A 55,587-nucleotide genomic window follows, 5' to 3' on the forward strand; every position below is an offset into this window, starting at 1 on the left:
CCCGCCGGCGCGGGTCAGCAAAGAAGCGGCTGCCGGGCATCCCGCCTGCCGCACCCGTTGCCGGGCCCACCCTCGCCGGCGCCCCTGTGCCCACCGAGGACACCACTCAGCCCGCAGCTGCCGCTCGCTGATCAGCCGCCGGAACTGGTGCCGGCGACGGCGCGCTGGCTCCGCCGTCGGGCAAGCCTTAGCAGGCCGTCGCGCAGCGGTTGGGCACGATCCGCAAGGGCGACGCGCACCAGGGCCGAGGACGCCAGGCTCAGGGCGCCGGTCCACAGCACGCGCAGCCGGTCGTAGGCACGGAGTGCCTCATCCACGGGCAGTGTATTGAGGAGGTCAGCCAGGGTTACCGCGTCCACCAACGACTCGCAGGCGCCACGCCCGAGGCTGGGAGCCATGGCGTGCGCGGCGTCGCCGATGAGCACAAACCTGCCGCGGACGAAGGACTTAAGACGGGGAGCCGTCCAGATCCGCTGCACCAGGATGCCTTCAGGCGTAGCGGCAGCGAGCACCTGGCGTATGGCTGGTGAGTGCCCGGCGTAGCGCTTCCGGGCCTGCTCCAAGGCTGCCGCAGCATCAATTCCATAGGGGCCAAGCCCGGACCGGTAGCTGGCGTACCAGAACAATCCATCCTGTGCAGCGGCGAGGCCGAACAAGTCCCCGCGGCCCCAGTACTCGCCCACCACGTCCGGGTTGACCCGGGAAGGGAGAGTCCCGCGGAGGGCAAGGTATGGCGTGAGTCTGGCAGCGGTGTGGGCACCCCACACCTCGCGGCGTACCATGCTGTGCACGCCGTCCGCCCCTACCACCAGGCCGTCGTGAGCCGGAAGCACCTGGACATTGCCCGTCACCCGGCGCACCGTCCGGGGTACGGCCGCATCAAGCAGCCGCAGCAGGTCAACCCGGGAAATCGCGAACATATCCCCACCGCTGACAGTGACCCAAGGCTCGCCAGCGGCGTTGCGGACCGACCCGCTGCCGATCACGGGACTGACTGCCCGCGCCTCCTCGAGCACCCCGATCCGTTCGAGCGCACGTTGGGCGTTCGGCCACATCCCCAGCGCGTTACCAACGGTGGGCAGCTCAGGCCGTTTCTCGTGCACGGTCACGTCGAAGCGGTCCGGGTCCAGGCAGGAGGCCAGCGCCAGGCCGGCAATGCCGCCGCCAACAATCGAGATTGCTTGCATGGGGCGATTTTACTACTTCTGTAGTACATGGGAAGGGCCATACACTGGGCCCATGCCTGACCGCCGCACAGAACTGATGGATGCCGCCTTGAAGGTTGTGGCGGATAAGGGGATGAAGGGCCTCACCCACCGGGCCGTGGATGCAGCGGCCAAACTGCCCCAAGGCACAACTTCCAACTACTACCGGAACCGCGCGGCGCTGGTCGATGCGGTGCTGGACCGCCTGCTGGAGCTGGACGCCGCGCTCCTGCAGGACCAGGGACCGGCCGGCCCGCCGCAGACCGTTGAGGAGCTTGCAGCCGAACTGGCCGCCCTGGTGTTGGCCCTGGCAGGACAACACGAGGGCCTCACCCGAGCCCGGCTGGCCCTCTCTCTGGACCAGCCCGAATCAGTAACAGCCGGGCATTTCCGGCTGGTGGGCGGCCTCGAACAGGCCCTCGCGGTATTGGGCATAGCCGATGCACCCGCCCGGGCCCGGGACGTTGCCGACTATGGTGACGGCGTGCTGCTCCACCTGCTGACGGTTAGGCGGGACGAGCAGCCCGACGCTGCAGCCATTGCCGCAGCAGTCCGGCGGCTGCTGGCCCCCTGAGGCGTTCTTCCCCACCGCGCCCCCGGAGCTGTCAGGCCTGGCCGGGCCAGCCGGTGTAGGCCTCGGCGAGGTAGGCCATGCCGTGGCGGGAAGAGACGACGGAATGCAGTTCGCCGAGTTGGCGCGCGCGGGAGAAGTCATCGGCGTCGGTAGGGGTGTGCAGCATGGTGGTCATCCAGTAGGAGAACTGCTGGGCCTTCCACACCCGCTCGAGGGCCCGGTCGCTGTAGGACTCCAGCAGGCGGCCGGAGCCGGAGTTGTAGTGGCTGTCGAGTCCTTCGAAGAGGACTTTCACGTCGTGGATCGCCAGGTTCAAACCCTTTGCGCCGGTGGGTGGCACGGTGTGTGCGGCGTCCCCGGCCAGGAACAGGTTGCCATAGCGCATGGGCGTGTGGACGAAGCTGCGGAACGGCAGGACCATCTTCTCGATGACCGGCCCTTCGTTGAGCTCGAAGCCGTTGCCGTTGACCCGGCTGCGGAACTCGGCCCAGATCCGGTCGTCATCCCACTCGGCAACGTTTTCCTTGGGGTCGCACTGGAAGTACATCCGCTGCACGGTTTCGGTGCGCTGGCTGATCAGGGCGAACCCGTTCTCGGAGTTTGCGTAGATCAGCTCGTCGGAACTGCGCGGGGCTTCGGCGAGGATGCCGAACCAGGCGAAGGGGTATTCGTGGAAGTACCACTTGCGGTGCGCTTCCGGGATCTGGAACCGGCAGTGGCTGCGGGACCCGTCAGCACCCACCACGAAGTCCGCCCGGATCTCGTACTCCACGCCCCCGTCATCGGTGAACCAGACCTTTGGCTTGCCCTCAAGGTCGTGGACGGAGGTGTCCGTGACGGTGTAGCGGACGTCGCCGCCGTCGGCCTTCCTGCGGGCAGCGAGGTCCAGGAACACGTCCGTCTGCGGGTACAGCCACACGGACTCCCCCACCAACTCTTTGAAGTCCACGCGGTGGCTCTCACCGTTGAAGCGCAGTTCGATGCCGTCGTGCCGGTCGCCGTCACGCAGCACCCGGTCCGAGACCCCGCTGTCCACCAGCATGCTGACCGTCCCGTGCTCCAGGATGCCGGCGCGGACCGTTTCGGAGATCTCCTTGTGGCTGCGGACTTCGATCACGGTGGAGTCGATGCCGGATTTGGCCAGGAGATGGGAGAGCATCAGCCCGGCAGGCCCGGCTCCCATAATGGCCACTTGGGTGGTGATGATTTTTCGTGCTGCCATGGCGTTGTCTCGCTTCATTGCGGGCTCCGCGGGGGCGGTGCCGGGTTTCCTGGTCTGGCACCCAGTGTGCGCCACACTGAGTGACCACGGGCACATTGATTCCGTTGAATGGAGGAAGCGTCAGGAATCGGCCAGTTGGCGGGCGATGCCGCGTGCGGCTGTCTGCAGCACGGGCACCAGCGCCTGCAGGCGCATCTCGCGCAGGGGCACCACGACGCCGAGCGATGCCGCGGCGCGCTGCCGGCGGTTCAGCACGGGCACAGCGATACCCCAGGTGTCCGGGTCCACCACGCCCTTCAGCTGGGCGAATCCCTGGTGCGCAGTTTCGGCCAGCAGCCCCCGGACGTCGTCCGGCATGACCTTCCCGTCAGGGTCGGCGAACTGGTCCAGGTACTGCCCCTGGAGGGCCTTGTCCTGGTGCGCCATTAACGCCAGCCCGGCAGAAGAAATGTGGACCGGCATCCTGCCTGCCACCTGGGCCCGGTTGGCCACCGAACCCCGCCGAGACAGCCTCTCCACGAAGAGCGCCTCCCAGCCGTCAAGCACCGCGAGGTTCACGTTCTGGTTGAGGACCTGCTGGATGTCCTCCATAAAAGGCATCGCCGCCTGCCGGAGAGCCAGCGTGGGAGAGGTCCGGTTGACCAGCTCCCACAGCCGGAGTCCGGGCCGCACCGTGCCACCGGGTCCGGCTTCGAGGAGGCCATGGCCGGCGAGCTGGCGGACCAGCCGGTGGGTGGTGGTCAGCGGAAGGCCTGCCCGTTCTGCAAGTTCGGAGAGCTGCAGGGCGTGGACATCCTGCGGGAAGGCAGCGATAAGGCGAACGATCCTGTCCACCACCGAATCACCTGACGCGGAATTAGCCACCACACACCCGCTTCCGTTCAATGGGACGTTCCCAGCCTACCGCCGAAAGCCCCCCGTGGGCTGGCGCACCCGCTAGACTCCCGCCGTCGTCCGTCCACGAACGCGGCGCCAGACCTCCGGGGCCAGCACCACGGCAATGCCGACGGCGGCCCCAATCACCGTTTCAATGATGCGGTCCCGGAGCAGGATGGCAGGCGGGGACGGAACCACCAGGAGGGTGGAAATCAGGGCGAGGGGTGTGACGAAAAGCTGGGCCAGCAGGTATTGGCGGATAATGAACATTTCCGCGCCGAACTGGCACAGTGCCATGACCAGCACCGTCTGCCAGGGTTCCAGGTCCAGCAGCACAATCCCGGCCAGGATCACCAGGCCAAGAACCGTGCCGATGATCCGTTGAACGCCACGGCGGATGCGGTGCCGGGTGGTGTGCCCCACCAGCGGCACAACGGCTGCCACCATGGCCCAGTAGTTGTGCCCGAAGCCCAGCAGCTGGCCGGCCCAGGTGGCCAGGGTCCCGGCCAGGCCTGCGGCGATGAGGTAGCCGAGGCCCTCCAGCCAGGCGGTCCGTTTTTCGTTGGGCGTGCGGCGGACGGGCCTTGGCCGGATCCAGGGGGTCCGGTGGCTGGGGAGGATCCTGGAGGAGAAGCCCACCAGCAGGCAGAACACTGTGGTGAGGACGGCCACCAGCATGGCCTGCCACAGCGGAGGCTGGTTCGGGATGGAAGCGATCGCCGCGAACGCGAAGATGTGGAACAGCGAGCCGGCCGGACGCATCCGCCACCAGGAAATGATCAATGAGCAGGCGCCAGCCACCAGGGTGGTGGCTGGAACCAGGAGCCACGCTGTGCCGGCGCCGTCCAGTTCGAGGGCCGCCGCTGCCCTCGCCGCCAGGGTGGCCAGGAGAATGACTGCGAGCATCAGCAGCCCGGCTCGCAGTTGGAGCGCGAACCGGGTTCCGTGCGGTTCGCCGCGGCCGTAGATTCCGGTGAAGGCGCCGAAGGATGCGAAGATTGCCAGGTCCAGCCGGCCCAGCAGCACCAGCGTGAGGAGCGGAACGAAGACGCCCACGGCGCACCGCAGTGCGGGGTGGTGGTCCTTGTTGCCGGGACCAATGCTGAACATCTCAGCGAGCATCTTCACGAAAGGAGCGCCTTCCTGCGGGTGGACTTCTGACGGGCGGCCGCGCTGACGTTCCTGCTAAATCCTACGTCGGGGCCCTCCGGAGCCGGCCCGGGCGTTCCCATGAATGGAACCGCGGGGCAACACCGCTGAAACAGCTCCCCCTGATGCTTGAGGCATGAAGCCTCCCGTACCGAACACGCATGCGGCTGAATTGAGCTGTGAGGTCTGCGGCCTGATGCCCGAACCTCCCAAGGCGCGCCTGACCCTGGCCAACGTGGCAGTGATGCTGCCCATCGAACTCCTGGTCCACGCCCTCGTGGTCGAAACCCACCTGCCCTATGTGGCCAAGGTCCTGGTGCTCACCCTGACCGCCACGGTCCTGGTGATCTGGGTGGCCGAGCCCTCGGCGGCCCGGATCCTGCGTGGCTGGCTTCACGCCCCGGCGCTGCGCCACCGAAGGAAGCTGGGGGCGGCACCTGCGCTGTGGCGCGCCCGCACCGTCCTGCGGGATGAGCCGGGTTCCCTGCAGAAGGTCACCCAGGCGCTGGCCCGCAGCGGAACCAACATCCTGAGCATCCACGTGCATCCGGTGGCGGACGGGGTGCTGGACGAGTTTGTCCTGTCAGCCCCGGGGCACCTTGGCGAGCGCGGGCTCCTGGACGCGCTGCACGAGGGCGGCGGGACACGCTCGCACGTCTGGCCCACCACCGCCTTGGCCATGGCGGACGGGCAGACCAGGGCACTTAGCCTTGCGGCGCGGATCGCGGACGCACCGGACGAACTTCCGCTGGCGGTGGCCGAGCTGCTCCGGGCGCGGATCCTCACTCCTGCGGCGGCCGCCCTGGAAAAGGACGACGCCGGCACCCGGCTCAAGATCCCCACCGCGTGGCACGGCCCCATCATCTTCGTCCGGCCCGGGGAACCGTTCACGCCGGCGGAATCAGCCCGGGCCCACCGGCTCGCAGAGCTCGCCGAAATCCTGTCGCACCAGCGGGCGGCGGGCACACCCCACTAGCTACATCCGGATGGTCAGTGCGCCCGGGTCCAAGGACATCAGGACGTGCTTGCCCTGGCCTTCGTGGTCGCCGTCCAGCTGGTAGTCGTCATTGTGCTCCAGGGTTATTTCCACGGTCTTGCCCTGGAAGTACTCCACAGCGGTGTCCTTGCCCCGGCCCTTGCCGATCATTCCGGCCACCACCGAGAGCCAGCCCAGCCGGCCATGGTGGGGAGCCAGCACCGCCACGTCGAGCAATCCGTCATCCATCTTGGCTTCAGGAAAGATTTCCAGGCCGCCCTGCACCTTGCCGCAGTTGCCCACCATGACGCTGCGGACCCCGCGGCGCACGGCCTGCTGGCCGTCGATCACGATGGTTGCCTTGACCGGTTTGCCCGGCAGGTTGCGGATGCCGGCATCCACGTAGGCCAGCCAGCCCACCTTGTGCTTAAGCTCCTCGTCGGTGTCGGCCATGATGGTGGCGTCGTACCCCACACCGGCCATCACCAGGAAGAGCTGCTCCTTCTCGGGGTCGCTCCGGCGGGCACGGACGACGTCGATCTTCCGTTCGGTGCCGGCGAACGCGCCGGCCATGGCGCCGTCGTAATCCGTGACATCCATGCCGAGGTTGCGGGCCAGCAGGTTGCCGGTGCCCAAGGGAAGCAAGCCCATGGGTATATCGCCCCCCGAGAGTACTTCGGCCACGCAGCGGACCGTCCCGTCGCCGCCGCCGGCGATGACGATGTCGGCCCCCTGCGCCAGGGCTTCCTTCGCCTGGCCGACGCCGGGGTCCTCCTTGGTGGTTTCGAACCACAGCGTTTCGCCCCAGCCGTTTTCGGCGCTGTGCTTGGCTGCCAGTTCGCGCACATCGATGTCCACCGGCTTGGCAGGGTTGATGATGATGGCTGCGCGTTGCGGGGCATTGGAGTTGGCAGTCATGGCGTCCTTCGGTGGCGAATGGAAAGGCTACTTCTCACAGAAGACTAGCCTGCCTGCTAAGAGCAGGTCATCAGCCTGGCGGCTAAAGCGTTTTTACTGCTCCGAGAACCTGGGCGAGGGAGTCCTTGGCGTCGCCGAAGAGCAGGGATGTCTGGGGTTCGTACAGCAGGTCGTTCTCGATCCCGGCGAAACCCGGCCGCATGGACCGTTTCAGGAACACCACCTGCCGGGCGTCGGCAACTTCCAGGATGGGCATGCCGTATATGGGCGACCCCGAGGAGGTCTTGGCCGCCGGGTTGACTACGTCATTGGCACCCACCACCAGCGCAACATCCGCGGTCTTGAACTGCGGGTTGATCTCGCCCATCTCCTTGAGCGATTCGTAGGGCACGTTGGCTTCGGCCAGGAGCACGTTCATGTGCCCGGGCATCCGGCCAGCCACGGGATGGATGGCAAAATCCACCTCGATGCCGCGGGCCTCCAGCGCCTGGGCCAACTCCGCCGCCGTGTGCTGGCCCTGCGCAACGGCCAGGCCATAGCCGGGGACAATGATCACGCGCTGCGCGTAGCCCAGGAGCACCGCCACGTCCTCAGCGCTGGAAGAGCGTACCGGGCGCTCGCTCACGGCCGTGGATCCCGCCGTCGAACCTCCCCGGAAGGCGCCGAACAGGATGCCGGCAACGCTGCGGCCCATTGCCGCTGCCATGGCGCGGGTCAGGATGGTACCCGAAGCGCCCACCAGCGTGCCCGCCACCACCAGCAGCACATTGCCCAGCACCACGCCCGACGCCGCTACGGCCAGTCCAGTGAAGGCGTTCAGCAGCGAGATGACGATGGGGACGTCCGCGCCGCCCACGGGCAGCACCAGGAGGATCCCGGCGGCAAGCCCCAGGACCAGGAGCAGCACCGCGAGCGCGGCAGAACCGGTGAGGATGACGGCGACGCCGGCGGCCACCGCCGCGAGCAGCACCACGCCCATCATGGCCGGAAGCCCCTTGAACACCACGGGCCGTGTTGTCATCAGTTCCTGCAGCTTCGCGAAGGTGACCCCTGACCCGGCAAAGGAAACAGCACCCACCAGCAGGGTGAACACAATGGCAAGGCGGACCCAGGGATCGTCCGTATGGCTGAGTTCCAAGAGCGCCACCAGCGCCGCAGCACCACCGCCCACGCCGTTGAAGAGTGCCACCAGTTGCGGCATCTGCGTCATTTTGACCCGCCGGGCCACAGGTGCAGCCACCACTGATCCCACGACTATCGCGGACAGGATCCACGGGATGTTCTCCAGCCGCGAGGACAGGAAGACAGTGACGACGGCGATCAGGGCACCCAGCGCGCCGATGAGGTTTCCACGGCGGGCGGTGCGGGGCGAGCTGAGGCCGCGCAGCGCCAGGATGAAAAAGACGGCGGCGGCAAGGTACAGGAGCGATGTCCACACGGGATCGAGGAGGCTCACCTGCCTTCCACCTTCCCGGCGCCCTCTTTACGTGCCACTTGCTTGCGCGCATGGAACATGTGCAGCATCCGGTCGGTCACCACAAAACCTCCCACAAGGTTCGCGGTGGCCAGGACGACGGCGAGGAGGGCTACTGCGAGCACCCAGGGGTCTGCTGCCTGGCCGGCAACAATGATGGCACCGACCAGGATGATCCCGTGGATGGCGTTCGCGCCGGACATCAGCGGCGTGTGCAGGGTGCTGGAAACCTTGGAGACCACCTCAAAGCCGACGAACACCGCCAGGACCGTGATGGTCAGCAGGCTCATCCCGTCCATCAGAGAACCCCTTCCCGCCGGCTGCCTGCCCTGGCGGCCAGCAGTTCCGCGGTGGGCTGGTGCCGGACCGTGCCGTCGTGGGTCAGGCAGGAGCCTGCCAGCACCTCGTCGTCGAAGTCGGGCGCCAAGGCACCGTCCCGGATCATCAGGGCCAGCAGGTTGGCGACGTTTTTGGCGTACAAGCGGGAGGCGTCTGACGCCATTGCGGAGGGTGCGTCCTTCAGGCCCACCACGGTGACGTAGCCGGAGCCGTTGGCCGTGGGAACGGGAATGTCCTGCCCTGGCACCACCGCTTCCACGTTGCCGCCGGACTCAGCGGCGAGGTCGACGACGACGGACCCGGCCCGCATGCCCTGCACCATCTCAGTGGTGACCAGGAGGGGCGCACGCCTGCCGGGGACGGCCGCCGTCGTGATCAGGACATCCGCCTGGGCAACGTGCGGGGCGAGCAGCTGCCGCTGCCGCGTCCCGGCGTCGGAACTCAGCTGGCGGGCGTACCCTCCGGCTGCCTCAGCGGTTTCCAGGTCCAGCCGGATGAAGGTGCCGCCCATCGACGCCACCTCGTCCGCGGAGGCGGGCCGGATGTCATTGGCGAAGACCCGGGCGCCCAGCCGTTTCGCGGTGCCGATGGCCTGCAGCCCGGCCACCCCCGCTCCAAGGACCAGGACGCGGGCGGGCGGGACGGTGCCGGCGGCGGTCATGTACAGCGGGAAAAACCGGGGCAGCCGGATGGCGGCTTCCAGGACGCAGCGGTAGCCGGCCACCAGGGCCTGGGAGCTGAGGGCATCCATGGACTGGGCCCGGGAGATGCGGGGCACGAGCTCAAGGGCGAAGGATGTGACGCCGGCGTCCGCGAGCGCCTGGACGGTGGGCAATTCGGACGACGGCGATGCCAGCCCCACCGTCACGGCTCCCCTTTTCAGGGACGCCGCCGTGTGCGGATCAAGTGGCCGGACGTGGGTGAGGACATCCAGCTGGGCTTCGTCGAGCTGCGGGACGATGTGGGCTCCGGCCTGGCGGTAGTCCGCGTCCGGGTGGCCGGCGGCTGCACCGGCGTCCGCCTCAAGAAGTATTTCCACGCCCAGGGCCGCCAGTTGCTTCACCGTCTCCGGTGTGGCGGCCACGCGCCGTTCACCCTCACGGCGTTCCCGCGGTATGCCCAGTTTCACCCGCTGACTCCCCTCGCTGCACGGGTGCGGCAGCGCCGCCCGGGCCGTGTCCGTCTGGATCAGAGGGCTTCGCGGAGCGGCGTTGCTGCACGTAGTTGGCTAGAGTCTATGGCCCGCACCGCTGCGGCGGGAGTAGGGCGGCTGGCTTGGGTGGCAAAGAGTTACCTTAATGGTTCCCCGGCCGCTGCTTGGGCCCCTCCGGCGAGCCGGTAGGAATCCTGCAGCAGTTCATCCAGCAGCTTGGTGTCGATCCGGTTCAGCCGTACCAGGACCAGCTGGGGAGAGCGCTCATGGTGGGGAGTCCAGAAGTACGTTTCCGGTTCGGTTCCCGCCAGGGCCTCGCGCTCCTCCGTTTTGACCGTGAGGACTCCGGGCTCCCAGATCCGGGCCATCAGGGTCTTGGCGAACCAGGCCGGCTGGCCCCAACTCGGCCGCTCGGTGACGCCGGGCAGCGCCAAGGCAGCTTTTCGGACGTCATCCTCGGTGGCCATGTGCCACAGTCTGCCTGCGCGGCGGCCGTCGAACAAGACCCGCCGTGACCAAAGAGTTTTTGTCCAGATATGACGACTTCCGCGCCTCTGAAGCCTGCATACGTGGACACAAACTCCATCAAAGCCGATTAGCCGCGGGCGGTGAGGTCCGCGGAGACCAGTTTCGCCGTCGCTACGATTTCCTGCGCCACTGACGCAAGGTAGGCGTCCGGGTCCGGTTGCGCCGCCACGGACTGCGCCTGGAGTGACACATTCACTGCCGCCACCACTTTGGTTCCGTCGTAAACCGGTGCGGCTACCGACATCAGGCCCAACTCCAGTTCCTGGTCCAGGAGGCACCAGCCCTGGGCACGGACAGTCTCCAGGACGGCAACCAGCTCCTTAGCCGTGCCCAGGGCGCGCGGGGTCAGCGGTTTGATGTCCGCGGCCGCCAGGTACGCCTTCAGGTCAGCGGGCGGCAGCCCGGCCAGGAGCACCCGGCCCATGGAGGTGGCATAGGCCGGGAACCGGGTGCCCACGGTGATTCCGACGTTCATGATCCGGCGGGTGGTGACCCGCGCGATGTAGGCAATGTCTGTGCCGTCCAGCACCGCGGCGGACGTGGACTCCCCCAGCTTCAGGGATAGCTCCTCGAGGTGCGGCTGCGCCAGCTGCGGCAATGACAAGCCGGACAGGTATGCGTACCCCAGCTGCAGGACCTTGGCCGTGAGCGCGAATGTCTTGCCGTCGGTCCGCACATAGCCCAGTTCCACCAGGGTGTGCAGGAACCTCCGCGCCGTAGCCCGGGTCAGGTCGGTCCGGGCTGCCACCTCGGTCAGGGTCATGACGGGATGGTCGGTATCGAACGCGCGAATGACGGCGAGCCCGCGCGCCAGCGACTGGACGTACTGGTCACTGGCCTGCGGGGCGCCCGCTACTGCTGCGTCGGTCATGGTTATCAATCCTAGGGCCCCGACTTAGGATGCCGGGGCGGCCTTCAGCGGGACGGGCACCAGCTCCTGGAGTTCTTCGAGGGTGCAGCCGAAGGTCTCACGGACCGTTACGCCGTAGGGTCCGGTCAGGAAAACGGCCTTGTCCGTGTACACGCGGGTTACGCAGCCGACCCCAGTGAGCGGGTAGGTGCAGGCTTCCACGATCTTGGAGGCACCTTCGCGGGTGAGCAGGGTCATCATCACAAACACATCCTTCGCGCCGGTGGCCAGGTCCATGGCACCGCCGACAGCGGGAATCGCCCCGGGCGCCCCGGTGTGCCAGTTGGCCAGGTCGCCGGTGGCCGAGACCTGGAACGCCCCGAGCACGCAGATGTCCAGGTGCCCGCCGCGCATGATCGCGAACGAATCAGCATGGTGGAAGTACGAGGCGCCGGGGAGCTCGGTGACGGGGATCTTGCCGGCGTTGATCAGGTCCCCGTCGACCTGGTCCCCCTTGGCCTCCGGGCCCATGCCGAGCATCCCGTTCTCGGTGTGGAGGGTGATGTTCTGCTCTTCAGTCAGGTAGTTCGACACCAGGGTGGGCTGGCCGATGCCAAGGTTCACAAAGGATCCGGGGGCGATGTCGCGGGCCACCAGGCGGGCGAGGCCATCGCGGCCCATGGCCGTCTCCGAGGTCTGGATGGACGTTGCGGTGCTCATCTCAGGCCACCTTCTCTGCATTGCTGCCGGCTACGCGGACAATGCTGTTGACGTAAATTCCGGGGGTGACGATATTCTCCGGGTCCAGGCTTCCGGTGGGGACCACCTCGGACACCTGGACGATGGTGTGCTTGGCAGCGGCGGCCATGATGGGGCCGAAGTTGCGGGCGGTCTTGCGGTAGACGAGGTTGCCCTTGCCGTCCGCCTTAAGCGCCTTAATCAGGGCCACGTCGGCGTGGATGGGGGTTTCGAACACCTGGCCGCGGCCGTCGATGATGCGGGTTTCCTTGCCCTCGGCGAGCATGGTCCCGTACCCTGTGGGCGTAAAGAACCCGCCGATCCCGGCCCCCGCTGCCCGGATCCGCTCTGCCAGGTTGCCCTGCGGCACGAGTTCCAGTTCGATCTCGCCGGCCTTGTACTTCGCGTCGAAGTGCCAGGAATCGGACTGCCGCGGGAAGGAACAGATCATTTTCTTCACCCGGCCTTCCTTGATCAGCAGAGCCAGGCCCTGGTCGCCCTGGCCGGCGTTGTTGTTCACCACGGTCAGGTCCTTGGCGCCGCAGTCCATCAGCGCATCGATCAGTTCGAACGGCTGCCCGGCGTTGCCGAACCCGCCGATCATCACCGTGGAACCGTCCTTGATCCCGGCCACGGCCTCCTGGACCGAGTCTACGAAGTTCAACATGGCTTAGGCCTTTCCTGTGTTGGTGCCGGTGACGTTTTCGAGCACGACGGCCAGGCCCTGCCCGACGCCGATGCAGATCGCCGCGACTCCCCACCGTTCGCCGGAGGCCTGCAGGGACCGGGCAAGGGTGCCCAGGATGCGGGTTCCGGAAGCACCCAGCGGGTGGCCCATCGCGATGGCCCCGCCGTGCCGGTTCACAATGGAGGGGTCGATGCCCCAGGCATTGATACACGCCAGGGACTGCGCGGCAAACGCTTCGTTAAGCTCGACGGCGCCCACCTGGTCCCAGCCGATGCCCGCCTTCGCGAGGGCCTTGTTCGCCGCCTCCACCGGGGCGAACCCGAAGTACTGCGGATCATTGCCGTGCGCGCCGCGGCCCGCGATCCGGGCCAGCGGCTCCAAACCCAGCAGCCCCGCGGCACTCTCCGACCCAATCCAGGCCGCGGAGGCGCCGTCGGACAACGGCGACGCATTGCCCGCCGTGACCGTGCCGCCCACTTCCGCGCCCTCGGGCTCATTCCGGAACACCGTCTTCAGGGCAGCAAGCTTCTCCGGCGTGGAACCGGGGCGGATCCCCTCATCCCGCACCAGGTCAGTGCCGGGCACCGGGGCGACGAGGTTGTCGTAGAACCCCTCGTCCCACGCCGCGGCGGAGAGGTTGTGCGAGTCCGCGGCGAACTGGTCCTGCTGCGCGCGGGTTACGCCGTATTTCTCGCGGAGCCGCTCGGTGGCCTCACCGAGGGAGATGGTCCACTCCTTCGGCATCGCCTTGTTCACCAGCCGCCAGCCGAGCGTGGTGGAGGCCAGGGTCATGTCCCCGGCCGGGTAGGGCTTCTCCGTTTTCGGCAGCACCCACGGGGCACGGGACATCGACTCGGCACCGCCCACAAGCACCAGGTCCGCGTCGCCGGCGTTGATCTGCCGGGAGGCAATGATCGCCGCGTCCAGGGACGAGCCGCACAGCCGGTTGACCGTCGTGCCGGGAATCGACACCGGAAGCCCGGCCAGCAGCGTGCCCATCCGGGCGATGTTGCGGTTCTCCTCACCGGCACCGTTCGCGTTGCCAAACACCACCTCATCAATCCGCTCCGGGTCAAGACCCGGCGCGCGCTTCACGGACTCCCTGATCACATGCGCGGCAAGGTCATCCGGACGGACGGCAGCAAGGCCGGACCCGAACTTACCGAACGGGGTGCGCACGGCGTCATACACAAAAGCCTGGTTCATCATTTCCTCGAATTCTGTCTGGTCCGCCCAACTAGGTAGCGCTAAGTGCCGTTTTGGAAGTTCAAAACGACACTTCGCGCTACCTAGTTGGGTGGGACGGGGCTAGCCGGTGGGGGTCGTGTCCGGGGCAGTGCTGTCAGGGCCGGTGCTGTCAGGGCCGGTGCTGTCAGGGGCGGTGTTGTCCATTTCCTGGAACACCTGCTGTGCTGTTTTGAAGGCGGTGTTGGCGGAGGGGACTCCGCAGTAAATGGCGGTCTGCAGCAGGATTTCCTTGATCTCGTCCCTGCCCAGGCCGTTCGTGAGGGCCGCGCGGATGTGCATGGCCAGTTCGTCCCAGTGCCCGTGCGCCACCATCGCCGTAATGGTGACGGCGGAGCGCATCTGCCGGGTCAGGCCCGGGCGCGTCCAGATGCCACCCCACGCGATCCGCGTGATCATGTCCTGGAAGTCTTCCGTAAAGTCGTCCTTGTTGGCGTTGGCCCGGTCCACGTGCCCGTCGCCCAGGACTTCGCGGCGGACCTTCATGCCGCCGTCGTAAATCTCCTGGCTGGTGGCGTCGGGTTGGACCACGCCGTGCCGCTCGCTGCCGGACTGACGGCCGCTCATGCGCTTGCTCCCCGTGACTCAACCCAGGAGAGAAGGCCGCGCATCAGCTCGGCAACGTGCGCCGGCGCCTCGGCGGGAGCAAGGTGGGCCACGCCCTCGAGCGTGACGGCGGTGGCGGTGCCGCCGCCGGCGGTGATGCCTGCTGCCACTTCCTCGGCAAACGACGGCGGGGCCACACCGTCCAGAGCCCCTGCGATGACTTGGGTGGGGACGCGGATGGAGCTGAGTTCCCCGCGCACGTCGAAGGCCGCCAGTGCTTCGCAGCAGAACGCGTAGCTGAAGCGGTCGGCGTCGCGCAGGGCGTGGAGGAGCCTGCTGCTCAGCTCGGGCTCGCGGTCCATAAAGCCGGGGGCGAACCATCGCTGGGCCGAGCCCTGGATTATCACCGGGGTACCTTGGCTGCGGACGGTTTCGGCACGTTCCAGCCATCCCTCCGGCGTGCCCAGTTTGGCGCCACTGCACTGAACGGACAGGCTCTTGAGCCGTTCGCCGTGTTTGATGCCCAGCTGCAGGCCGGTAGCTCCGCCGAGGGAGACACCGGCGTAGTGGAAGGACTCGCCGGGGGCGATGGAGTCGATCAGGTCCACCACGGCATCAGCCAACGCCACGACGTCAAACGCTTCCGTTGCAACCGGTGAGACGCCGTGGCCGGGCAGGTCCCATGCCACTACGTCAAAGTCGTTGCCCAGCAGGGATGCCGTCCTGTTCCACAGGACGGTGGAGGTGCCCAGGGAGGGGCCCACCACCAGCAGGGGGTGCTCGCCCATGGCCCGCTGGGGCGACAGCAGGGCGGCTTTCAAGGCAGGTTTAGCCACGGCGGGCTCCGTTCGCGTCGGTTTCTGCAAATGCTGGAGGGAAAAATTCAGGGTAGGCGGCAAGGATGCGCCGGGCGATTTCAGCGGCCTCGCCCAGGTAGCTGGCCGGGTTGAGGAGTTCCTCGAGCCGGAGATCGGAAAGCGCCCCGGGCGGGACGGCTTCACGGAGCAGCTTCCGGTAGGTGGCTGCCTGCTCCGCGGGCCGCGCCTGCAGGGTCCGGTCCACGACGGCCTGGAGCTGCTCCTTGCCGTTGCGGCCGTCCTTGTCTTCAAGCAGGGGCGCCACAGCGGCGGCCACGCCTTCGGCCAGCAGCAGCGGACAGGCAAGATCCAGGTTGCGGCGCATGGCGTCCGGGAAAACCTGCAGCCCCTCGGCGAGTTCCCTCAGGTGGCCTGTGGCGCCAAGTGCCAGGGCCAACAGCTGCCGGAGTGCGGGCCACTCCGTGTGCCAGGCGCCGTCCGGGCGTTCGTCGTTGAAGTTCGCGGCGGCCAGGTGCAGTTGGGCCACCAGCTGGGGCGCCTGGAGCGCGGCGCTGCGTACCAGCACGGACAGCACCGGGTTCTGCTTCTGCGGCATGGCCGAGGAAACGCCACGGCCCGCCGCGCGCGGTTCGGCCAGCTCGCCCACCTCGGGCCGGCTCAGGAACAGGACGTCCGCGGCGATCTTGCCAAAGGCATCCAGCACGGCTGCCAGGGCATGGGCCAATGACGTGATAGCCAAGCGGTTGGTGTGCCAGGGAGCGGGCGCGGGGGCGAGGCCCAGCTGGGCGGCCAGGGCGTCAGCAAGGCTGAACGGCGTTGCCGGCGAACCGGAGGTGAGGACGGTTCCGGCCGCCAAGGTACCGGCAGCACCACCGAACTGGACCGGAAGCGCCAGGCCTTCCAACAGCCGTCCCGCGGCAGCGAGGCCATGGAACCACTGCGCCGCCCGGAGCCCGAACGTGAACGGCAAGGAATGCTGGGTCAGGCTCCTGCCCACGCACAGCGTGTCCGCATGGCGCTCCGCCACGGTGGCGAGCGCCGCCGTCGTGCCTTTCAGGTCAGCCAGCAGTGCCTCGATAGTGTTCCGGGCAACCAGCATCAGCGCCGTATCCAGCACATCCTGGCTGGTCAGCGAGGTGTGGACGGCCTTCCCGGCCCCCACATTCGAGGCGTCCAGAACCGAGACGTGCGTGCGGAGGTCGGCCAGCAGCGGGATCACGGGGTTGCCGCCGCCCTGTGCCCGGCGGGCGATATCGGCGGGGTCGTAGCGGCTGGCCTCCGCAGCAGAAGCGACGACGGCGGCGGACCCGGCGGGCACCAGGCCTGCCTTCTCCAGCACGGCAGCCCAGCCGGACTCGACGGCGAGGATCGCCGCGAGCACTGCCCGGTCCCCCGTCAGCGCCGCCACCAAAGGCGGCGCCGAGACAGGGGTGAGCAGGCCGACGTCGCCATCGGCACCGCTTCCAAAGTTGCCCGGGACTGCTTCAGTCACTGGAAGTCCAGGAAGACTGTCTCGCCCTCACCCTGAAGGCGGATGTCAAAGGTGAGTCCGCCGTCGGGATCGCGGCGCGCAATCAGCGTCTTGCGGCGCTCCGGTTCCAGCGAGCTGAGCAGCGGGTCGTTGGCCAGCGCCTCCCCGTTCTCCGGGAGGTAAATGCGGGTGAAGAGCCGGTTGGTCAGGCCGCGGGCGAAGACGGCAACCGAAATAAAGGGCGCCGCGGCTGGTTTTCCGGGGAGGTGCTTGGTGGGGCCGGGGTTGACGGTGGTGAACGTGTACACGCCGGAGTGGCCTACGGAGCCGCGGCCCCAGCCGGTGAAGGTGTAGCCGTCACGGACCAGGGACCCGGTCCTCTGGACGATGTTGCCGTCGGCGTCGGGCTGCCAGATTTCCAGGATGGCGTCCGGAACTGTCTCGCCGGCGCCGTCGTACACGGTGCCCTGGAGCCGGATGGAGCCGGGCGAGCCGGGGGCGAGGAGTTCGTTGTCCTTCTCGAAGGGCAGCGCGTAGCCGTAGAACGGGCCAACGGTCTGGCCGGGGGTGGGTACCAGTTTGGTGCTCATTTTCTATTCCTCATCGCCCTCTGCGCCCAGCGCCTCGTTTTCGGTCCAGGTCCGCTTGGGACCGGTCAGGACGATGTCCCAGTTGTAGCCCAGCGCCCACTCCGGCTCCGTGAGGTTGTGGTCGTAGTTGGCCACCAGCCGGTCGCGGGCGTCCTGGTCCACGATGGTCTGGTAAATCGGATCGAGCGGGAAGAGTTGGTCGCCGGGGAAGTACATCTGGGTGATGATCCGCTGGGTGAATTCGGTGCCGAAGAGCGAAAAGTGGATGTGGGCCGGCCGCCAGGCGTTGAGGTGGTTCTTCCACGGGTAGGCGCCCGGCTTGATGGTGGTGAAACGGTAGGAGCCGTCGGGGCCGGTGATGCAGCGGCCGATGCCCGTGAAGTTGGGGTCGATCGGTGCGGGGTGCTGGTCGCGCTTGTGGATGTAGCGGCCGGAGGCGTTGGCCTGCCAGATCTCCACCAGCTGGCCTGCCACCGGGCGGCCGTTTCCGTCCAGCACCTTGCCTGCCACGATGATCCGCTCGCCCTGCGGCTCGCCGTTGTGCTGGATGGTCAGGTCCGATTCCAGGGCGTGCACGTCCTGGTGGCCGAACGCCGGGGAGTACAGCTCGATGGTCTCCGGGTCCGCGTGATGCAGGCTCTTGGTGGGGTGCCGCAGGATGCTGCTGCGGTAGGGCGGGTAGTCCAGCCGGGGCTGGGTCTCGGCCGGGGCGCCGTCCTTGAGGGCACGCGCGTAGGCGTCGGCCAGACCGTTGATCTCTGCGCTGAGGTCAGCCTGGGTCTCGACGGCGCGGTTCAGGGGCAGGTGCGCTGCGTGGGGTTCGGCGGCCGGTACGAGCTCGTCGGCTTCAAGCCGGGCGTTGATGTCCTGCGGCACGGCTGGCTCCTTTCGTTGGTGGTTTCCTGTGTGGATGTGGTTTAGGGGTGATGGAGCGAGTCGTATTGGACGGCATGGCGTACGGGAGCGTTCGGCGCTCCGTAGCCGTCGTAGCTGCCGCGGCGTTCCACCATCTCGAAGAACACACTGCCCACCGTGGCCGTGTAGAAATGGAGGAATTCCCCGTCGGCGTCCCGGTCATACAGGAGGTTCAGCTCCTGAAGGGTGGCCAGGAAACCCGGGTCAAGGTCGAAGCGGGCGTCCAGGTCCTCGTAGTAGTTGGCCGGAATCTGCAGGAACTCCAGGCCGCGGTCCCGGGCCCACCGGGCAGCGGACACGAGATCGTCCACGGCGAACGCGATGTGTTCCTGGTACGTCTTGTGCGCCTGCTGCGCCGGGGCCTGCTGGTTGGGCGCCAGGTTCAGGACCAGCCGCACCGCACCGTCGGAGGTCTGCATGACCTGCGAGCGCACCAGTCCGCTGGGGCTGGGTACCTCCGCGAACGGCTGCGGCTCGAGGGCAAGTGCGCTGGTGTAGAAGAGGACGGCTTCGTCGAAGTGCTGCCATGGCTGGGCCAGGTTCACGTGGTCAATGACCGCGTTTCCTGCCTGCCGCGGGTGTTCCAGCCCTTCGCCGGACTCGCCCTCCTGCCCGAATTCGGCAGTCCACGCGGCGGTACCGTCAGGGCTGCCCTGGCACAGGAAGATCTCCGTGGAGTCCGGGGCGGAGATGCCCTGGAAGACTTCCTCGTCGGCCTGGACCTTGCGGGCCACTACCGGCGCCTTGAGCTGCTGGGCCCGGGCGGAGGCAATCACCGGGGAATCGACGTCGAACCCCAGGGCGGCGATAGCCGGCTCGGTGTGTGACGCAGCCTGTTCGTTGATGATCACCCGGGCCTGGCCCATGGTCCACAACTGGACGTTTTTGGTGCGGTGCCGGCCTTCGAAGGCGAAGCCGAGCTGGCCCAGGAGTTTCTCCAGCCGGGCGGTGTCGTCCGCTTTCACTTCGGCAAAGTTGAACCCGGCCGGTTCGCTCACCTTGGGCAGCGTGGCCAGTTCCATGGGATAACGACGGCGGGAGGCGGCACTGCTGCCGCCTTCGGTTTCCGCTGGATTGCCCGCAAGCCCCTTGGCGCTCTGTTCCTCCAGCCAGATGAGCGAGCGCATGGCGTCCACTGCGGTGCGTTCGACGTCCGACTGGCGGAAGACGTCGTTGAAGACCTCAAGGGACACCGGCCCGGTGTAGCCGGCACGGACCACATGGCCCATGAATTTGGCGAGCTCGAACTGGCCCTCACCGGGGAACACGCGGTAGTGGCGGCTCCAGGAGAGCACATCCATGGAGAGTTTGGGGGCGTCGGCAACCTGGACGAAGAAAATCTTCTCCGGGTTGAGCTTCTCGATGGGCGCGGTGTCCCAGTCCCTGGACAGGATGTGGAACGAGTCCAGGCAAGTGCCGAAGTTGGGGTGGTCCACCATCTCCACCAGCCGGTACGCGTGCTCGTAGTCGTTGACGTACTTGCCCCAGGCCAGGGCCTCGTAGGCGACCTTGACGCCGTGGTCCCCGGCCAGCTCCGCGAGCTCGGCGAGCTGCGAGGCGCGGAGACCGTCATCGTCGATGGTGGCGGTGGCCACGTTGGAGCAGACCAGGATGGTGTCCATGCCCAGCCGGGACATCAGCTTGAACTTGGCCTCCGCCCGCCGGAGGTTCGCCTTAAGCAGGTCCGGCGTCACGCCGTCGAAGTCCCGGAACGGCTGGTAAAGGTCCAGTCCCAGGCCAAGGTCGGCGGCCATGGTGCGCACGTCCCCGGGGCTCAGGGGCGAGGTGACCAGGTCCTGCTCGAAGATCTCGATGCCGTCGAACCCCGCGATGGCGCAGGCCTGCATCTTCTCCTTAAGGGTCCCGGACAGGCAGACGGTAGCGATTCCGGTGCGCATCAGGCAGCCACCTCCTCGGCTGCGACGAGCTCCAGGAAGTGCGACCGCATGCGCTCCGGGTCAGGTTCGAGGCCGGTGAAGATCCGGAAGGCGTCAGCTGCCTGTCCCACCGCCATGCGGCCGCCGTCAAGGACATCACAGCCCTTGGCGCGGGCACCCCGGACGAGTTCGGTGTCGATGGGGCGGTAGACGATATCCGCCACCCAGTGCCGGGATTCCAGCAGGCCAAGATCCAGCGGGACGCCGGGGTGGGCGGCCATGCCCACCGGGGTGCAGTGCGCCAGGCCGTCGGCCAGCGGCATCAGCTGCGGCAGCTCTGCCGTCGTACGCGCCGTGACGGTGCTGTCCGGGAAGAAGCCGGCCAGTTCCTCCGCCCGGGCTGCGCCGCGGGCAGCGTCCATGTCCACGAGGTCCAGGTGGCGGACCCCGGCGCCAAGCAGGGCATAGGCGACGGCGGATCCCGCCCCGCCTGCCCCGAGCTGCACCACGCGGTCCATGCGGGCACCGGGAAGACCGGAGGCGAGGGCGGCCGCGAAGCCGGAGAAGTCTGTGTTGTGGCCGACGAACCGGCCATTCTGGATCACCACGGTGTTGACGGCGCCAAGCCGCAAGGCGTCCGGGGACACCTCGTCCAGGTGCTGCAGGACCAGCTGCTTGCAGGGGTGGGTGATGTTCAGGCCATTGAAGCCGAGGCTACGCGCGCTCTGCAGCAGCTGCCCCACGGATTCGCCAGGCAGGCCCAGTTCCAGCAGGTCGATCGGGCGGTAAAGGTAGCGCAGGCCCTGCACATCACCTTCGCGTTCGTGCATGGGCGGGGTGAGTGACGGCATCACGCCATCGCCGACCAGTCCCACCAGGTAGGACTCAGTTCGATTACTCATCCGTGCAGCTCCTTTGATACGGCACCGGGCAGCTTCCTTGCGGAGAGCGTGCTGCCGGGTGATGGAAATTACGGTACATCATTTGTTCTCTTTCCGCACTAATGTTCGTAATACGAACGGCGGACATGGAAAGCAGCCCGGCGAGCCGCTTCCGCTACCGCTGCGGCAGCCTGGCCGCAAGTTCCGCGGCCGCCTCCTGCAGCAGGGGGACGTGCGCCTCCAGGTCCTCAAGGCTCAGGCGGAAGACGGGAACCGCGGTGGCCAGGGAGGCGAACGCGTGGCCCTGGTCATTGAAGAGCGGGACCGCGACGGCACGCATCCCGGTCTCGTTCTCTTCATCCATCACCGCGAACCCGCGGCGCCGGATCAGCTCGATCTCCGCGCGGAAGGCGTCCCTGTCCGTGATGGACTTTGGCGTGAGCGACTCGAGCGGCAATTCGGCCAGCAGCTTTTCGCGCTCGGAGTCCTCGGCGAATGCCACCAGCGCCTTGCCCACGGCGGTCGTGGACAGCGAGCCGAGGTGCCCCGGATCGCTGGTCACACGGAACATCTGGGGACCGTCCACTTTGTTCACGGTGAGGTGGTGGTGCCCGTCGCGGACGCTGAGGATGGTCGCCTCCCCCGTCTGCTCGGTGACGCGGCGGAGGACCGGCATGGCAGTCCCGGCGAAGCCGTGGTGGTTGGAGACCCGTTGGCCCAGCTGGAAAATCCGCAGTCCCAGGTGGTACCGGCGGCCCTCGGCCTCGTAGTCCACGAAGCCGTCCCTGGTGAGGGAGCCCAGAAGGCGGTAGGTGGTGCTGAAGGGCAACTGGGCCCGCCGTGAGATCTCTGCTGCACTGGCGCCGCGCGGCTCATCACCAAGCAGGACCAGGAGCCCCAGGGCCTTGCCCACCATGTCAGTGCGGTCGGACCGCCCGGCCTTCGGGGAGTTTTCTTCAGCGGCAACGTCATCGTCTGCTGTGGCTTGGTTCACACTCATATCTTGATGTTGCCACAATGTGAGAGCTATTGCCAGCCAATGATTATTTTCTTGACAAGTGACTGCCCTCACAGTCACCATTGCTGTATCGCACAAGTAGCTCCCACCATGTGGCTACTGTCCGGGTTTTCCGCACCTCCAGCCGTGCCGCGCCAAGCCACCATCCCAGGCAGCGCCGGCTGCGAGTCCCCCTGATCCATCCGCGACAATGTCGTCACATCAAAGGAACTCCATGAGCCAGATACTTCCGTCCGCCGAGCCAGGCATTGATGCCCCGGCCGGGACGCCGAAGAAGGCAGCCCTCGCCAGCTTCCTGGGCAGCGCCGTCGAATACTACGACTTCTTCATCTTCGGCTCTGCCGCCGCCCTGATCTTCCCCACGGTCTTCTTCCCGGATGCTGACGCCAACGCGGCAATCATGTCCTTCGCCACCTTCGGCTTCGCCTACGTTGCACGCCCCGTGGGCGCAGTCATCCTGGGCCACTTCGGCGACCGGGTTGGCCGCCGGAAGGTCCTGATGTTCACCCTCCTCCTGATGGGTGCCTCCACCTTCCTGATCGGCTGCCTCCCGGACTTCAACACGGTTGGCTGGTGGGCTCCCGCACTGCTGGTGCTGGCCCGCCTCTGCCAAGGCCTTTCGGCCGCGGGCGAGCAGGCCGGCGCCTCCTCCATGACGCTTGAACACGCCCCGGACAACCGCCGCTCCTTCTTCACGTCCTGGACCCTCACCGGCACCCAGGGCGGCCAGATCCTCGCCGCCCTCGTCTTTATCCCCGTGCTCGCACTTCCGGACGAAATCAAGTACGGCATCGGCTGGCGGATCCCCTTCTGGCTCAGCGCCGTCGTGGTTGTAGTCGCCTTCTTTATCCGCCGCACGCTGCACGAGCCGCCGGCCTTCGAGGAAGCCCAGAAGACAGCTCAGATCTCCAAGCTCCCCGTCGCCGACCTGCTCAAGGGCCACTGGCGCGACGTCCTCCGGGTCATCTGCTGCGCCTTCATCGCCGCGGTTTCCACCGTCTTCGGCACCCTCGCCATCAGCTACGCCAAAACCGTGGCCGGCGTGGACGGCACCACCACCCTGTGGCTCGTGGTGGGCGCCAACCTCGTGGCGCTGGGCACCCAGCCGCTGTTCGGAATGCTGGCGGACAAGATCGGCCGCAAGCCCGTCTTCATCTACGGCGCCGTTGCCAGCGCGGCCTTGACGCCCGTCTTCCTGCTCAGCCTGGAATCAGGCAGCGTGCCGCTGATGTTCCTGGCCGCCATCGGCTTCTTCTCCTGCGGCTACGCAGCCTCCAACGCAGTCTGGCCGTCCTTCTACGCCGAGATGTTCAGCACCAAGGTCCGTTTCTCCGGCTTGGCCATCGGCACGCAGCTGGGCTTCCTGATGGCAGGCTTCGCCCCCGCCATCGTTGCAGCCATGGGCGGCATCAAGGCCGGCGGCTGGGTACAGATCAGCATCTTCACCGCCGTCATCTGCACAGTGGCAGCCATCTCCGCGCTGACCGCCAAGGAAACATTCAAAGTTCCCACCAAGCAGCTCGGCCTGAAGTAACTCCCGGGAGCGCCGTTGGCTCCTCGCCGGTTGCACGGTGAAAAGCCAAATATCCCTCCTAAACTGCTCCCCGGAACTCGGACTCCGATATTGAGTTCCGAACCGGGGAGCAGTTTTTTGCTCTGCGTATAACGTTCGGATGAATATGCGTGGACGGCCCCTTTGTTCTCATGAGACTATTTAGCGTTCTGTAGACGCTGGGGGGAGTCCCCCTAATTGGGGGCCTTTGTGAAGCACAATAAAAATTTGTCATTTCGACCTGCGCACAAAGCGTCCTATCGGGTCCGGCTTCGGAGCCTTCTAGCGGCATTCACATGCGCCCTATTTGTCGTCATGCCAAGCGCCGGCAGCGCTGTGGCCGCCTCTGCACCTCCTCCTCCAACGCCGCTTCAGTACTCAACGACAGCCATTGAACGGGCTTACCAGGAGTATCGCTCTGTCCTCGGTGAACCCGCAGGGATCACCGAATGCCGCACGGACAGTTATCCCTGCTGGCGAACGTTTAGTACTGGCGGAATCTATGTCCTTGGCGCCGCCCAGCAGCCGATTATGGTTTCCGGGGCCATTTACCTGAAGTGGAATACTCTCGGCGGGTTATTCGGGGACACCGTTGGGCTGCCTGTTGGGCAGATGAATTGCGATGCTGCTGGAAACTGCCAGCAGCGGTTTCACGGTGGAACCATTTACGCCCGGAGCACGGGCCCTGCGATCCTGGTGCCCGGGCTGTACTGGATCTATGACGCCTACGCGAACCAGCTCGGCTGGCCGTTGGCGGACCCCACATGTTCCTCAGGATCCATTTGCAGCCAGACGTTCGAACGCGGCTTGTCCTACACGCGCGGAGATGAAGAGCCTGCCGTGACTTTTGGCGATGTCTATAGCTACTACAAAGCCAAGGCATCAACACTGGGCGGCCCATACAGCTCACCTCAATGTTCCGAGCGCGGATGCACCCAGCATTTCGAACGAGGCGGCGTGTTTTCTTCACCCAGGCTCGGCACATTCACCATGACAGGGGCGATCGGAGACTTTTACATTTCCTCCCGGGGGTCCGAGCTTGGTTGGCCCACGTCGGAGGAACAATGCGGTCTGCACGGCGGCGGTTGCGTGCAACACCTGGAGGCGGGCCGGGCATATTGGGCCCCTGTTGTGGGCCCGTCGATGATAAGTGGTGGCATCTTAAGTACTTGGAACTCATTGGGGGCAGAAACTGGCGGCCTTGGGTATCCCCTCACCAAGGAATATTGTCACGCAGGGCCCTGCTATCAGCGTTTCCAGAGCGGCGCCTACTTGGTCTGGAGTCCTGGTGCAGGTACCCATCTCACAGCCGGCGCAATCGGTGCAAAGTTCGAGCGGTATGTGACCTATCTTGGCGGGCCCACCACATCACGCGAGACGTGTGGGCTGCGATCCGGCGGCTGCCTGCAGCAGTTCACCTACGGCAAGATGTACTGGGCTCCGGGAGTCGGCGCCTGGCCCATCCGCGGAGGCATGGAAACCAGATGGAGGTCGGCCGGAGCAGAAAATGGCTCGCTGGGATATCCCACAAGCCCTGAGTATTGCCGCCTCGAGGGCACCGGGTGCGTTCAGTACTTTCAGGGGGGCCAACTGATCTGGGGCACTGGTATCGGTGCCGGAGGAGGCTACGCGCCGTAGCCTGCCCCGTTTCTGTGCCTTGGCGTCACAGGCCAAGGCACCAAACGGGCGGGAACGAACGCGGGTGCCCGGTCCAGGCGCTCCGCTCCCCTCCCCGGGCGCTGAGCAGCCACGTCACCGATTCCTCTTTTAGCGGAAGGAAAGGCTACCCTAAGTCGTCCCCTTTTTTATTTCTGCCCTTCCCCGAGGCAGCCCTGCAAGGCGGTTTTTGTGCGCACGTTCCTCCGTCCCCGCGTCCTGATGGCTGCTTCAGCCGCCCTGGCCCTTACCGGCTGCGGCTTCAGCGGCACCCAGACCCAGTCCTCCCAGCCGAGCGCTGCGGCTGATACCAGCCAGCGGATTGTTGTGGACAACTTCCGGGCACCGGTAGCCAACTGGGCCGTCGAGTCCGACGCCGCCTACATCCTGTCCCTGTCCGGCTGCCTGGAAACCCTGACCACCTACAACCAGGCCGAAGGCAAGGTGCTGCCTTCGCTGGCCACCGAGTGGAAGCAAACCTCACCTTTGGACTGGGACTTCAGCATCCGCGAGGGCGTCAAATTCCAGGACGGCACCGACCTCACCGCCGAGTCCGTGGTGTCAGCGCTTAACCATGTCCTGGATGCAAAGGTCCCCGCCCGCGCCTTCAACCGGACCATGATCAGCAGCGTCACCGCGGTGGACGCCCAGACCGTCCGGGTCAGCACCCCGGCGGAGAACCCGTTGGTGCCGTATCGGCTGGCCAGCGTCAACACTGGAATCCTGGCACCCGCCGCCTACAAGGCCGAGGGCCTGGACCCGTTCGGCCACTGCACCGGTCCCTTCACTCCCGTCTCTGAGAAGGCAAAGCAGTCCCTCACCCTGGACCGCAACGAGAACTACTGGGGCGGCGACGTGCAGCTCGCGGGAGCCGAGATCCGTTTCATCACCAACGGCGCCACCCGCGCCGCGCAGGTGCAGACGGGCGAAGCTGACATCTCGCTCTCCATCCCCGTCGCGAGCCTCGCGGCGCTGAAGGCGGACGACGGCGTCTCCGTGCTGGGTGCCGATTCCCCCCGCACTGCCACGCTGTACATGAACAACGGCCGCGCACCGCTGGACAACGTTGACGTGCGCAACGCGGTCCGCGAGGCCCTCGACCTCGACGCCCTCGCTGCCAGCGTCTACGAAGGCGCCGCCCTCCCGGCCACCGGACCCTTTGCCCCGTCCGAGCCCTGGGCAGGCGACAAGCAGGACAAGCAGCAGCAGAACCTTGAGGAAGCCCGGAAGCTGCTCGCCAGTGCCGGCTACACCGCCGACCGCCCCCTGGAAATCATCGCCATCGTGGAGCGCGCCGAATTCGCCGACGTTGCCGCCGTCGTCCAGGAAAACCTGAAGAACATCGGCATTCCCGTCTCCATCCAGTCCAAGGAATACGCCTCCGCCGAACCTGACGTCCTGGCCGGCAACTACGACATGCTGCTCAGCCAGCGGAACCGGCTGATCGACATCGCCGACCCCATCGGGTTCCTCACCGCCGACTACACCTGCAAGGGCACCTACAACCTGAGCCACTTCTGCGACCCCGAGTACGACCGGGTCATCGCCGAAGCCGCCACGACAGTTGACACGAACGAGCGCTACAAGCTGTACGCCGAGGCCGGGCAGATCCTCCAGGACAAGGCAGTCAACGCGTGGCTCGTTAATGAACAGGCCACCGACGCGATCCGCACCAACGTCCTGTCCTACGTCCAGGACCCGCTGTCCCGCTACGTCCTGACGGCCAAGACGGGCAAGGCCGCGTCCTAAGCCAACCCGAAACCCGCCGCAAATGCTGCAGTTCATCACCAAACGGACGGCCACCCTGGTGGCCGCCGTTGTGGTGTCCTCTTTTGCGGTCTTCCTGATCCCGTACTTCACGCCGGGTGATCCGGTGCGGAAGATCATCCGGTCGCGGGTGGCGGGTGACGCCGTCGACGAGTCCGCGGTGCAGGGCCTCAGCGAAAGCCTTGGCCTGAACGATCCCCTGGCGGTCCAGTACTTCCGTTGGCTCGGGGACTTCTTCAGCGGTGACATGGGGCTGTCCTTTGTCAGCCGCACGCCGGTGGCTGATCAGGTGCTCCCGGCCCTCTCGGTCACGCTCAGCCTGGTCACCATGGCGCTGGTCGTGGCCGCCGCCATATCGCTCCCCCTGGGGATCATTGCCGGACTACGGCCCGGGAGCACCGCGGACAAAGCCATCACCGCCGTGACCCAGGCGCTTATTGCCATGCCGGAATACTGGGTTGCCCCCGTGCTGGTGCTGGTCTTTGCCCTGAAACTGTCAGTCCTGCCCACGGCTGGATGGAACGACCTCTCGTCCGCCGTCCTGCCCGCGCTGACACTTGCCCTGCGTCCCATCAGCTTCTTCACCTCAGCGGTACGGGCCGGCATCATCGATGCCGCGGCCGCCGAGCACGTGCCCGCCGCCCGCGCCAGGGGGCTGAGCCAAGGCCAGGCGATACTCCGCCACGTGGTGCCGAACGGGCTGGTGCCGCTCTCCACCCTGTTCGCCGTATGGTTCGCCGGCCTGCTGGGCGGGTCGGTCATTGTGGAGGTCATTTTCGCCGTGCCCGGCATGGGCAGGCTGCTCTTCGACGCCGTCGTCAACAGCGACATCCCGCTTGCCCAGGGCGGCGTGGTGGTAGTGGTAGCCCTCGCCGTCGGCGTAACCACGCTGGCGGACTTCGTGCACCGCTTCCTCAGCCGCACGGTGGGAGCTTCCCTTGCGTAAATGGTTCAACGTCACCACGCTGGCCGCGGCGGTACTTGCCCTGATTGTGCTGGCGGTCCTGCTCGCCCCGTGGATCTCGCCCTACCCGCCCGCGGAGCAGAACCTGGCCGAACGCCTGGCTCCACCTTCAGCAGGGCATTGGCTGGGAACGGACAACCTCGGCCGGGACACCCTCAGCCGGATCCTCGAAGGGGGCAGGTTCTCCATGTCAGTGGCCGCACTGGCCACGCTGCTGACCTGCCTTCTGGGCGTGGGCATCGGCATCCTCAGCGCCAGGCGGCGGGGCTGGGTGGATGAATTCCTGACCCGCACCAATGACGTCCTGCTGGCACTGCCGGAGATGGTGGTGGCGCTGTTCATCGTGGCGGCACTGGGCACGGGCTTCGGCCCGCTGCTGCTCGCACTCGTGGTCACCGGGTGGACGCCCTTCGCCCGCCTCGCCCGCACACTGGCCTACGACGTCTCGGCCCGGGGCTTCGTTGACGCTGCCCGCGTGGTGGGCTGCACGCCGTCGTTCATTATCTTCCGGCACGTCCTGCCGCACCTCGCAGCCCCGATTTTGGGCCAGGCGACGCTGCGGTTCGGGCACCTGCTCATCAGCGTGGGTGCCCTCTCCTACCTGGGCCTGGGCGTCCAGCCGCCGCAATCGGACTGGGGCTCCATGCTGGCGGCGGCCCAACCGTTCGCGGACCGCGCGCCGCTGGGGATCCTCGCCCCGGGCCTGGTCATTTTCACGGTTGCCCTCTGCGTGACCCTGATAGGCCAGCGGGCAGCCCATATGGCCGCGGCGCCGCTGCTCATGCCGCAAATGGCGGAAAAATGAGCCCCGCGAACGCGCACCTGGTTCTGGACGGCCTGCAGGTGAGCCACAAGACCCCCGACGCCGGGACTCCCGGCAAGCCCCTGCTTTCCAATGTTTCCCTGTCCGTGGAGCCTGGTGAATTTGTAGCCTTGGTTGGCAGTTCCGGCTCCGGCAAGACGCTGACCGCGATGTCCTGCCTGCAGCTGCTGCCGCCCGGACTGGGCATCAGCAGTGGTTCCGTCCGGCTTGGGGACCTGGACCTGACCCGCGCCTCCGAGCACCAGCTCAACTCGGTGCGTGGCGGACGGCTGGGGATGCTGTTCCAGCAGCCCAAGCGGATGTTCAACCCGAACCGGACCATTGAGCAGCACCTCAAGGAACCCCTGCGCCTGCATGCCGGCCTGCGTGGCTCGAAGGCGCGGAGCAAGGCGCTGGAGCTGCTCGAGGAGGTGGGCTTCGCGGATCCAGGGAAGGGAATCCGGGCCTATCCGCACCAGCTCTCCGGCGGCATGGCGCAGCGCGCCATGACGGCCCTGGCCCTGGCCGGGCAACCAGGGATGCTGCTGGCAGACGAGCCGACGTCGGCGCTGGACAAGGTGCTGGAGCGCCAGATCCTGCAGCTGCTGGACAGGGAGCGCCGGGAACGAGATTTGGGCATTCTCTACATCACCCACAACATCGCATCCGTTGCTGCGTTCGCAGACCGGGTGCTTGTGATGAACTCGGGCAGCATTGTGGAGGCAGGTCCCGTTGGTGAGCTGCTCACCCGGCCCAAGACCGACTACACCCGCGAGCTGCTGGCCGCAGCGCGCCTGGCGCCGGAGTCCCGCCGTCGTCCGCCTTCCCGGGAGCGCGACATCCTGGTGCTGGACAGCGTTGGCAAGCACTTCGGATCGCGGCGGAAGCTGGGCCACGCCGCGCTGCAGGACGTTTCGCTGACCCTTAAGCGCGGGGAGATCCTGGGTGTCCTGGGCCAGTCGGGGTCCGGCAAGAGCACCCTGGCCAAGGCCATTGTGGGACTGGAGGCGGCGAGCACGGGCACCATCTCCCGGCAGCTGGACGCTGCGGGTCCGCGTGAGGCCACCGCAGTGCAGCTCGTGTTCCAGGAACCCCACAGCGCTTTTGACCCGCGGATGACACTGCGCACCAGCCTCCAAGCGCCGCTGCGCCCACGGCTTGATCTTTCACCGGAACAGCGTGACGAGCGGATTGCGGCGGTGATGGCCGAGGTGGAGCTGGATGCAGCCTTGCTGGACAAGCGGCCGGGCCAGTGCTCCGGCGGCCAGCTCCAGCGCGCCACGATCGCGCGGGCCCTGCTGCTGGAACCCCAGGTCCTGATCTGCGACGAAGCCACCTCGGCACTGGATGCCCTCACCCAGCGCACCATCCTGAACCTGCTGCTGCGCCTGCAGCGTGAACGGAACCTGGCCCTGATTGTCATCTCGCACGACATGGATGTGGTCCGGTACATGTGCGACCGGGTTGCCGTCCTGCTGGAGGGGCGCGTCGTGGAGGTGGCGGAAACCAAGGACTTCTTCGCGGCACCGCGGCACCCGCACAGCCAGGCGCTGGTTGAGGCCTCCATTCCGTGCCGCGCGGACGGCTTGTGGAGCGTCCTGGATGTGGCGAAGCCCTAGGTGCGCTACGGCCGGCCGGTCTCCAGTACCGATGCCAGATCGAAGTTGACGGGTTCCTCAAGCTGGGCGTAGGTGCATGACTCCGGGTCCCGGTCCGGCCGCCAGCGGTTGAACTGTGCCGTGTGGCGGAACCGGTCGCCTTCCATGTGGTCGTACCGGACCTCCACCACCAGTTCCGGGCGCAGCGGCACGAAGGAGAGGTCCTTGCCGGCGCTCCAGCGGCTGCCTTCGGCGTTGCGCGGGGTCCTTTCCCCTTCCTCCTGCTTGCCCCAGGCCCACGGGTGGCCCTCAAAGTCGGTGACCAGGGGCTGAAGCTGTTCGTACAGCTCCTGCCGGCGCTTCATGGGGAAGGCACCGATTACCCCGACGCTGGCCAGGCCGCCGTCGTCCTTGTACAAACCGAGCAGCAGCGAGCCGATGGCGTCAGGTCCGCTCTTGTGCAGGCGGTAGCCTGCCACCACGCAGTCCGCGGTGCGCTCGTGCTTGGTCTTGAACATCACCCGCTTGTCCGGCTGGTACCGGCCCGCAAGCGGCTTGGCCACAATGCCGTCCAAACCGGCCCCCTCGAACTGCCGGAACCACTGTTCGGCCGTGTCCTTGTCCGTGGTGGCGGCTGTGAGGTGGACAGGGGCCTTGCTCGCCGACAGGGCCTTCTCCAGCGCTCCCCGCCGCTCGGTGAAGGGCCGGTCCGTATAGTCGTCGTCACCCAGGGCCAGCAGGTCGAACGCCACAAACGAAGCAGGCGTCTGCTCAGCCAGCAGTTTGACCCGGCTCGCAGCAGGATGGATGCGCTGCTGCAGGGCGTCGAAATCCAGCCGGTCGCCCGAGGAGCCGACCAGGATGATTTCGCCGTCCACCACGCAGCGCGGCGGCAGGTTTTCCTTCAGCGCCTCGACCAGTTCCGGGAAGTAGCGGGTCATGGGCTTTTCGTTCCGGCTGCCGATCTCCAGGTCGTCGCCGTCCCGGAAGATGATGGACCGGAAGCCGTCCCACTTGGGCTCGTAGCTGAGCTCTCCTTCAGGGATGCCGCTGACGGCCTTGGCGAGCATGGGCGGGACGGGCGGCATCACGGGAAGTTCCATGTGCCCATTCTTGCCCGGAGGCAGCCGCTCGCGGAACCCCACACGCCCCACGGGGAAGTCCGGGCTTACCCGGCCAGCAACCAGACGATCAGGATCAGCGCCGGGGCTGCTGCCGCCGTCGAGAGGAGAATCGTTTCGCGTGCCACCGCCACTCCGCGCCCGTATTTGCCGGCAAACAGGAAGACGTTCTGCGCAGAGGGAAGCGCCGCCATCAGCACCACGCCCAGGAGCATGTGCTGGTCCAGGTTGAACAGGAAGCGTCCGACGACGAACGCCAGCGCCGGCATCACGGCGGACTTCAGCGCCGTTGCAGTCAGGATTTCCGCCGTGTGCCCGCCGCTTTGCAGCATCCGTGCACCGTGCAGGGACATGCCGAAGGCCAGCAGCACCACCGGGACCGCCGCGCCGCCCAGGAGCGTTAGCGGCGCCATCACCGGATCAGGAAGTTCCACGTTGAACGCGGCCAGGACCACGCCCAGAAGGGAGGCGATGATCATGGGGTTCCGGAACGGCTGCGTGAGCAGCAGGCGGGGCGAAAACCGGCCGGCCTCGGAGAGATCCAGCACGGTAAGGACCAGCGGGGCGAACAGAAGCAGCTGGACCAGCAGGACAGGGGCAACAGGCGTTGCATCACCAAGGGCGTACAGCGTGATGGGGATGCCGATGTTGTTGGCGTTGACGTAGGAACTGGCCATCGCACCGATAGTGGTCTCGGCCAGCGGCCGCCGGAACCACAGCCGGCTGGCCAGCACGTACAGCAGGGCTGTGGCAACGGCGGTCATCAGCGCCAGTGGAACGTACGCGGAAAAGACCACGGAGAGATCCGATTCCAGGACCACCGTGAACAGCAGGACGGGGTTGGTGATGAAGAAGGCTGTACGGGTCAGCGCCGAAACCGTTGGCTCCCCGCCCAGCCCGCACCGTGCGGCGATGTACCCTACGGCAATCACGACGCCGATCACCGCCAGCCCGATCAGCACACCGCCCACGAGTGGTACTTCCTTCCAGTTCCGCCACCTGCGCAGGAGTTCCGGGAAGCGCAGTACTACAAGTTACAAACTTATCTGACAAGTGGCTTGCTGCCGGCACGCGAACCTGCCCGGCAACGCGGGCCAGAAAAACCTCGACACAGCACCACGCCGGACGGTAGAGGTTAACGATGGTTACTGTCGGCTTCCACGCCTCCCACGAACAGATCAGTCCCGGCCAGCTGCTCAAGGACGTCCAGCACGCAGAACGTGCCGGCTTCGACGGCGCCATGTGCTCGGACCACATTGAGCCGTGGTCCGCCCGCCAGGGGCATTCCGGGTTCGCCTGGTCCTGGCTGGGCGCAGCGCTGGCAACCACCAATCTCCGCTTTGGCGTAGTGACGGCGCCAGGCCAGCGGTACCACCCGGCTATCATCGCCCACGCTTCGGCCACCCTTGCCAGCATGTTCCCGGACCGCTTTTGGTTCGCTCCGGGCAGCGGCGAAAACATGAACGAGCACATTACGGGCGGCGGGTGGCCGGCCAAGGACATCCGCCAGCGACGGCTGGAGGAATGCGTTGAGGTGATCCGGCGGCTGCACCGCGGCGAGGAGGTCACCCACCGCGGGCTCGTCACCGTGGAGCAGGCGCGGATCTGGGACGTTCCGGAGAATCCTCCGCCGCTCATTGCTCCCGCGGTGAGCGTGGGCACTGCCCGCCGGGCGGCCTCCTGGGCGGACGGCCTGGTCACCGTGAACCAGCCTCCGGGCAAGCTTCGGGACATGCTGGCCGCGTACCGGGACAACGGCGGGCGGGGCAAGGCTGTCCTGCAGGTCCATTTGTCCTGGGCCGGAAACGAGGACGAAGCAGTTGCCGTTGCCCTGGACCAGTGGCGGACCAACACCTACGATCCGCCCATCCCCTGGGACCTCCCCACCGCCGGACACTTCGACCTCGTGGGTGAACACGTGACAGCGGACCAGGTCCGGACAACAGTCAACATTTCAGCCAGCCTGGAACAGCACGTGGACTGGCTCGCCGGGTACGCAGACCTGGGCTTCGACGAGCTCTACCTGCACTTCGTGGGCCAGGAGCAGGGTCCCTTCATCGACGCCTTCGCCGCGGAGGTCCTCCCGCAGCTTCGCACTCCCGGCAGCACCACGGCCGGTACCCCCGCTGAGCCGCAGCTTGTGACCTCCGCTGCCGAACCGGCGTCCGGCACCCCGGAATGAGGATCGCCGAGACCTCGGACCTCTGGTGGAAGAACGCCGTCATCTATTGCCTGGACGTCGAGACGTTTTTTGACGACGACGGCGACGGAACCGGTGACTTCGCCGGCCTCACCCAGCGCGTGGACTACCTGGCCGCGCTGGGCGTGACCTGCATCTGGCTTATGCCGTTCTACCCCTCGCCGGACCGGGACGACGGGTACGACGTCACTGATTTCTTCACCGTAGACCACCGGCTGGGCACCATGGGTGACCTGGTGGAGTTCATCCGGGCCGCCAAGGACCGCGGCATGCGGGTTATCGCGGACTTCGTGGTCAACCACACCTCGGACCAGCACCCGTGGTTCGTCGAGGCCCGGAAATCCACGGACAATCCGTACCGGGACTTCTACGTGTGGCGGAGCGACACTCCCCCTGACACCTCCTCGGAGGTGGTGTTTCCCGGCGAGGAAACCTCGCTGTGGACCCAGGAGGACGCCACCGGGGAGTGGTACCTGCACATGTTCGCCAAGCACCAGCCGGACCTGAATGTCACCAACCCCGGGGTGCGGAACGAAATCGCCAAGGCTATGGGCCTGTGGCTGGAACTCGGGCTGGACGGTTTCCGGCTGGACGCGGTGCCCTTCTTCCTCGAGACCCGCGGCCAGCCCAAGGACGAGGCCGCCAACCTGGATCCGCACGGCTACCTTACGGCGTTGCGGAGCTTCGTCAGCCGCCGGAACGGCAGCGCCGTGCTGCTGGGCGAGGTGAACCTGCCATACAAGGAACAGCTGGAGTACTTCGGCGGCCCGGAAGGCAACGAACTCAACATGCAGTTCGACTTCATGACCATGCAGCACCTCTACCTCTCCCTGGCCCGGCAGGATGCACGGCCACTGGCGGAGACGCTCAAGAGCCGTCCGCCGCTCCATCCCGACAACCAGTGGGCCATGTTCGTGCGCAACCATGACGAGCTCACCCTGGATAAACTCAGCGACGGCGAGCGCAGTGAGGTTTTTGCCGCCTTCGGGCCGGAGAAGAACATGCAGATCTACGGGCGGGGCCTGCGCCGCCGGCTTCCCCCGATGCTGGGCGGTGATCCGGAACGCCTCCGATTGGTGTACTCGCTGATGTTCTCCCTCCCCGGCACCCCGGTGCTGTTCTACGGCGAGGAAATCGGCATGGGCGAGGACCTCCGGCAGAAGAGCCGTGCCGCAGTGCGCACCCCCATGCAGTGGAGTGACGCGAAGAACGCGGGATTTTCCAACGCGAAAGCAGCGGACCTCGTGGTGCCGCTGGTCCGCGGGGAGTACGGACCGGAAAATGTCAACGCCGCCGCCGCCAAACGCGACCCCAACTCGCTGTTCAACTTTATGGCCACCCTGATTCGCCGCTACCGGGAATCCCCGGAGCTGGGATGGGGCGGGTTTGCCATTATCGACCAGCCGGAGCCGGCGGTCTTCGCCCACACCTGCAGCTCCGACGGCGGCACCCTGGTCCTCCTGCACAACCTCGGCGAGGACCCGGTGAAGGTCGCGGGCAGGGTTGGCCCGGAGGACGGGCCGCGGCAGGCGTTTAAGGGCGCCATCCTGCTGGACCTGTTCGACGGCGACAACGTGGCTTTGGAGCCCGACGGCGCCTTCACAGTTGAGCTGGGACGTTACGGCTGCCGATGGTTCCGGGTGCACGGAAAAGGGGACCGGCTGGCACCTTAGGTGCCCAGTACACGCCGGCGGCCGCTCGGCCGCCGGGCAACAGTTCGGACAACAATTTGGACACCGTCAGCGGGCGGAAGCCGCCTGCAACAGGCGTTCGGCTTCCGCCAGGATCCGTTCATTCACCGGAGGGGACACCGTCACCGCCCGCCGGCCGTCCTGCTCCTGGTCGCGTATCCCCACGGCCAGGGCGCTCATCAGATCTGCGTCCTCGGCGGTGGCAAGGTCGCTGCCAATGAGTTGGACCAATACCTTCAAGCCGGCCAGGCGGCGCTGCGGGTCGGAATCATTCAGTGCGGAGTCAATGGCCCATTGCGCCCGCTTCCACCATTGGTCCCTCCTGTCCGCACGCGACCGTTGCCGGTAGGTCAGGTAAGCCACCAGGACCACCCCGAACGTTGCCAGCGGCGCTATCGCCGCCGCACCCAGCAGGGCGGCCCAGATCCCGTCAACGATCTCCATGGCACCACCCTAAGGCCCGGTCGTTGCGGACCGCCGTCGGGAAACAGTTCCGGCGTCAAGAACTAACCGGAGCCTAACCGCGAGGAAACCAGCGCGCAACATTGGCCGGCCACACTTGGTAGTGCAGGCAAGAGCCGGCACCAGCTCCAGCCAGGAGGCCCCGCCATGTTGAAGAAAGCAGCAGCCAATGTAACCAGAGTCCGCGCCCTGGACCAGCTCCACCGCGGTGATGAGATTGAAGCCCGGCTCTCGGTGGGCCCTTCCTACGATGACGTAGTGATCCGCCGCGGCAGTGTGCAGGAAACAGCGCCCGGAATCGGCGTGGTATGGATCCTGGACCGGATCACCGGGCTGCGGAAAGCCGTCAATACCGACGAATGCAGCGTGTGGCGGATCGCTTGACCCATGCTCTTGTTCCCTTGTGCCTTCCCCGGCAGATAGCTCCGCGAGGGCGGGTGTAGTCAGTAAGGACTGCCCGCCCGCCAAGCACCACGCCCGAAAAGGCGGCGCGTCAGCCTCCGGCCACTGACTGGATAACCAGCACCTCCTGTCCGGGTGACACTTCGGTCTCCAGTCCCTGCAGCCGACGCACCTCGTCACCGTCCACATAGACATTCACGAAGCGCCGCAACGCTCCCGTCTCGTCACGGAGCCGTCTGGCGAGCACGGCATAGTCGGCGGTAATGGCATCCAGCAGTTCCGCAACCGTTAAAGGCCCATCGGCGGGCGCAGTCAGGATGGACTGCCCGCGGGCCAGGGGCTGAAGGACGCTGGGAAGAACCACGGCAATACTGGGCGTTGCGGCCTGCCCCCTGTCACCAGCCGGTGCCATCGTGCCGTGGGCCGGCGCGCTGCCCGGCCGTGTGCTGTCAGGCACCGGCAACCACTGCCGCCCGCACGCACAGCACGTCAGGCAGATGGGCTGCCACCTCGGTAAACGTCTCCCCCTCGTCCGCACTGGCGTATACGGTGCCCCCGCGGGTGCCGAAATAAACGCCGGCCGGCTCCGCGGTGTCCACGGAGGCGGCGTCCCGCAGGACACTGTTGTACTCGCCGGTTGGCAGCCCGTTGCTGAGCCGCTTCCAGGAACCGCCGGCGTCGTCCGTCCGATGAACTGCCAGCTCGCCGTTGGGCGGGATACGCTCGCCGTCGGCCTTCAGCGGGACAACCCAGGCCGTACCTTCCCGCCGGGGGTGGGTCAGCATCACGAATCCGAAGTCGGCGGGCAGGCCCTCTGCGATGGAGTTCCAGGTCTCCGCGTTGTCATCCGTGCGGTAGACGCCGTGATGGTTTTGGGCATAGAGGCGGCCGTCGACGGCGGCATCCGCGGCGATCTTGTGCACGCACTGGCCAAACTCCGGGTTGGGGTCCGGCATGAAGTAGGCCGAGATGCCCCGGTTGCGCGCCTCCCAGGAGCCGCCGCCGTCGAGCGAGCGGTAAACGCCGCCGGTGCTCATGGCGACGTGCACGGTTTCGCGGGCGGGGTGGACCACGATGGAGTGGGCGGCGGCGCCGCCGTAGCCGGCGCCCCATTCACTGCGGTGGGGGTGGTCCCACAGGCCGCGGTTAAGTTCGAAATGTTCGCCGCCGTCCGTGGATTTCCAGACCGAGATGGGCTCGGCCCCTGCCCAAACGACGCCTGGGCGGGACTCGGTGTCCGGATAGATCTGCCAGATCCGCTCCAGTGCGGCGCCAGTGTCCTCCGGGAACCTGATGGCACCCTGTTCAGGCTCAGACCACGTAGCGCCAAGGTCATCCGAGTGGGCAACTGTTGGCCCCCAATGCTCATTCCGGACACCGACCATGATCCGTGTGCGGCCGTTCCGGGTGTCGATTCCAATGCTCGGAATCTCGCTCATCAGGAAGTGCGGGCCAGTGAAGGACCACTCGCGCCTGTCCTGGCTGGTTGCGAGCCACAGGCCCTTTTTGGTGCCGATCGCTAAGACAAAACTCTCTGCGGTTGTCATGCCCCCCATGCAACCACCGCCCCGGACAGCCCGCAACGGTTTTCTTGTGTATCGCCGAAAGCCTGGCTTTGCTAGTCCACGAACTCCGACTGGGTTTCGATGAAGTCCCAATCGGCCGCGGTCAGGGCAGCCGCGGGGTTTTCAGGATGGGGTCCACCTGCCTCCGCGATACCTTGGAGCACGGGAAGCGGAAGCTCCTCGGCCCGAAGGTTCTCCCGCAGCCATTCCTTGCTCGCAAGGTCCAAGTCAAGCCACCACATGAAAATTTCCATGCCCTCCACGCCCTTTCGTCGCCTGCTTAAACGGTAGGCGCGGTCAACGCCGGCTACAAGGTATTGCTGCTGCACCGAGTGGTGCGTCGATTTTTCCGGGTACCGGCAAGTAACCGGTCCGCCGGGAGCCCCCGAAAGACGAGTACCCCCTACTCGCGACCGGCAACAATGGTCCGCCCTAGCCTGAAAACTCACGCAAGCTGACCGTGCTGCTGGGGCATTCGGCGCATTCGCTGGTCCTCCTCATCATGGTCCGTTTCACATCGAGAACTGGGGAGACATCATGAAACGAGCCATCACAACGTTGGGGGTGCTGGGCCTGGCGGCATTTGCCGTCGCGGCTCCGGCGGTAGCGGACCGCGGATCCGACGACGACGACAAGATTGTCATCTGCCACGCAGGATCGGGCTCCAACTCCGGGCACTTCACCGAGAGCATGGTTGCCCTCCCGGGGCTGAACGGCCATGACATTCACCCGGCGGACATCATTCCGCCCCATGACGGCATGGAAGAGGGGCAGAACTGGGCCGCTGGGAGCGCCACCCACGCCAATGGGTGCAAGGTCCCGACGGTCGTCGTCCCACCCGTGGACAACCCGACGGTCATCGTCCCACCCGTGGATAACCCGACGGTCGTGGTCCCACCCGTGGACAACTCGCCCGTCGAAAACCCAGGTGGTGTTAACCAGCCCGTCGTCGAGCCGCAGGTTGTTACACCTGTGGTTGAGCAGTCCACTGTGGTCCCACCGGCGGCCGTCGCGCCTCCCGCAGCGGCCGTCGTCGTGCCCGAACAGCCGGCGGCAGCTCAGCCGAGGGCCGCTGCTCCACAGCGGGCGGCCACGGCGCCAGCTGCTACCACAAGTCTGGGAACCAACCAGGGGTACAACGCCCAGACCGCCGTCGGCGGCTCCGACGGCGCACCCTCCTGGCTGGCCGGCCTGGGTGCACTGTTTGCAGCGGGAGCGGCAGTAATGTTCCGGCACAAGTCCCACACCGCACGCCTGGCCGACTGACGCCAGTCAGGCCGCAGCCACGGCCACCTGACAAGGAAGGCGTTCCGCCAGTGCCCGGCGGGGCGCCTTCCTTCCTACCCCGTTACCAGCGGTGAGGAGCAGCATGTTAAAGGAACGCAGCAGGCACGCGGACCGAAAACCGCGCAGGCGGAGGCGTTGGAACCGCGGCGACCTGGCCATTCTCCTGTGCGGAGTCCTGGCCTTTTTGCTCATCACTTTCGGTGCCCCCCTGTTCCATCAGGCGCAACCCTCTGCCCTAAGAAGCGGGACGGTGACCGAATCAACCCCCTCCATCATCAATTCCGGGGAACCGGCGCCGATGGCCGTAACGGGCACACCGGAAGGGTGGAGATCAATCCCCGCCGATTCACCTGCACAGGAAGCTGCGGCTCCTGCCCTTCCTGCAACGGCGCAACCGGTGCGGATCCGCTACGCGTCGGCCGCTTTCGATGTGGCCGTGCATGCGCTGGAGCTGGACGACTCCGCACATGCCAGCCAAACAATCGTGCCGCCTGCCACCAAGGACGGTTACTGGCTGACCCCGTTCGGCACCCCGGGACACGGCTCGGCCAACACCACGTACGTGATTGGCCATAGCTGGGAGGGCGCGGAGGCACCCTTCAACCATCTGAGTTCAGCGGCAGCCGTGGGTGATCGGTTCGAGGTGGACACCACAACCGGCACGATTGCCTATGAAGTGGCCAGTGTGACGACGTACCTGAAGTCCAACCTGAAAGACAGTCCCATCTGGGACATCGTGCCCAACCGGCTGGTCCTGATCAGCTGCTTTACCGAAGATCCCTGGGGCAAAAACGTGGTGGTCACGGCTTCGCCTGCCACCGGCTGAAGTTCCCTGCCCGAATGCCGCTGTTCAAGAGGGTCCAAGGAGGCCGAGAATAAACTATGTCAGAACACCTGCGCGGTACTTCTCCACTGCTGGTGGGCGTGGCCCCCGGGCAGCATCCGGAGGTCCTGCAAACCGCCGCCGGCCTCGCTGCGAAACTGGGTACCCGCTTGCTTTGTGCCTACGTGGACGAGGCAAGCTACCTGGTGGAATGGGACCCCGCCCGGTCCGCCCACCGGCTCTCGCTCCACCCGGACGCTGATGCTGAGAACATCGGCGGCGTGACGATGGAGCTTAAGGCTGCGATCGAAGCTGCGGTGGCCCAAGTACCGCCTGGCACGGCGGCTGCGGAATGGACCCTTGAGACCCTGACGGGGGACCCTGCCCGCGCCCTCGCCCAACTAGCAGCGGAAACCAACGCGCCGATGATCATTGTGGGAACCTCTGAGCGGGGACTCTCCCACCGCCTGGCGGAGGCACTCAGTGGGTCGGTAGGTGCCTGGCTCACCCGCCATCAGAGCAGGCCCGTACTCATCGTCCCGTACCGGAGGGCTGCCCACGAGGACCGGCCTTGAGCTGCGAAAAGACCTCGCAAATGCGCCGAAATTACGGCAAGGAAAGTAAAGCGAAAGTAGTTATTCCGGATGCTGGCGTAGTGGACTACCAGCCAGTAAGCTGATTCAAGCAGGCCGGTTCCACAGACGTGGAAGCTTGGTTTGCCCAAAAGCTGCTCCGGAGTGCGTATCCCCCAATAACGCACTCCGGAGCTTTTTGTTGCCCAAAACTGCTGTCACCGGCGGCAGGCGATACCCCCGACGGGTACTTGCAGGGATACCCCCAAGGGGTATACGGTGGATGCATGAGCGCACCCGATGAAGCAGTCACAGAGCCCACGGCTGACCAGGTGACCCCAGAACAGGTGGCGCCGGAGCACGGCTATACCGGGAACAAGGATGCCTATCTCCGCCGGCTCAAACGCATCGAAGGCCAAGTGCGGGGAATCGCGCGCATGGTGGATGAGGACAAGTACTGCATCGACATCCTCACCCAGGTCTCCGCTGTTACCAAGGCGCTGCACGCGGTCAGTCTGGGACTCGTCGAAGAGCACATCGGCCACTGCGTGGTTGGTGCGGCCTCTGAACCGAACCCCGAGCTGCGCGCAGAAGCCATCGATGCCAAGGTCAAGGAAGCCGCCGACGCCATCGGCCGGCTCCTGCGGTAGCAGCCCACCTTCCCGGATGCCGCCGGGCGCCATCATCAACCCCTTCCCAACAACAAGGAGCAGCACATGAGCACCACTTCTCCCACCACCACAACCGTCAGCGTCTCCGGAATGACCTGCGGGCACTGCGTCTCGGCCGTGAGCGAGGAACTTGAAGCCCTCGCGGGAGTAGAGGCGGTGGACGTCGAGCTCAACGCCGGCGGCATTTCCACCGTCACCATCACCTCCAGCAATGATCTGTCACCTTCGGAAATCGGCGAAGCCGTAGCGGAGGCCGGTTACCTGGTCGTCGCCAACGAAGCCTGATTCACCAACCGGGGAGCCGCATGAGTAACCAGGAACTTCTCCACCAGCCCGAAACCAGGGTGGTGGAACTCGATATCAAGGGCATGACCTGCGCCTCCTGCGTCAACCGGGTGGAAAAGAAGCTCGGCAAGCTCAACGGCGTACATGCCCTGGTCAACCTGCCCCTGGAATCCGCCCACGTCACAGTGCCGGCAGGAATCACCGATGAACAGCTGGTAGAAACCGTCAACGCGGCAGGCTACAAGGCGAAGGTCCACCAGGCCGCTCCGATGGTGGAGGACGAACCCATCGCCGGCGGGGTCAGGATGACCGATGATGGTGCAACTGGTGCCGCGTCCCTGCTTCGCCCGCGCCTGATCCTCGCCGCCGCCTTTACCGTGCCGGTGTTCCTGATTTCCATGGTCCCTGCGTTCCAGTTCCCGCAGTGGGGTTGGGTGGCGGCGGTACTTTCCCTGCCGGTGGTCACATGGTCGGCGTGGCCGTTTCACCGGGCAGCGGCCATCAACGCCCGCCACTTCGCCTCAACAATGGACACCCTGGTATCGATCGGCGTTGCGGCGGCATACCTTTTCTCGGCCTGGCAGCTGTTCTCGGATCCCCTGATGACCCAGCACCCTGGCATGGAGGGTATGGAACAGGGCGGCCTTTACTTCGAGGTCGCGGCGGTGGTCACCACGTTCCTGCTTCTTGGGCGCTACCTGGAAGCCAACGCCAAGCAAAAGGCCGGCGACGCCCTGCACGCCCTCCTCAGCCTCGGCGCAAAAGACGCCACCGTTCTCCGCAATGGCACCGAACACCGGACCCCTGCCGACCGGCTCCAGGTAGGCGATGTCCTGGTAGTCCGGCCCGGCGAGAAGATCGCCACCGACGGCGTGGTGATCGAAGGAACGTCGGCCGTGGACGCCTCACTGGTCACCGGCGAATCAGTACCGGTGGAGGTGGGCCCGGACAGCCGGGTCACCGGCGCAACCATCAGTACCTCCGGCCGCCTGCTGGTCAGGGCCACGCGGGTGGGTTCGGAGACCACGCTCGCGCAGATGGCGCGGCTTGTGTCCCAGGCGCAGAGCGGCAAGGCTCCCATTGCCCGCCTCGCGGACCGGATCAGCGCTGTGTTTGTTCCGGTGGTCCTGGCAATCGCCGCTTTCACCTTTGTGCTCTGGCTGCTCTTCGCAGGTGCGGAAGGCGGAGGACTGCGTTCGGCTTTTATCGCGGCCGTCGCCGTCCTGGTGATCGCCTGCCCGTGCGCGCTGGGGTTGGCCACGCCGGTCGGCCTGCTGACAGGGACCGGCAGGGGCGCGCAGTTGGGCATCCTGATCAAGGGCCCGCAGGTCCTGGAGGACACGCGCACCGTGGATACCATCCTTTTGGACAAGACCGGCACCGTCACCACCGGAATGCTGGCAGTTGACTCCACGCTCGCTTTCGGCGGGTTTGAGGAGCATGAGGTACTGCGGCTGGCCGGCGCTGTGGAAGCGGCGTCCGAGCACCCTATCGCCCGGGCCATCGCCGCAGCGGCAGTTGCCCAGGAGGCGAAGAGAGCCATACAAACAGCGGCCGACGGCGCGCGGTTGCCATCCGTGCACAACTTCCGTTCCGCCCCGGGCGGCGGCGTCACGGGAGCCGTCGAGGGCCGGCTGGTGACCGCCGGGCGTACCGGCTGGCTGCAGGAAAACGGCATCGCCATAACTGCGGAACAACTGAAGCTGCTTGCAGCGGCAGAAGCTGCCGGTGCCACCGCCATTTGGCTCGCCGTGGACGGTACTGCTGCGGGCATCATCAACCTCCGGGACACCATCAAGGACGGCTCTGCAGCCGCCGTCGGACGGATGAAGTCCTTGGGCCTGCGGCCCATTCTGCTGACCGGTGACAACGCCGCCGTAGCTGCCCAGGTGGCCGCCGCCGTCGGCATCGATCCCGCAGATGTCTACGCAGGCGTCCTGCCCGAGGGCAAGGTGGAGGTGGTGCGCGCGCTGCAGGCCAGCGGCGCTACCGTGGCCATGGCCGGCGACGGCGTCAACGATGCTGCTGCGCTTGCCCAGGCTGACCTTGGCATCGCCATGGGATCCGGCACCGACGTTGCCATCGAGGCTGCGGACCTCACCGTGATGGGCAACGACCTCTCCCAGGTGGTGCAGGCCATCGAACTGTCCCGCAAGACGCTGGCGACGATCAAAACCAACCTGTTCTGGGCGTTCTTCTACAACGCCGTGGGCATCCCGATAGCGGCCTTGGGGCTTCTCAACCCGATGATCGCTGGCGCCGCGATGGCGGCGAGTTCGGTCCTGGTGGTTGCGAACTCGCTGCGGCTGCGGAGCTTCGGAACGAAGGCGTAGGGCCCAGGCCCTGAAGCCGAGGCCTCAGGCCGCGCCGTAGCGCACTGCGGCACGTGCCTTGGCTTTGGCGGCCTCCGTCTCCCGGTCCTTGGGCGGAGCCTGTGACACCAGCGAGTCCAGGAGATGCTGGGTGATGTGGGCAATCTCGTGGACCGCCTCCTCAAAGGCTTCCTGGTTGGCCTTGGACGGCTTGGTGCTTCCGCTGACTTTGCGCACATACTGCAACGCTGCGGCGTGTACCTCCTCCGACGTTGCGTGCGGCTCGAAGTTGTGAAGGGTTCGGATATTCCGGCACATACAGCCATGCTAGGCTCTGGAGCGCCTGTGATCGACCCCTCCCCGCAGGGTTTACCCGCCCGCGTCCACGGGGGCCGCGGCATGGGCAGGGGTGCCCATCGACACTGTTTTCAGGGCCGGGGTAGGTTTGAGGCAATGGATCTTCCGGATGAGCCGGGAGGCCGCTGGGGATGCCGACCTTATTCGGATCCACTTTTCGTACAAGGAGAAACTGATGGCTATTTGGGGTGCAGACGTTCAGCAGCTTCGTCAGCTGGGCAGCAAGCTTCAGGCAGGTGCGTCCGAGATCGAGGCGCAGAAGTCCACTCTCACCAAAGTCCTGAGCAGCACCAACTGGGAGGGCCCCGACGCTGACAAGTTCCGCAACGAGTGGTCCGGAACCCACACCACCATGCTGACCAAGGTGGCGGAAGCACTCAAGGAAGCCGGCGACAAGGCCAGGCGCAACGCCGAAGAGCAGGACCAGGCTTCGCGCTAGTCCCGCAGCAGTGCAGGTTCCCGAAGGAGCCGAAGCACTGCCAGGGCCCGGACACTTTCGAGAGTGTCCGGGCCCTGGCATTTAAGAATCGGGGTTGTTCAGGCGACAGTAACCCAGGCGACAGGCACGCCTAAGGCACGGGTTCGACGTCGTTCGCGTGTTCCAGCGGGGACGCCACCTTGGGTGCTTCCGGCCCGCCGGTCGTGGCCGACACCGGTGCGGGGGCGCGCAGTTCGTCGAGCCGGACCAGGATGACGCCGCCCACGATCAGCGCGCCGCCCAGGAGCTGGATGGCGCCCGGCAGTTCGCCCAGCAGCAGCCACGCCCACACCACGGCAAAGAGGACCTCGGTCAGCGACACGAAAGACGCCACCTTCGAGCCCAGGGCCCGGGCGGCCATAATGCCGGACACGTACGCCAGCACTGTGGCCAGGACCACCAGCCCGGCCAGCGAAACCCACCAGGGAGTCACCCATGGGCCGAGTTTGGTGTCGGCCGTGCTGAAGGCCATGGGCAGCAGGCCAGTGGCCGCCGCCAGCCACATGACGCCAGCCCCCACCAGGAGTCCGCCGGACGCCAGGACGATGGGCGGCAGCGAGTCGTTCTCCTTCGCGGTGATGAAGAAGTAGATGGCAAGGCACACTGCCGCTGCCATGCCCCAGAAGACCCCCACAAGGTCGATCTTCACCGCGCCCGTGAGGTCCAGGACCAGGACCAGGCCGGCGAGGGAAAGCAATGTTCCTCCGAAGGTCAGCACCCGTGGCCGCTTCCGGCTGGCCGCCCACAGCCAGAGCACAATGATCACCGGTGCGAGGTACTCGAGCAGGAGTGCCACGCCCACGGAAAGCCGGGCAACGGCGTTGAAGTAAAACAACTGGCAGGCTGCAACCCCGATGAGGCCGAAGAGCAGGATGGTGACCCAGTTGTCCCGGAGCTGGTGCCAGCGGCCGCGCAACGCGGGAACCGCAGGAATGGCGAGGATCAGGGCAGCCCCGGTGAGCCGCGCGGTGACCGCAGCTCCCGGCGACCATCCTGTTTCCAGCAAGGCTTTGGCAAAGGACCCGGAGAGGCCAAAGACAGCAGACGAGAAAAGCGCAATGCCAAGGCCGGAGGCGAGGAAGCTGCGTTTGTCTGCGGGCACCCTCAGGCCGGGGGTGTGGTCGCTTGCGGCAGACATCGTGGCCTCCTGTCAGGAGTAAAGTGGGGTTATGGTCATGACAGTACGGGAGAGCACTGTAAGGAGTCAAGATGGTTTTTGCCCCTGACACTGAGGTGGCTCTGCGCAGCGTGGTGAATTTGGTCAATTCGGCGGCCAACGGAAGCGAGGGACTGGCATCCACAGAGGACCTGGACCGCTTCCTGGCAGCGGAAGGATTCAGCGGGTCGCGCACTTGGGATGACGACGAGCTGGCGAGCGTGCGCCGACTGCGCCAACAGCTTGCGGCGCTGTGGACCGCGGACGAAGACTCCGCCGTGGAGACGGTCAACCGCCTGCTACGGGAAGCCAGGGCCCTGCCGCAGTTGGTGAAGCACGACGACTGGGACTGGCACCTTCATGCCACCACTCCCGAGGCCCCGCTGGTGGACCGCATGAGCACGGAAGCGGCCATGGCCCTGGCAGACGTGATCCGCGGGAAGGAGATGGACCGGATGCGGATCTGCGAGTCAGAGGATTGCGATGCTGCGGTGCTGGACCTCAGCAGGAACCGCTCAAAGCGGTACTGCGATACCGGGAACTGCGCCAACCGTGCCCACGTTGCCGCATACCGGGCACGCCAGGCGGCAACAAGTTAGGTGCCTAGCGGGGGCCCGGGTCGCCGGACTTGTCAGGGGATGCCGGGTCCTGCGGGCCCGGGGCACCGAAGCCATGGGATTTCTTCGGAGCCGAGCTGAGGTTCACGCCCGACCCTTTGCCCAGGTAATCGGCGTTGTCCTTGTGGCTCATGGAGAGCATCGCGGCAATCACCAGGGTGACAATAAAGGCAATACCGGCAGCGGTGAAGGCCAGGTCGAAGCGGGGGGCACGCGCACTGCCGCCGGAGGCGAAAATCACGACGGCGACGAAGGCGATCGCGGCCCAGAATGCGGAGAACATCAGCGGGCCCTTCACCGAGGTCCGCACCTTGCGCGGATGTCCTGGTTGCTGGTCTGCCACGTTGATTCCTCCCTGCAGGCGGCGCGCCGGCCAGCCTGGGTTAATGTCTTTCGGTAGTACGCCCGGCTATCTTCTACGCTAAGTAGAACCCCGGACATCTCCTAGTTTACGGGTTTCCCGCTTCAGTGCGGGCATCGTGCCGGATGGTCAGCCCGGCAAGGGCCCAGAGTACGCCGGAGATGATGGCCCCGCCGCCGGCAACGCCCAGCAGTGCATGCGCCCCGAGGCTGATGAAAAAGGGCAGGATAACGGCCGTGCCGAGGCCAATAATTCCCGAGGCAATCCAGTCCCGGGCCAGCACGTGCCGGCCGCGGAATGCCAGCCCGCAATACAGCTCCAGAGCTCCCGCTACGCCCAGGCCCAGGGCGGCAACCACGCCAAACAGCAGGTCCCCGTGCAGCACTATCAGCGCAAACCCCGCGCCGGCAAGCACGGAACCGGCGGCGGAAAGCACTTTGCCCGTCCTGCTGTCCCGCTGGAAGCCGGTTGCCGGAATACCCCACATCAGCAGCAGCCCGGTGGCCAGCAGGTAGAGCCCGCCCGACCAGCCCATAACTTCCACAGACGGCGCCGCCCAGAAAATGGTCACAGCCCCAAAAACCAGCGCCGCTGCGGAACGGAGCAGCACCGGCTTCCACAGCTCGCCCGTGGGAGCCGTTCCGGAAGCAGTACCTGCGGGTGTTCTCGGTTGGGTCACCGGTCCAGTTTAGTGGGGCACCGCCCTACGGCGAACCCAGCACCATCCAATGGTCTGACCGCGCCCGGGCGCCGAGCGTGAGGGCCCGCGCCGCCATGTAGCCCAGGGCAAAGGCTGCCCACAGCCAGCCCAGACCTGCCGCGCCTCCCGCACCTGACAGGCCTACAGCGATCAACAGCGGCGCGTACGCGGCGAGATTAACCACCCCGGCGAGTGCCAGGTATTTGGCATCACCGGCGCCAATCAACACCCCGTCGAGGACAAAGACATAACCGGCCATGGGCTGGCCGGCGGCAAGGATCCACAGGGCGATGGCCAGGACTCGCTGAACGTCAGGATCCGAGGTGAAGAGGGAGCCAGCCCACGGTGCGGCCGCGGCGAGGAGCACGCCGGTGACCGCTCCGAAGCCGAGTCCCCATCGGGTCATGGTCCTGGTCAGGAGCCGTGCCTTTGCAGGGTTGGCGGCGCCTAGCTCCTTACCAATCAGCGCCTGCGCGGCGATGGCGAGGGCGTCCAGGGCGAAGGCGAGGAAGGAAAAGATGGTCATGGCCAGTTGATGGGCCGCAAGGTTGACCGGCCCCTGCGCGGTCACCACCACCACTGTCGCCAGGATGGCCACACGCAGGCTGAGCGTGCGCAGCATCAGCCAGGACCCAACGCGCGTCATGCTCCGAATCCCACGCCAGCTCGGCAGGAGGCTGACGCCGTTCCGCTGGGCATTCCGCTTCACCATCATCAGGTAGACGGCGGCCATGGCCCATTGCGCCAGGCTGGTACCCACGGCGGAACCCGTGACGGACCAGCCCAGGCCGTAGACCAGCCACAGGTTCAGGATGATGTTCAGGGCGAACCCGGCGGTGGCCACCACCAGCGGCGTCCGGGTGTCCTGCAGGCCGCGGAGCAGCCCGGTGCCGGCAAAAATGAGCAGCATGGCCACCAGCCCCGGCATGGACCAGCGGAGGTAATCAACGGCGAAAGTGCGCACCTCGCCCTCCGCCCCCAGCAGTCCGATCAACGGGTCTGCGGCCAGGAAGCCGGCCACGGCGACGACGGTCCCGAGCAGCAGTGCCAGCCAGACGCCGTCGCGCCCGGCCGCCAGGGCCTTGCCCAGCTGGCCGTCTCCGATGGCGCGGGCCACGGCGGGAGTCGTGGAATAGGCCAGGAAAACCATCAGGCCGACGGCGGTATGCAGCACGGCCGACGCCAGCCCCACCCCCGCGAGCTGCGCCACGCCAAGGTGGCCCACAATGGCCGAATCAGCCAGCAGGAACAGGGGTTCGGCGACGAGCGCACCGAAAGCCGGCACAGCCAGTCGGAGGATTTCGCGGCCGTGTCCCTTCGGTCGCGCGGCCGCCGTCGGGGCAGGTAATTGGGGCACTCAGCCAGCCTAATGCGCCTTACGCGTATGGCCACGAGAGCATGACAAGCACCACATTGTGACGGAATTGGTTGACTCTTCAAGTATTAGCAGGAAGACTTAAGTCCTATGAACCAGTCACGACTTACCACGACCGCCATTACAGCCCTCCGGATTGTCCTCGGCTTCCTCTTTGCAGCCCACGGCTGGCAGAAGTTTAACGAATGGACCATCGCAGGCACCCAGGCGTCATTTGCCAAGATGGGAGTCCCGGCGGCGGAAATTGCTGCGCCGGCCATCGCCGTACTGGAACTGGCCGGCGGAATCGCCCTGATCCTTGGCATTCTCACCCGCGTGGTTGCAGCACTCCTGGCCCTGGACATGCTGGGCGCCCTGTTCCTGGTCCACGCCCCTGCCGGCGTTTTCGCCGCGAACGGCGGCTACGAACTGGTCCTGCTTTTCGCGGCAGCAGCCTTCGCCCTGGCCCTCACCGGTGCCGGCCGCCTCTCCGTGGACCGCGCCGTCTTTGGCCGAAGCAACTCAAAGCTGGCCGTTCTGGCCTAACCAACGACGTCCGGCTTAAGCCGGAAAAGAGCGACGGCGGAGGGGCACTCGGTGCGCATCCGCCGTCGCGCGTTTAATTGCCGGAGCTGCACGGCCGGCATGCCACTTACTGATGCCTGCAGCGCGGGGCACTGGGAACAAACCGGAACATCCGGCACCAGAAACTCACGGGAAAGTTCGGAAAACGCTTGCCAGACTGCTGGTGCGGCTGATAAACCAATGAGTGCTGCAGTGAGAGCTGCACCACTTCATCCCAGGTCTCAGCCCCATTGCCGGCCACCTCCGGCAACCCCATAGCTTGAAATGCGCTGCCAACCGCAGCACGATCCTGCTTTGAATCGTTCCAACCTTCCTGGGTACCGCTTTACCATCGCTCATCGAAGGAGATGTCCGTGAACACACCCCCGCAAATGCCTCCACTTTTCAAGGAAGCTCCGCCACCGCGCCAGCGCAGGCTCCCGGCCGGAGCGAAAGCAGTCACAGCCGCCGTGGCCTCCGCTGCCATCGCTTTCACCGGGCTTCCGGCAGCCCAGGCGGATACCGCCCTGCCCCCGGTGGGAAGCGGCTTCAAATTCGACTTTGGCCCCGGCACCACCGCGGACGGCTACACGGCCGTAGCCGCCGGCACCCAGTATTCGGCCGGCATCAAGTTCGGCTTCACCGACACCGCCGTCACCTCCGGCGTGGACCGCGGAACGGGCGACCCGTTGCGGTCCGACTTTGTCCAGGCCCAGGGGAGTTCGTTCCTGGTGGACCTGCCCAATGGGGATTACACGGTCAAGCTGATCGCCGGTGACGCAGCCGAAGCCACCAACATCGCCATCACGGCCGAGAAAATAGCCAAGGTCCAGGCAACGGACAAGCCCGCCGGCCAGTACCTGGAAATGGAATTCCCCATCTCGCTGGTGGATGGCCAGCTCAACCTGGACTTCACCGGTACTGCGGCCAAGATCAACTCCCTGGTCATCGCGGCCCGCGCTCCGCGCACCGCCACCACTGACCCCGGCGTCTATCTCGCGGGTGACTCCACCGTGCAGACCTACGACCCGGGTTTCGCTCCCCAAGCGGGCTGGGGCCAGATGATCGACCGGTATTTCGACGACAGCGTCACCTTCAAGAACCACGCCATCGGCGGCCGGAGCTCCAAGAACTTCATCAGTCAGGGACGGCTGGACGAAATCCTGCGCGTCATCAACCCCGGCGACTACCTGATGGTCCAGTTCGGCCACAACGATGCCACCGTCGGCGTCGATGACCGCTATGCCTCCCCCGCCGACTACAAGGAATACCTCCGGACCTACGTCAACGGCGCCCGCCAGCGCGGCGCCACACCCGTCCTGGTCACCCCTGTGGGACGCCGGGACTACGACGAAGCCACCGGCAAGTTCCGGGTCAGCTTCCCCGAGTACGTGGCCAAGATGCAGGAATTGGCCGCTGAGGAAAACGTGGCCCTGGTTGACCTCTCCGCCTCGAGCCGCGCATACTACGACGCCATCGGCCCGGAGGACACCAAGTCCGTCTTCCTCCACGTCGACGCCGGCGTCTACCCCAACCGCCCCACCGGCACGGTGGACAACACCCACTTCCAGGAATACGGCGCCATCCAGATCGCACGCCTGGTGGCCGGCGGGGTCAAGGAGCTCAACGTTCCGCTGGCCTCCCGAGTCAAAGAGGCCGCGCCGCCGTCGTCGGTTCCTGCCAAGCCGCAGGGACTGGTGGCGGGCAGCGTCTCCAACGCCGGGGCACTCCTGAAGTGGCAGCCCGTCGGGGGCGCGGACATCTACAAGGTGTACCGCAAGCTGGCCTCCGAGCCGGACAGCGCCTACAAGCTCACCACCACTTCAACTGTCCCCACCGCCAACCTGGGCGGGCTGGCCGAAGGTACCGCCTACAACGTCCGGGTCGCCGCCATGAACGGCAAGGGTCTTTCCGAACCCAGCGACACCCTCAGCGTGACCACCAAGCAGGCAAAATACAAGTTCGACTTTGGACCCGTAGGGGCGCCGCTTGAAGCCGGCTACACCGAAGTCAACCGGACCATGGCCTACACCCCCGAGCGGGGCTTCGGCTTCAAGGACATCTCGGTGCTCAGCGACCGGGACCGGGGAGCGGTGACCAGCAACCTGCTGCGCGACTTCGTCCTCAGCGGCTCCAGCTTCGAATTCCAGCTCGACGTTCCCAACGGCACGTACGCCCTGAAGACCTACCACAGCGACTGGATCGGCTCCACGCGGACGGACGTCGCCGCCGAGGGCACTCCCTTCGGCCAGGTGTCTTCCAGCCGGGCATCCTCGGCAACCAAGATCATCAACCAGGTCCTGGTCTCCGATGGACAGCTCAACCTGTCCATCAGCGGCTCGGGCCAGCGGCTCAACGGCCTGGAGGTTACGCCGCTGCTGGTTGGTCCCACCAACCTCCACACGGCTGCGGTGAACGCCGCTGCAGAACCGCCTACCGTGGACCTCGCCTGGGATGCTGTGGCAGACGCCGCCGCGTACAAGGTGTTCCGCCAGGCATCCTTTGAGGCCCAGCCACAGCTGATCGCCGAAAACGTGACGGCAGCGTCCTTCCAGGACACCACTGCTTTCGCCGGCCTGAAGTACAAGTACTTCGTCACTGCGCTGGACAGCACGGGCCTTGAATCGGTGCCCTCCAACACTGTGGAGACCGCCCTGGTGGATCCCAATACACCAGTCCCGGCGGCCACCGGCAAGGTGGACGTGAAGGCCGTCGAGAAGACCAGTGTCACGCTCAAGTGGCAGAAAGTCTCCGGCGCTGCCGCGTACCAGGTCTACCGGTCCACCTCACCCGACGGCCCCTTTGACTACGTGGGCCGTGCCACCGAGGCGAACTACACCGACTACACCGTGCTGACCACCATCAAGTACTACTACCGCGTTACCACCGTGAACAAGGGGGGCGAATCCGTGCCCTCCCCCGTGGTGGGAACGGAAAAGGTCACCGTGGTGAACCGGCAAATGGAGCAGTTGGACCGCGCCCCCGTGGCCGTGCTGACCAGTGACGGCGTGCGGGTGGGCTGGCGCATGCTGGGCCTGGACCCTGAGCAAATCGGTTTCCATGTGATCCGGGACGGCGTCCAGCTCACGGACGAGCCGATCCGCAGCAGCACCACCTACCTGGATCCCGCTGGAACAGCATCCTCCAGGTACGTCATCAAGACCGTGGGCAACGGCGGGGACCAGCTCACCGCCGAGTTCACGCCGCTTGCCCAGGACTACCTGTCCATCAAGCTCGACAAGCCCGCCGACGACTACACCAAGGACGGCCAGCCCTACAGCTACTCCGCCGGTGACTCCAGCGTGGCGGACCTGGATGGTGACGGGACCTACGAAGTCATCCAAATGTGGGCACCGTCGAATTCCAAGGACAACTCGCAGGCGGGCTACACCGGCACTGTCTACGTGGACGCCTACAGGATGGACGGCACCAGGCTCTGGCGCATCAACATGGGGCCGAACATCCGTGCCGGCGCCCACTACACCCAGCTCCTCGCCTATGACTTCGACGGCGACGGCAAGGCTGAGGTGGCCATGAAGACGGCCGACGGCACCCGGGACGCGGCCGGCACAGCGATTGGCAACCCCAGCGCAGACCACCGCAACAGCACCGGCTACGTGCTAACCGGCGATGAATTCCTGACCGTGTTCCACGGCGCCACCGGCACCGTGATGGACACGGTGAAGTACGATCCTCCCCACGGCGACGTGGGGGCCTGGGGCGACACCTACGGCAACCGCGTTGACCGGTTCCTTGGGGCCGTTGCGTACCTCGACGGCGAGCACCCGTCCATGATGTTCAGCCGCGGCTATTACACCCGTGCCGTGCTCGCTACGTACGACCTGGTGGGCGGCAAGATCGTGAAACGCTGGGTCTTCGATTCGGACTCTGCCGGCGCGCAGTACCGCGGCCAGGGCAACCACAACCTGTCCGTCGCTGACGTTGATGCCGACGGCAAGGACGAGTTTGTCTTCGGGTCCATGACGATCGACGATAACGGCAAGCCGCTGTACAACACAGGCCTCGGCCACGGCGACGCCATCCACACGAGCGACCTCGATCCGTCCCGCCCGGGGCTGGAAACCTTCGCCGCCCACGAGGACATGGGTTCCAGCGGCAACAAGGGTGCGACATTCCGGGACTCACGGACAGGTGAAGTGCTGTGGAGCATTCCGGCCACCAAGGACACCGGACGCGCTGCAGCCGGAGACATCGACCCCCGCCATGCGGGTGCAGAAGGCTGGGCCATCGGCGGCGACGCCGCCTGGAACTCCCCCGTCGGTGAGCTCCGCTCAGCCAAGGGCCAGCTGATTGCCAACAACATCCCGGCAGCCAACTTCCTGGCCTGGTGGGACGGCGACCTGCTGCGCGAAATTGTCGACCATGACTGGAACGCCGCCACCAACTCGGGGACCCCCAGCATCGGTAAGTGGAACTGGGAAACGGAAGCCAGCGACAGGCTGCTGACAGCAACCGGTGCCAAGACCAACAACAGCACCAAGGGGAACCCTGCCATCCAGGCGGATCTCCTGGGTGACTGGCGGGAGGAACTGGCGTGGCCTTCGGCCGACAGTACGGAGCTGCGGATCTACACCACCTCCGCAGCCACGGATGTCCGGCTCCGTACCTTGATGCATGATCCGGTGTACCGGCTCTCGGTTGCGCGCGAGAACATCGCCTACAACCAGCCGCCGCACCCCGGCTTCTTCATCGGAGAAGGCATGGAGCTGCCTGCCCAGCCGGACATTGTGTACACCCGTGCCGGTTAAGTTGCCGCGGTCGCACTGAGCTGACCAAGCTGCGCCCCGTCCGCCCTTCGGCGGGCGGGGCGTTGCTGTTGGCTCGTATGTTGCATGCCCGACCCATGGGTAACCGGTGGCTTCAGTAAGATCGCACCATGACTGAGACCGGTACTCCCAACTCCGTGACCCTCCGCTTCCTGGCCGCCCCCATGGACGTGGGCCACAGCGGTTCTGTAGACGCCGGAACCGTCCTCGAGTGGGTGGACAAGGCTGCCTACGCTGCGGCCGTGGGGTGGGCAAAGTCCTACTGCGTGACGGCCTATGTGGGGAACATCCACTTCGCCGACCCCGTGAACAGCGGAGACATGGTGGAAGTGGAAGCGACCATCGTCTACACCGGACGCTCATCCATGCACATCCGGACCGTAGTGTCCTCGGGGGATCCCAAGGGCGGCCCGGCCACCATGCGCAGCCAGTGCATGGTGATCTTTGTGGCCGTCGGCGAGGACGGAAAGCCTATACCGGTGAAGCAGTTCGAGCCTGGCACGGCTGAAGAAATCGAGCAGCGGGACCACGCCCTTGCCCGCATTAGGATCCGCGAGCAGATCGTCGAAGCCATGAACCGGCAGGAATATACGGATGCGGGCACTGCCGAGCGGGTTACGCTGCGGTTTATGGCCGCACCCACGGATGTGAACTGGGGCGGAAAAGTCCACGGCGGCATCGTGATGAAGTGGATTGACGAAGCCGCCTACGTCTGTGCGTCCCGGTACTGCGGGATGGACACCGTGGCCGTATTCTCCGGCGGGGTCCGGTTCTACCGCCCGCTGCTGATCGGCCATGTGGTCGAGGTGGAAGCCCGCCTGGTATACACCGGAACGAAGGGCATGCACATCGCCGTCCACGTCCGCTCCGGCGATCCCAAGGACGGCGAACTGAACCTCACCACCTATTGCCTCACCGTGATGGTGGCGCGCGACGCCGACGGCAACTCCGTGCCCGTCCCACCTTGGGTGCCCGTTAGCGAAGAGGACAGGAGGCTCCACGCCCACGCCCGCGAACTGCTGGAAATCAGGGGCACAGCGCCGGGAAACCGGCTGCCGAACCATCTGCTGGCGCAGGGCTGAAGACCAGCGCCCGAAAGTCCGCTGGATGGCCCGCCCCCGCGAGGGAGCGCCGGCCCTAGAAGCCTCCGCCGCCGGCGTCGGCCGCCATGTTGGCGAAGCGGGAGTAGTGGCCCTGGAAGGCCACCACAATGTCCTTGGTGGGGCCGTTACGGTGCTTGGCCACCAGGATGTCGGCCTCACCCGCGCGCGGTGATTCCTTGTCGTAAACGTCCTCGCGGTGGAGCAGGATCACCATGTCCGCGTCCTGCTCAATGGAGCCGGATTCACGGAGGTCGGAAACCATGGGGCGCTTGTCCTGGCGCTGCTCGGATCCACGGTTCAGCTGGGACAGGGCGATAACCGGGACCTGG

The 55,587-nt window shown here is 66.3% G+C and carries 56 protein-coding genes (2 of these 56 only partly in view); 23 read left to right on the forward strand and 33 right to left on the reverse strand.

The genetic code is table 11. The features are described 5' to 3' along the window. Positions 1-131, forward strand: the end of a protein-coding gene (locus tag AC5RUQ_RS00525) for an ABC transporter permease (RefSeq protein WP_493945467.1). The gene continues 1,690 nt to the left of window position 1, outside the view; only the last 131 of its 1,821 coding nucleotides appear in the window; the start codon falls outside the window, past its left edge; its stop codon occupies positions 129-131. On the opposite strand, the gene AC5RUQ_RS00530 is transcribed toward AC5RUQ_RS00525, so the two are convergent. Then, positions 132-1,187 carry an FAD-dependent monooxygenase gene (locus AC5RUQ_RS00530; RefSeq protein WP_493945468.1) on the reverse strand — a complete coding sequence of 352 codons (1,056 nt, stop codon included), beginning with the start codon at positions 1,185-1,187 and terminating at the stop codon, positions 132-134. It lies immediately after the preceding gene. 52 nt (positions 1,188-1,239) lie between these two features. On the opposite strand from AC5RUQ_RS00530, the gene AC5RUQ_RS00535 reads away from it, so the two are divergent. Next, the gene (locus AC5RUQ_RS00535) at positions 1,240-1,779 is read left to right on the forward strand and encodes a TetR/AcrR family transcriptional regulator (RefSeq protein WP_493945469.1); all 540 of its coding nucleotides are present in this window, start codon (positions 1,240-1,242) and stop codon (positions 1,777-1,779) included. A gap of 31 nt (positions 1,780-1,810) precedes the next feature. On the opposite strand, the gene AC5RUQ_RS00540 is transcribed toward AC5RUQ_RS00535, so the two are convergent. From AC5RUQ_RS00540 to AC5RUQ_RS00550, 3 genes are all read right to left on the reverse strand, one after another. Beyond that, positions 1,811-3,001 carry a 4-hydroxybenzoate 3-monooxygenase gene (locus tag AC5RUQ_RS00540; protein ID WP_493946364.1) on the reverse strand — a complete coding sequence of 397 codons (1,191 nt, stop codon included), beginning with the start codon at positions 2,999-3,001 and terminating at the stop codon, positions 1,811-1,813. Between the two features lie 120 nt (positions 3,002-3,121). Next, a complete protein-coding gene (locus AC5RUQ_RS00545) occupies positions 3,122-3,865 on the reverse strand; it encodes an IclR family transcriptional regulator (RefSeq protein ID WP_493945470.1) in 744 nt (247 codons plus the stop codon). Between the two features lie 72 nt (positions 3,866-3,937). After that, positions 3,938-5,005 carry an FUSC family protein gene (locus AC5RUQ_RS00550; protein ID WP_493945472.1) on the reverse strand — a complete coding sequence of 356 codons (1,068 nt, stop codon included), beginning with the start codon at positions 5,003-5,005 and terminating at the stop codon, positions 3,938-3,940. 157 nt (positions 5,006-5,162) lie between these two features. On the opposite strand from AC5RUQ_RS00550, the gene AC5RUQ_RS00555 reads away from it, so the two are divergent. Further along, entirely contained in the window at positions 5,163-6,002 is an 840-nt protein-coding gene (locus AC5RUQ_RS00555) for an ACT domain-containing protein (RefSeq protein WP_493945473.1), read from the forward strand. Here the strand turns inward: AC5RUQ_RS00555 and AC5RUQ_RS00560 are convergent, their stop codons facing one another. The 17 genes from AC5RUQ_RS00560 to AC5RUQ_RS00640 form a co-directional block, all read right to left on the reverse strand. Further along, a complete protein-coding gene (locus tag AC5RUQ_RS00560) occupies positions 6,003-6,920 on the reverse strand; it encodes a diacylglycerol/lipid kinase family protein (RefSeq protein WP_493945474.1) in 918 nt (305 codons plus the stop codon). It abuts the gene before it with no gap. An 82-nt stretch (positions 6,921-7,002) separates the two neighbouring features. After that, the gene (locus tag AC5RUQ_RS00565) at positions 7,003-8,376 is read right to left on the reverse strand and encodes an NAD(P)(+) transhydrogenase (Re/Si-specific) subunit beta (RefSeq protein ID WP_493945475.1); all 1,374 of its coding nucleotides are present in this window, start codon (positions 8,374-8,376) and stop codon (positions 7,003-7,005) included. Then, positions 8,373-8,693, reverse strand: coding sequence for an NAD(P) transhydrogenase subunit alpha part 2 (locus tag AC5RUQ_RS00570; RefSeq protein ID WP_458780254.1), 321 nt, complete (start codon positions 8,691-8,693; stop codon positions 8,373-8,375). The genes AC5RUQ_RS00565 and AC5RUQ_RS00570 overlap by 4 nt, the downstream gene beginning before the upstream one ends. Then, positions 8,693-9,862 carry a Re/Si-specific NAD(P)(+) transhydrogenase subunit alpha gene (locus tag AC5RUQ_RS00575; RefSeq protein ID WP_493945477.1) on the reverse strand — a complete coding sequence of 390 codons (1,170 nt, stop codon included), beginning with the start codon at positions 9,860-9,862 and terminating at the stop codon, positions 8,693-8,695. Before AC5RUQ_RS00575 ends, AC5RUQ_RS00570 begins: the two co-directional genes overlap by 1 nt. A 161-nt stretch (positions 9,863-10,023) precedes the next feature. Next, positions 10,024-10,353, reverse strand: a complete 330-nt coding sequence (locus AC5RUQ_RS00580; RefSeq protein ID WP_493945478.1) for an MmcQ/YjbR family DNA-binding protein — start codon at positions 10,351-10,353, stop codon at positions 10,024-10,026. 128 nt (positions 10,354-10,481) lie between these two features. Beyond that, positions 10,482-11,285: an IclR family transcriptional regulator domain-containing protein gene (locus AC5RUQ_RS00585; RefSeq protein ID WP_493945480.1), complete on the reverse strand. Its 804-nt coding sequence runs from the start codon at positions 11,283-11,285 to the stop codon at positions 10,482-10,484. 24 nt (positions 11,286-11,309) lie between these two features. Further along, complete coding sequence (locus AC5RUQ_RS00590) at positions 11,310-11,984, reverse strand: 3-oxoacid CoA-transferase subunit B (protein WP_493945482.1); 675 nt, start codon at positions 11,982-11,984, stop codon at positions 11,310-11,312. A 1-nt stretch (position 11,985) separates the two neighbouring features. Next, entirely contained in the window at positions 11,986-12,669 is a 684-nt protein-coding gene (locus tag AC5RUQ_RS00595) for a 3-oxoacid CoA-transferase subunit A (RefSeq protein WP_493945483.1), read from the reverse strand. Between the two features lie 3 nt (positions 12,670-12,672). Continuing rightward, entirely contained in the window at positions 12,673-13,896 is a 1,224-nt protein-coding gene (locus AC5RUQ_RS00600) for a thiolase family protein (RefSeq protein WP_493946365.1), read from the reverse strand. A gap of 102 nt (positions 13,897-13,998) precedes the next feature. Continuing rightward, a complete protein-coding gene (gene pcaC, locus AC5RUQ_RS00605; RefSeq protein ID WP_493945484.1) occupies positions 13,999-14,502 on the reverse strand; it encodes a 4-carboxymuconolactone decarboxylase in 504 nt (167 codons plus the stop codon). Next, positions 14,499-15,317, reverse strand: coding sequence for an alpha/beta fold hydrolase (locus AC5RUQ_RS00610; RefSeq protein ID WP_493945485.1), 819 nt, complete (start codon positions 15,315-15,317; stop codon positions 14,499-14,501). Before AC5RUQ_RS00610 ends, pcaC begins: the two co-directional genes overlap by 4 nt. Next, positions 15,310-16,791 (reverse strand): lyase family protein, encoded by a 1,482-nt coding sequence (locus AC5RUQ_RS00615; RefSeq protein WP_493945486.1) that lies wholly within the window; start codon positions 16,789-16,791, stop codon positions 15,310-15,312. The genes AC5RUQ_RS00610 and AC5RUQ_RS00615 overlap by 8 nt, the downstream gene beginning before the upstream one ends. Then, on the reverse strand, positions 16,788-17,360 hold the full coding sequence (pcaG, locus tag AC5RUQ_RS00620) for a protocatechuate 3,4-dioxygenase subunit alpha (RefSeq protein ID WP_493945488.1): 573 nt from the start codon (positions 17,358-17,360) through the stop codon (positions 16,788-16,790). Before pcaG ends, AC5RUQ_RS00615 begins: the two co-directional genes overlap by 4 nt. Before the next feature lie 3 nt (positions 17,361-17,363). Beyond that, positions 17,364-18,236, reverse strand: a complete 873-nt coding sequence (gene pcaH, locus AC5RUQ_RS00625; RefSeq protein ID WP_493945490.1) for a protocatechuate 3,4-dioxygenase subunit beta — start codon at positions 18,234-18,236, stop codon at positions 17,364-17,366. A gap of 41 nt (positions 18,237-18,277) precedes the next feature. Continuing rightward, positions 18,278-20,173 carry a bifunctional sugar phosphate isomerase/epimerase/4-hydroxyphenylpyruvate dioxygenase family protein gene (locus AC5RUQ_RS00630; protein ID WP_493945491.1) on the reverse strand — a complete coding sequence of 632 codons (1,896 nt, stop codon included), beginning with the start codon at positions 20,171-20,173 and terminating at the stop codon, positions 18,278-18,280. Further along, the gene (locus AC5RUQ_RS00635; RefSeq protein WP_493945493.1) at positions 20,173-21,054 is read right to left on the reverse strand and encodes a shikimate dehydrogenase; all 882 of its coding nucleotides are present in this window, start codon (positions 21,052-21,054) and stop codon (positions 20,173-20,175) included. The genes AC5RUQ_RS00630 and AC5RUQ_RS00635 overlap by 1 nt, the downstream gene beginning before the upstream one ends. 154 nt (positions 21,055-21,208) lie before the next feature. Next, positions 21,209-22,033 carry an IclR family transcriptional regulator gene (locus tag AC5RUQ_RS00640; RefSeq protein ID WP_493945494.1) on the reverse strand — a complete coding sequence of 275 codons (825 nt, stop codon included), beginning with the start codon at positions 22,031-22,033 and terminating at the stop codon, positions 21,209-21,211. Between the two features lie 232 nt (positions 22,034-22,265). Here AC5RUQ_RS00640 and AC5RUQ_RS00645 point away from each other — a divergent pair, with 232 nt between their 5' ends. From AC5RUQ_RS00645 to nikE, 6 genes are all read left to right on the forward strand, one after another. Then, positions 22,266-23,585 (forward strand): MFS transporter, encoded by a 1,320-nt coding sequence (locus tag AC5RUQ_RS00645; RefSeq protein ID WP_493945495.1) that lies wholly within the window; start codon positions 22,266-22,268, stop codon positions 23,583-23,585. A gap of 630 nt (positions 23,586-24,215) precedes the next feature. Beyond that, a complete protein-coding gene (locus AC5RUQ_RS00650) occupies positions 24,216-25,241 on the forward strand; it encodes an LGFP repeat-containing protein (protein WP_493946366.1) in 1,026 nt (341 codons plus the stop codon). Positions 25,242-25,481: 240 nt separating this feature from the next. Then, positions 25,482-27,008: an ABC transporter substrate-binding protein gene (locus AC5RUQ_RS00655; protein ID WP_493946367.1), complete on the forward strand. Its 1,527-nt coding sequence runs from the start codon at positions 25,482-25,484 to the stop codon at positions 27,006-27,008. Between the two features lie 22 nt (positions 27,009-27,030). Then, positions 27,031-27,972, forward strand: coding sequence for an ABC transporter permease (locus AC5RUQ_RS00660; RefSeq protein WP_493945496.1), 942 nt, complete (start codon positions 27,031-27,033; stop codon positions 27,970-27,972). Then, a complete protein-coding gene (locus AC5RUQ_RS00665) occupies positions 27,965-28,795 on the forward strand; it encodes an ABC transporter permease (RefSeq protein WP_493945497.1) in 831 nt (276 codons plus the stop codon). Before AC5RUQ_RS00660 ends, AC5RUQ_RS00665 begins: the two co-directional genes overlap by 8 nt. Then, entirely contained in the window at positions 28,792-30,411 is a 1,620-nt protein-coding gene (nikE, locus tag AC5RUQ_RS00670) for a nickel ABC transporter ATP-binding protein NikE (protein WP_493945498.1), read from the forward strand. The genes AC5RUQ_RS00665 and nikE overlap by 4 nt, the downstream gene beginning before the upstream one ends. Before the next feature lie 5 nt (positions 30,412-30,416). Here nikE and AC5RUQ_RS00675 read toward each other — a convergent pair whose 3' ends face one another. Together AC5RUQ_RS00675 and AC5RUQ_RS00680 are read right to left on the reverse strand one after the other, a co-directional pair. After that, positions 30,417-31,493, reverse strand: coding sequence for an ATP-dependent DNA ligase (locus tag AC5RUQ_RS00675; protein ID WP_493945499.1), 1,077 nt, complete (start codon positions 31,491-31,493; stop codon positions 30,417-30,419). Between the two features lie 65 nt (positions 31,494-31,558). Then, positions 31,559-32,482: an AEC family transporter gene (locus AC5RUQ_RS00680; RefSeq protein ID WP_163165099.1), complete on the reverse strand. Its 924-nt coding sequence runs from the start codon at positions 32,480-32,482 to the stop codon at positions 31,559-31,561. Positions 32,483-32,652: 170 nt separating this feature from the next. Here AC5RUQ_RS00680 and AC5RUQ_RS00685 point away from each other — a divergent pair, with 170 nt between their 5' ends. After that, positions 32,653-33,693 (forward strand): TIGR03885 family FMN-dependent LLM class oxidoreductase, encoded by a 1,041-nt coding sequence (locus AC5RUQ_RS00685; protein WP_493945500.1) that lies wholly within the window; start codon positions 32,653-32,655, stop codon positions 33,691-33,693. After that, positions 33,690-35,384: an alpha-amylase family protein gene (locus AC5RUQ_RS00690; RefSeq protein ID WP_493945501.1), complete on the forward strand. Its 1,695-nt coding sequence runs from the start codon at positions 33,690-33,692 to the stop codon at positions 35,382-35,384. The genes AC5RUQ_RS00685 and AC5RUQ_RS00690 overlap by 4 nt, the downstream gene beginning before the upstream one ends. 66 nt (positions 35,385-35,450) lie before the next feature. Here the strand turns inward: AC5RUQ_RS00690 and AC5RUQ_RS00695 are convergent, their stop codons facing one another. Beyond that, a complete protein-coding gene (locus AC5RUQ_RS00695; protein ID WP_493945502.1) occupies positions 35,451-35,846 on the reverse strand; it encodes a hypothetical protein in 396 nt (131 codons plus the stop codon). Positions 35,847-36,011: 165 nt separating this feature from the next. On the opposite strand from AC5RUQ_RS00695, the gene AC5RUQ_RS00700 reads away from it, so the two are divergent. Then, positions 36,012-36,248 carry a hypothetical protein gene (locus AC5RUQ_RS00700; RefSeq protein WP_163165091.1) on the forward strand — a complete coding sequence of 79 codons (237 nt, stop codon included), beginning with the start codon at positions 36,012-36,014 and terminating at the stop codon, positions 36,246-36,248. Positions 36,249-36,357: 109 nt separating this feature from the next. Here AC5RUQ_RS00700 and AC5RUQ_RS00705 read toward each other — a convergent pair whose 3' ends face one another. The 3 genes from AC5RUQ_RS00705 to AC5RUQ_RS00715 form a co-directional block, all read right to left on the reverse strand. Then, positions 36,358-36,678 (reverse strand): MoaD/ThiS family protein, encoded by a 321-nt coding sequence (locus tag AC5RUQ_RS00705; protein WP_493946368.1) that lies wholly within the window; start codon positions 36,676-36,678, stop codon positions 36,358-36,360. Positions 36,679-36,715: 37 nt separating this feature from the next. Continuing rightward, positions 36,716-37,822: a WD40/YVTN/BNR-like repeat-containing protein gene (locus AC5RUQ_RS00710; RefSeq protein ID WP_493945503.1), complete on the reverse strand. Its 1,107-nt coding sequence runs from the start codon at positions 37,820-37,822 to the stop codon at positions 36,716-36,718. A 62-nt stretch (positions 37,823-37,884) separates the two neighbouring features. After that, complete coding sequence (locus AC5RUQ_RS00715; RefSeq protein ID WP_493945504.1) at positions 37,885-38,085, reverse strand: hypothetical protein; 201 nt, start codon at positions 38,083-38,085, stop codon at positions 37,885-37,887. A 283-nt stretch (positions 38,086-38,368) separates the two neighbouring features. Here AC5RUQ_RS00715 and AC5RUQ_RS00720 point away from each other — a divergent pair, with 283 nt between their 5' ends. The 6 genes from AC5RUQ_RS00720 to AC5RUQ_RS00745 all read left to right on the forward strand — a co-directional run bounded on the left by AC5RUQ_RS00720 (position 38,369) and on the right by AC5RUQ_RS00745 (position 43,802). Continuing rightward, positions 38,369-39,097, forward strand: coding sequence for a hypothetical protein (locus AC5RUQ_RS00720; protein ID WP_493945505.1), 729 nt, complete (start codon positions 38,369-38,371; stop codon positions 39,095-39,097). A gap of 103 nt (positions 39,098-39,200) precedes the next feature. Then, complete coding sequence (locus AC5RUQ_RS00725) at positions 39,201-39,944, forward strand: class F sortase (protein ID WP_493945507.1); 744 nt, start codon at positions 39,201-39,203, stop codon at positions 39,942-39,944. A 56-nt stretch (positions 39,945-40,000) separates the two neighbouring features. Further along, entirely contained in the window at positions 40,001-40,516 is a 516-nt protein-coding gene (locus AC5RUQ_RS00730) for a universal stress protein (RefSeq protein ID WP_493945508.1), read from the forward strand. A gap of 284 nt (positions 40,517-40,800) precedes the next feature. After that, a complete protein-coding gene (locus tag AC5RUQ_RS00735) occupies positions 40,801-41,163 on the forward strand; it encodes a metal-sensitive transcriptional regulator (protein ID WP_493945509.1) in 363 nt (120 codons plus the stop codon). Positions 41,164-41,229: 66 nt separating this feature from the next. Continuing rightward, positions 41,230-41,469, forward strand: a complete 240-nt coding sequence (locus AC5RUQ_RS00740; protein ID WP_493945511.1) for a heavy-metal-associated domain-containing protein — start codon at positions 41,230-41,232, stop codon at positions 41,467-41,469. Positions 41,470-41,489: 20 nt separating this feature from the next. After that, positions 41,490-43,802 (forward strand): heavy metal translocating P-type ATPase, encoded by a 2,313-nt coding sequence (locus AC5RUQ_RS00745; protein WP_493945513.1) that lies wholly within the window; start codon positions 41,490-41,492, stop codon positions 43,800-43,802. Between the two features lie 24 nt (positions 43,803-43,826). Here AC5RUQ_RS00745 and AC5RUQ_RS00750 read toward each other — a convergent pair whose 3' ends face one another. Continuing rightward, complete coding sequence (locus tag AC5RUQ_RS00750) at positions 43,827-44,099, reverse strand: DUF2277 domain-containing protein (protein ID WP_079598081.1); 273 nt, start codon at positions 44,097-44,099, stop codon at positions 43,827-43,829. 214 nt (positions 44,100-44,313) lie between these two features. Between AC5RUQ_RS00750 and AC5RUQ_RS00755 the strand changes: the two genes are divergently transcribed. Next, entirely contained in the window at positions 44,314-44,577 is a 264-nt protein-coding gene (locus AC5RUQ_RS00755; protein ID WP_493945514.1) for a WXG100 family type VII secretion target, read from the forward strand. A gap of 130 nt (positions 44,578-44,707) precedes the next feature. Here the strand turns inward: AC5RUQ_RS00755 and AC5RUQ_RS00760 are convergent, their stop codons facing one another. Beyond that, positions 44,708-45,754: an EamA family transporter gene (locus AC5RUQ_RS00760; protein WP_493945516.1), complete on the reverse strand. Its 1,047-nt coding sequence runs from the start codon at positions 45,752-45,754 to the stop codon at positions 44,708-44,710. 71 nt (positions 45,755-45,825) lie between these two features. On the opposite strand from AC5RUQ_RS00760, the gene AC5RUQ_RS00765 reads away from it, so the two are divergent. After that, positions 45,826-46,371 carry a CGNR zinc finger domain-containing protein gene (locus tag AC5RUQ_RS00765; protein ID WP_493945518.1) on the forward strand — a complete coding sequence of 182 codons (546 nt, stop codon included), beginning with the start codon at positions 45,826-45,828 and terminating at the stop codon, positions 46,369-46,371. A gap of 4 nt (positions 46,372-46,375) precedes the next feature. Here the strand turns inward: AC5RUQ_RS00765 and AC5RUQ_RS00770 are convergent, their stop codons facing one another. The 3 genes from AC5RUQ_RS00770 to AC5RUQ_RS00780 all read right to left on the reverse strand — a co-directional run bounded on the left by AC5RUQ_RS00770 (position 46,376) and on the right by AC5RUQ_RS00780 (position 48,807). Then, entirely contained in the window at positions 46,376-46,732 is a 357-nt protein-coding gene (locus AC5RUQ_RS00770; protein WP_493945520.1) for a hypothetical protein, read from the reverse strand. Positions 46,733-46,838: 106 nt separating this feature from the next. Continuing rightward, on the reverse strand, positions 46,839-47,429 hold the full coding sequence (locus AC5RUQ_RS00775) for a hypothetical protein (protein ID WP_493945521.1): 591 nt from the start codon (positions 47,427-47,429) through the stop codon (positions 46,839-46,841). Between the two features lie 25 nt (positions 47,430-47,454). Beyond that, on the reverse strand, positions 47,455-48,807 hold the full coding sequence (locus AC5RUQ_RS00780) for an MATE family efflux transporter (protein WP_493945523.1): 1,353 nt from the start codon (positions 48,805-48,807) through the stop codon (positions 47,455-47,457). 108 nt (positions 48,808-48,915) lie between these two features. On the opposite strand from AC5RUQ_RS00780, the gene AC5RUQ_RS00785 reads away from it, so the two are divergent. From AC5RUQ_RS00785 to AC5RUQ_RS00795, 3 genes are all read left to right on the forward strand, one after another. Beyond that, the gene (locus AC5RUQ_RS00785; RefSeq protein WP_493945524.1) at positions 48,916-49,350 is read left to right on the forward strand and encodes a DoxX family protein; all 435 of its coding nucleotides are present in this window, start codon (positions 48,916-48,918) and stop codon (positions 49,348-49,350) included. 386 nt (positions 49,351-49,736) lie between these two features. Continuing rightward, entirely contained in the window at positions 49,737-54,137 is a 4,401-nt protein-coding gene (locus AC5RUQ_RS00790; protein WP_493945525.1) for a rhamnogalacturonan lyase family protein, read from the forward strand. Between the two features lie 128 nt (positions 54,138-54,265). After that, a complete protein-coding gene (locus tag AC5RUQ_RS00795; RefSeq protein WP_493945526.1) occupies positions 54,266-55,237 on the forward strand; it encodes an acyl-CoA thioesterase in 972 nt (323 codons plus the stop codon). Positions 55,238-55,292: 55 nt separating this feature from the next. Here AC5RUQ_RS00795 and dnaB read toward each other — a convergent pair whose 3' ends face one another. Then, positions 55,293-55,587, reverse strand: the 3' end of a protein-coding gene (gene dnaB / locus AC5RUQ_RS00800) for a replicative DNA helicase (RefSeq protein WP_163165060.1). The gene runs 1,088 nt beyond the window's last position; only the last 295 of its 1,383 coding nucleotides appear in the window; the start codon falls outside the window, past its right edge — the gene reads right to left on this strand; its stop codon occupies positions 55,293-55,295.

Source organism: Arthrobacter sp. MDT2-3, assembly GCF_059090465.1.

Excerpts from the sequence above, each read along its gene's own strand:
- AC5RUQ_RS00540 (WP_493946364.1), bottom strand. The coding sequence starts at position 3,001 with ATGGCAGCACGAAAAATCATCACCACCCAAGTGGCCATTATGGGAGCC.
- AC5RUQ_RS00585 (WP_493945480.1), bottom strand. The coding sequence starts at position 11,285 with ATGACCGACGCAGCAGTAGCGGGCGCCCCGCAGGCCAGTGACCAGTAC.
- AC5RUQ_RS00745 (WP_493945513.1), top strand. The coding sequence starts at position 41,490 with ATGAGTAACCAGGAACTTCTCCACCAGCCCGAAACCAGGGTGGTGGAA.
- AC5RUQ_RS00640 (WP_493945494.1), bottom strand. The coding sequence starts at position 22,033 with ATGAGTGTGAACCAAGCCACAGCAGACGATGACGTTGCCGCTGAAGAA.
- AC5RUQ_RS00660 (WP_493945496.1), top strand. The coding sequence starts at position 27,031 with ATGCTGCAGTTCATCACCAAACGGACGGCCACCCTGGTGGCCGCCGTT.
- AC5RUQ_RS00715 (WP_493945504.1), bottom strand. The coding sequence starts at position 38,085 with ATGGAAATTTTCATGTGGTGGCTTGACTTGGACCTTGCGAGCAAGGAA.
- AC5RUQ_RS00630 (WP_493945491.1), bottom strand. The coding sequence starts at position 20,173 with ATGCGCACCGGAATCGCTACCGTCTGCCTGTCCGGGACCCTTAAGGAG.
- AC5RUQ_RS00790 (WP_493945525.1), top strand. The coding sequence starts at position 49,737 with ATGTCCGTGAACACACCCCCGCAAATGCCTCCACTTTTCAAGGAAGCT.
- nikE (WP_493945498.1), top strand. The coding sequence starts at position 28,792 with ATGAGCCCCGCGAACGCGCACCTGGTTCTGGACGGCCTGCAGGTGAGC.
- AC5RUQ_RS00740 (WP_493945511.1), top strand. The coding sequence starts at position 41,230 with ATGAGCACCACTTCTCCCACCACCACAACCGTCAGCGTCTCCGGAATG.
- pcaC (WP_493945484.1), bottom strand. The coding sequence starts at position 14,502 with ATGAGCGGCCGTCAGTCCGGCAGCGAGCGGCACGGCGTGGTCCAACCC.
- AC5RUQ_RS00760 (WP_493945516.1), bottom strand. The coding sequence starts at position 45,754 with ATGTCTGCCGCAAGCGACCACACCCCCGGCCTGAGGGTGCCCGCAGAC.
- AC5RUQ_RS00710 (WP_493945503.1), bottom strand. The coding sequence starts at position 37,822 with ATGGGGGGCATGACAACCGCAGAGAGTTTTGTCTTAGCGATCGGCACC.
- AC5RUQ_RS00730 (WP_493945508.1), top strand. The coding sequence starts at position 40,001 with ATGTCAGAACACCTGCGCGGTACTTCTCCACTGCTGGTGGGCGTGGCC.
- AC5RUQ_RS00785 (WP_493945524.1), top strand. The coding sequence starts at position 48,916 with ATGAACCAGTCACGACTTACCACGACCGCCATTACAGCCCTCCGGATT.
- AC5RUQ_RS00595 (WP_493945483.1), bottom strand. The coding sequence starts at position 12,669 with ATGTTGAACTTCGTAGACTCGGTCCAGGAGGCCGTGGCCGGGATCAAG.
- AC5RUQ_RS00685 (WP_493945500.1), top strand. The coding sequence starts at position 32,653 with ATGGTTACTGTCGGCTTCCACGCCTCCCACGAACAGATCAGTCCCGGC.
- AC5RUQ_RS00765 (WP_493945518.1), top strand. The coding sequence starts at position 45,826 with ATGGTTTTTGCCCCTGACACTGAGGTGGCTCTGCGCAGCGTGGTGAAT.
- AC5RUQ_RS00675 (WP_493945499.1), bottom strand. The coding sequence starts at position 31,493 with ATGGAACTTCCCGTGATGCCGCCCGTCCCGCCCATGCTCGCCAAGGCC.
- AC5RUQ_RS00725 (WP_493945507.1), top strand. The coding sequence starts at position 39,201 with ATGTTAAAGGAACGCAGCAGGCACGCGGACCGAAAACCGCGCAGGCGG.
- AC5RUQ_RS00645 (WP_493945495.1), top strand. The coding sequence starts at position 22,266 with ATGAGCCAGATACTTCCGTCCGCCGAGCCAGGCATTGATGCCCCGGCC.
- AC5RUQ_RS00720 (WP_493945505.1), top strand. The coding sequence starts at position 38,369 with ATGAAACGAGCCATCACAACGTTGGGGGTGCTGGGCCTGGCGGCATTT.
- AC5RUQ_RS00530 (WP_493945468.1), bottom strand. The coding sequence starts at position 1,187 with ATGCAAGCAATCTCGATTGTTGGCGGCGGCATTGCCGGCCTGGCGCTG.
- AC5RUQ_RS00750 (WP_079598081.1), bottom strand. The coding sequence starts at position 44,099 with ATGTGCCGGAATATCCGAACCCTTCACAACTTCGAGCCGCACGCAACG.
- AC5RUQ_RS00735 (WP_493945509.1), top strand. The coding sequence starts at position 40,801 with ATGAGCGCACCCGATGAAGCAGTCACAGAGCCCACGGCTGACCAGGTG.
- pcaG (WP_493945488.1), bottom strand. The coding sequence starts at position 17,360 with ATGAGCACCAAACTGGTACCCACCCCCGGCCAGACCGTTGGCCCGTTC.
- AC5RUQ_RS00635 (WP_493945493.1), bottom strand. The coding sequence starts at position 21,054 with ATGAGTAATCGAACTGAGTCCTACCTGGTGGGACTGGTCGGCGATGGC.
- AC5RUQ_RS00580 (WP_493945478.1), bottom strand. The coding sequence starts at position 10,353 with ATGGCCACCGAGGATGACGTCCGAAAAGCTGCCTTGGCGCTGCCCGGC.
- AC5RUQ_RS00695 (WP_493945502.1), bottom strand. The coding sequence starts at position 35,846 with ATGGAGATCGTTGACGGGATCTGGGCCGCCCTGCTGGGTGCGGCGGCG.
- AC5RUQ_RS00650 (WP_493946366.1), top strand. The coding sequence starts at position 24,216 with ATGAATTGCGATGCTGCTGGAAACTGCCAGCAGCGGTTTCACGGTGGA.
- AC5RUQ_RS00755 (WP_493945514.1), top strand. The coding sequence starts at position 44,314 with ATGGCTATTTGGGGTGCAGACGTTCAGCAGCTTCGTCAGCTGGGCAGC.
- AC5RUQ_RS00560 (WP_493945474.1), bottom strand. The coding sequence starts at position 6,920 with ATGACTGCCAACTCCAATGCCCCGCAACGCGCAGCCATCATCATCAAC.
- AC5RUQ_RS00590 (WP_493945482.1), bottom strand. The coding sequence starts at position 11,984 with ATGAGCACCGCAACGTCCATCCAGACCTCGGAGACGGCCATGGGCCGC.
- AC5RUQ_RS00795 (WP_493945526.1), top strand. The coding sequence starts at position 54,266 with ATGACTGAGACCGGTACTCCCAACTCCGTGACCCTCCGCTTCCTGGCC.
- AC5RUQ_RS00705 (WP_493946368.1), bottom strand. The coding sequence starts at position 36,678 with ATGGCACCGGCTGGTGACAGGGGGCAGGCCGCAACGCCCAGTATTGCC.
- AC5RUQ_RS00535 (WP_493945469.1), top strand. The coding sequence starts at position 1,240 with ATGCCTGACCGCCGCACAGAACTGATGGATGCCGCCTTGAAGGTTGTG.
- AC5RUQ_RS00690 (WP_493945501.1), top strand. The coding sequence starts at position 33,690 with ATGAGGATCGCCGAGACCTCGGACCTCTGGTGGAAGAACGCCGTCATC.
- AC5RUQ_RS00600 (WP_493946365.1), bottom strand. The coding sequence starts at position 13,896 with ATGAACCAGGCTTTTGTGTATGACGCCGTGCGCACCCCGTTCGGTAAG.
- AC5RUQ_RS00655 (WP_493946367.1), top strand. The coding sequence starts at position 25,482 with ATGGCTGCTTCAGCCGCCCTGGCCCTTACCGGCTGCGGCTTCAGCGGC.
- AC5RUQ_RS00570 (WP_458780254.1), bottom strand. The coding sequence starts at position 8,693 with ATGGACGGGATGAGCCTGCTGACCATCACGGTCCTGGCGGTGTTCGTC.
- AC5RUQ_RS00700 (WP_163165091.1), top strand. The coding sequence starts at position 36,012 with ATGTTGAAGAAAGCAGCAGCCAATGTAACCAGAGTCCGCGCCCTGGAC.
- AC5RUQ_RS00555 (WP_493945473.1), top strand. The coding sequence starts at position 5,163 with ATGAAGCCTCCCGTACCGAACACGCATGCGGCTGAATTGAGCTGTGAG.